The 57,355-nt window shown below is 59.4% G+C and carries 51 protein-coding genes and 9 tRNA genes (2 of these 60 cut by a window edge); 30 read left to right on the forward strand and 30 right to left on the reverse strand.

Going from position 1 to position 57,355, the window contains the following annotated elements:
- Positions 1–441, reverse strand: the beginning of a protein-coding gene (locus AB5Y71_RS06800; RefSeq protein WP_181223005.1) for an MFS transporter. 732 nt of this gene lie to the left of the window's left edge; the window shows 441 of its 1,173 coding nt (coding positions 1–441); its start codon is at positions 439–441; its stop codon lies beyond the left edge, outside the window.
- A 181-nt stretch (positions 442–622) separates the two neighbouring features.
- Between AB5Y71_RS06800 and AB5Y71_RS06805 the strand changes: the two genes are divergently transcribed.
- Together AB5Y71_RS06805 and AB5Y71_RS06810 are read left to right on the forward strand one after the other, a co-directional pair.
- The gene (locus AB5Y71_RS06805; RefSeq protein WP_368171262.1) at positions 623–1,768 is read left to right on the forward strand and encodes a MalY/PatB family protein; all 1,146 of its coding nucleotides are present in this window, start codon (positions 623–625) and stop codon (positions 1,766–1,768) included.
- Between the two features lie 81 nt (positions 1,769–1,849).
- Positions 1,850–3,274 carry a TAXI family TRAP transporter solute-binding subunit gene (locus AB5Y71_RS06810; protein ID WP_368171263.1) on the forward strand — a complete coding sequence of 475 codons (1,425 nt, stop codon included), beginning with the start codon at positions 1,850–1,852 and terminating at the stop codon, positions 3,272–3,274.
- A 124-nt stretch (positions 3,275–3,398) separates the two neighbouring features.
- Here AB5Y71_RS06810 and AB5Y71_RS06815 read toward each other — a convergent pair whose 3' ends face one another.
- Complete coding sequence (locus tag AB5Y71_RS06815) at positions 3,399–4,313, reverse strand: LysR family transcriptional regulator (protein WP_042658174.1); 915 nt, start codon at positions 4,311–4,313, stop codon at positions 3,399–3,401.
- Positions 4,314–4,483: 170 nt separating this feature from the next.
- Between AB5Y71_RS06815 and AB5Y71_RS06820 the strand changes: the two genes are divergently transcribed.
- The 4 genes from AB5Y71_RS06820 (at position 4,484) to ygjK (ending at position 9,960) form a co-directional block, all read left to right on the forward strand.
- Positions 4,484–5,740, forward strand: a complete 1,257-nt coding sequence (locus tag AB5Y71_RS06820) for an adenylosuccinate synthetase (RefSeq protein ID WP_005334922.1) — start codon at positions 4,484–4,486, stop codon at positions 5,738–5,740.
- Between the two features lie 196 nt (positions 5,741–5,936).
- On the forward strand, positions 5,937–6,473 hold the full coding sequence (locus AB5Y71_RS06825; protein WP_005353872.1) for a YbhB/YbcL family Raf kinase inhibitor-like protein: 537 nt from the start codon (positions 5,937–5,939) through the stop codon (positions 6,471–6,473).
- Between the two features lie 11 nt (positions 6,474–6,484).
- A complete protein-coding gene (locus tag AB5Y71_RS06830) occupies positions 6,485–7,285 on the forward strand; it encodes an AraC family transcriptional regulator (RefSeq protein WP_042054529.1) in 801 nt (266 codons plus the stop codon).
- A 194-nt stretch (positions 7,286–7,479) separates the two neighbouring features.
- Positions 7,480–9,960 carry an alpha-glucosidase gene (gene ygjK, locus AB5Y71_RS06835; RefSeq protein WP_368171264.1) on the forward strand — a complete coding sequence of 827 codons (2,481 nt, stop codon included), beginning with the start codon at positions 7,480–7,482 and terminating at the stop codon, positions 9,958–9,960.
- 100 nt (positions 9,961–10,060) lie between these two features.
- Here the strand turns inward: ygjK and AB5Y71_RS06840 are convergent, their stop codons facing one another.
- From AB5Y71_RS06840 to AB5Y71_RS06850, 3 genes are all read right to left on the reverse strand, one after another.
- Positions 10,061–10,612, reverse strand: a complete 552-nt coding sequence (locus tag AB5Y71_RS06840) for a hemerythrin domain-containing protein (protein ID WP_005353878.1) — start codon at positions 10,610–10,612, stop codon at positions 10,061–10,063.
- Between the two features lie 70 nt (positions 10,613–10,682).
- Positions 10,683–11,360, reverse strand: coding sequence for a uracil-DNA glycosylase (gene ung, locus AB5Y71_RS06845; protein ID WP_127005878.1), 678 nt, complete (start codon positions 11,358–11,360; stop codon positions 10,683–10,685).
- Positions 11,361–11,429: 69 nt separating this feature from the next.
- The gene (locus AB5Y71_RS06850; RefSeq protein ID WP_338711237.1) at positions 11,430–12,170 is read right to left on the reverse strand and encodes a transporter substrate-binding domain-containing protein; all 741 of its coding nucleotides are present in this window, start codon (positions 12,168–12,170) and stop codon (positions 11,430–11,432) included.
- Between the two features lie 367 nt (positions 12,171–12,537).
- Between AB5Y71_RS06850 and grcA the strand changes: the two genes are divergently transcribed.
- Positions 12,538–12,918 (forward strand): autonomous glycyl radical cofactor GrcA, encoded by a 381-nt coding sequence (grcA, locus tag AB5Y71_RS06855; RefSeq protein ID WP_005334936.1) that lies wholly within the window; start codon positions 12,538–12,540, stop codon positions 12,916–12,918.
- Positions 12,919–13,034: 116 nt separating this feature from the next.
- Here the strand turns inward: grcA and AB5Y71_RS06860 are convergent, their stop codons facing one another.
- From AB5Y71_RS06860 to hemA, 7 genes are all read right to left on the reverse strand, one after another.
- Positions 13,035–14,315 carry a dicarboxylate/amino acid:cation symporter gene (locus AB5Y71_RS06860; RefSeq protein WP_058059198.1) on the reverse strand — a complete coding sequence of 427 codons (1,281 nt, stop codon included), beginning with the start codon at positions 14,313–14,315 and terminating at the stop codon, positions 13,035–13,037.
- Positions 14,316–14,616: 301 nt separating this feature from the next.
- Positions 14,617–15,471, reverse strand: coding sequence for a 3-deoxy-8-phosphooctulonate synthase (gene kdsA / locus AB5Y71_RS06865; RefSeq protein ID WP_005334937.1), 855 nt, complete (start codon positions 15,469–15,471; stop codon positions 14,617–14,619).
- Between the two features lie 183 nt (positions 15,472–15,654).
- A complete protein-coding gene (locus tag AB5Y71_RS06870; RefSeq protein ID WP_005362204.1) occupies positions 15,655–16,455 on the reverse strand; it encodes a SirB1 family protein in 801 nt (266 codons plus the stop codon).
- 12 nt (positions 16,456–16,467) lie between these two features.
- Positions 16,468–16,851 carry a SirB2 family protein gene (locus AB5Y71_RS06875; RefSeq protein WP_005334939.1) on the reverse strand — a complete coding sequence of 128 codons (384 nt, stop codon included), beginning with the start codon at positions 16,849–16,851 and terminating at the stop codon, positions 16,468–16,470.
- Positions 16,852–16,907: 56 nt separating this feature from the next.
- Entirely contained in the window at positions 16,908–17,759 is an 852-nt protein-coding gene (gene prmC, locus AB5Y71_RS06880; protein ID WP_368171265.1) for a peptide chain release factor N(5)-glutamine methyltransferase, read from the reverse strand.
- Between the two features lie 61 nt (positions 17,760–17,820).
- Positions 17,821–18,909, reverse strand: coding sequence for a peptide chain release factor 1 (prfA, locus tag AB5Y71_RS06885; RefSeq protein WP_005353897.1), 1,089 nt, complete (start codon positions 18,907–18,909; stop codon positions 17,821–17,823).
- Positions 18,910–18,960: 51 nt separating this feature from the next.
- The gene (hemA, locus tag AB5Y71_RS06890; RefSeq protein ID WP_368171266.1) at positions 18,961–20,220 is read right to left on the reverse strand and encodes a glutamyl-tRNA reductase; all 1,260 of its coding nucleotides are present in this window, start codon (positions 20,218–20,220) and stop codon (positions 18,961–18,963) included.
- A 126-nt stretch (positions 20,221–20,346) separates the two neighbouring features.
- Between hemA and lolB the strand changes: the two genes are divergently transcribed.
- The 15 genes from lolB (at position 20,347) to AB5Y71_RS06965 (ending at position 28,164) form a co-directional block, all read left to right on the forward strand.
- Positions 20,347–20,925 (forward strand): lipoprotein insertase outer membrane protein LolB, encoded by a 579-nt coding sequence (lolB, locus tag AB5Y71_RS06895; protein ID WP_005353907.1) that lies wholly within the window; start codon positions 20,347–20,349, stop codon positions 20,923–20,925.
- Positions 20,925–21,773, forward strand: coding sequence for a 4-(cytidine 5'-diphospho)-2-C-methyl-D-erythritol kinase (ispE, locus tag AB5Y71_RS06900; RefSeq protein WP_042054540.1), 849 nt, complete (start codon positions 20,925–20,927; stop codon positions 21,771–21,773). Before lolB ends, ispE begins: the two co-directional genes overlap by 1 nt.
- 1 nt (position 21,774) lies before the next feature.
- A tRNA-Gln gene (locus AB5Y71_RS06905) sits at positions 21,775–21,849 on the forward strand.
- A gap of 195 nt (positions 21,850–22,044) precedes the next feature.
- Entirely contained in the window at positions 22,045–22,992 is a 948-nt protein-coding gene (locus AB5Y71_RS06910) for a ribose-phosphate pyrophosphokinase (protein ID WP_005343846.1), read from the forward strand.
- 116 nt (positions 22,993–23,108) lie between these two features.
- Entirely contained in the window at positions 23,109–25,097 is a 1,989-nt protein-coding gene (locus AB5Y71_RS06915) for a bifunctional UDP-sugar hydrolase/5'-nucleotidase (protein WP_368171267.1), read from the forward strand.
- Positions 25,098–25,315: 218 nt separating this feature from the next.
- The gene (pth, locus tag AB5Y71_RS06920; protein ID WP_058059203.1) at positions 25,316–25,912 is read left to right on the forward strand and encodes an aminoacyl-tRNA hydrolase; all 597 of its coding nucleotides are present in this window, start codon (positions 25,316–25,318) and stop codon (positions 25,910–25,912) included.
- 116 nt (positions 25,913–26,028) lie between these two features.
- Positions 26,029–27,120: a redox-regulated ATPase YchF gene (ychF, locus tag AB5Y71_RS06925; protein ID WP_005353921.1), complete on the forward strand. Its 1,092-nt coding sequence runs from the start codon at positions 26,029–26,031 to the stop codon at positions 27,118–27,120.
- Positions 27,121–27,354: 234 nt separating this feature from the next.
- Positions 27,355–27,431: transfer RNA gene (locus AB5Y71_RS06930), tRNA-Met, on the forward strand.
- Positions 27,432–27,439: 8 nt separating this feature from the next.
- Positions 27,440–27,514, forward strand: a tRNA-Gln gene (locus AB5Y71_RS06935).
- Positions 27,515–27,560: 46 nt separating this feature from the next.
- A tRNA-Gln gene (locus tag AB5Y71_RS06940) sits at positions 27,561–27,635 on the forward strand.
- A 46-nt stretch (positions 27,636–27,681) separates the two neighbouring features.
- Positions 27,682–27,756, forward strand: a tRNA-Gln gene (locus AB5Y71_RS06945).
- A gap of 38 nt (positions 27,757–27,794) precedes the next feature.
- Positions 27,795–27,871 (forward strand) — tRNA-Met (locus AB5Y71_RS06950).
- Between the two features lie 10 nt (positions 27,872–27,881).
- Positions 27,882–27,956 (forward strand) — tRNA-Gln (locus tag AB5Y71_RS06955).
- 39 nt (positions 27,957–27,995) lie between these two features.
- Positions 27,996–28,072 (forward strand) — tRNA-Met (locus AB5Y71_RS06960).
- Between the two features lie 8 nt (positions 28,073–28,080).
- Positions 28,081–28,164 (forward strand) — tRNA-Leu (locus tag AB5Y71_RS06965).
- 218 nt (positions 28,165–28,382) lie between these two features.
- On the opposite strand, the gene AB5Y71_RS06970 is transcribed toward AB5Y71_RS06965, so the two are convergent.
- A complete protein-coding gene (locus AB5Y71_RS06970) occupies positions 28,383–30,215 on the reverse strand; it encodes an SLC13 family permease (protein WP_040066935.1) in 1,833 nt (610 codons plus the stop codon).
- Positions 30,216–30,478: 263 nt separating this feature from the next.
- On the opposite strand from AB5Y71_RS06970, the gene pnuC reads away from it, so the two are divergent.
- The 7 genes from pnuC to nifJ all read left to right on the forward strand — a co-directional run bounded on the left by pnuC (position 30,479) and on the right by nifJ (position 39,151).
- The gene (gene pnuC, locus AB5Y71_RS06975; protein WP_042656944.1) at positions 30,479–31,195 is read left to right on the forward strand and encodes a nicotinamide riboside transporter PnuC; all 717 of its coding nucleotides are present in this window, start codon (positions 30,479–30,481) and stop codon (positions 31,193–31,195) included.
- A gap of 3 nt (positions 31,196–31,198) precedes the next feature.
- A complete protein-coding gene (locus AB5Y71_RS06980; protein WP_368171268.1) occupies positions 31,199–31,924 on the forward strand; it encodes a nucleoside phosphorylase in 726 nt (241 codons plus the stop codon).
- A gap of 105 nt (positions 31,925–32,029) precedes the next feature.
- Positions 32,030–32,701: a Crp/Fnr family transcriptional regulator gene (locus AB5Y71_RS06985; RefSeq protein WP_368171269.1), complete on the forward strand. Its 672-nt coding sequence runs from the start codon at positions 32,030–32,032 to the stop codon at positions 32,699–32,701.
- Positions 32,702–32,743: 42 nt separating this feature from the next.
- Positions 32,744–33,067: a N(4)-acetylcytidine aminohydrolase gene (gene yqfB / locus AB5Y71_RS06990; protein WP_368171270.1), complete on the forward strand. Its 324-nt coding sequence runs from the start codon at positions 32,744–32,746 to the stop codon at positions 33,065–33,067.
- Positions 33,068–33,134: 67 nt separating this feature from the next.
- Positions 33,135–33,536, forward strand: coding sequence for a DUF1622 domain-containing protein (locus AB5Y71_RS06995; protein ID WP_172954903.1), 402 nt, complete (start codon positions 33,135–33,137; stop codon positions 33,534–33,536).
- Positions 33,537–33,736: 200 nt separating this feature from the next.
- The gene (locus AB5Y71_RS07000) at positions 33,737–35,377 is read left to right on the forward strand and encodes an alpha-glucosidase (RefSeq protein ID WP_368171271.1); all 1,641 of its coding nucleotides are present in this window, start codon (positions 33,737–33,739) and stop codon (positions 35,375–35,377) included.
- Positions 35,378–35,605: 228 nt separating this feature from the next.
- Complete coding sequence (nifJ, locus tag AB5Y71_RS07005; protein WP_368171272.1) at positions 35,606–39,151, forward strand: pyruvate:ferredoxin (flavodoxin) oxidoreductase; 3,546 nt, start codon at positions 35,606–35,608, stop codon at positions 39,149–39,151.
- A 111-nt stretch (positions 39,152–39,262) separates the two neighbouring features.
- On the opposite strand, the gene AB5Y71_RS07010 is transcribed toward nifJ, so the two are convergent.
- Entirely contained in the window at positions 39,263–40,639 is a 1,377-nt protein-coding gene (locus tag AB5Y71_RS07010) for an MDR family MFS transporter (RefSeq protein WP_368171273.1), read from the reverse strand.
- A 173-nt stretch (positions 40,640–40,812) separates the two neighbouring features.
- Here AB5Y71_RS07010 and AB5Y71_RS07015 point away from each other — a divergent pair, with 173 nt between their 5' ends.
- Positions 40,813–41,403 carry an HAD family hydrolase gene (locus AB5Y71_RS07015; RefSeq protein WP_368171274.1) on the forward strand — a complete coding sequence of 197 codons (591 nt, stop codon included), beginning with the start codon at positions 40,813–40,815 and terminating at the stop codon, positions 41,401–41,403.
- 84 nt (positions 41,404–41,487) lie between these two features.
- Here the strand turns inward: AB5Y71_RS07015 and AB5Y71_RS07020 are convergent, their stop codons facing one another.
- The 16 genes from AB5Y71_RS07020 to AB5Y71_RS07095 form a co-directional block, all read right to left on the reverse strand.
- The gene (locus AB5Y71_RS07020) at positions 41,488–41,748 is read right to left on the reverse strand and encodes a hypothetical protein (RefSeq protein WP_076491277.1); all 261 of its coding nucleotides are present in this window, start codon (positions 41,746–41,748) and stop codon (positions 41,488–41,490) included.
- Positions 41,749–41,982: 234 nt separating this feature from the next.
- Positions 41,983–42,780 carry a DUF1338 domain-containing protein gene (locus AB5Y71_RS07025; protein WP_021229798.1) on the reverse strand — a complete coding sequence of 266 codons (798 nt, stop codon included), beginning with the start codon at positions 42,778–42,780 and terminating at the stop codon, positions 41,983–41,985.
- A gap of 59 nt (positions 42,781–42,839) precedes the next feature.
- A complete protein-coding gene (gene astD, locus AB5Y71_RS07030; protein ID WP_368171275.1) occupies positions 42,840–44,309 on the reverse strand; it encodes a succinylglutamate-semialdehyde dehydrogenase in 1,470 nt (489 codons plus the stop codon).
- A gap of 72 nt (positions 44,310–44,381) precedes the next feature.
- The gene (gene astA, locus AB5Y71_RS07035) at positions 44,382–45,401 is read right to left on the reverse strand and encodes an arginine N-succinyltransferase (protein ID WP_005334994.1); all 1,020 of its coding nucleotides are present in this window, start codon (positions 45,399–45,401) and stop codon (positions 44,382–44,384) included.
- A 76-nt stretch (positions 45,402–45,477) separates the two neighbouring features.
- Positions 45,478–46,695, reverse strand: a complete 1,218-nt coding sequence (locus tag AB5Y71_RS07040) for an aspartate aminotransferase family protein (protein WP_368171276.1) — start codon at positions 46,693–46,695, stop codon at positions 45,478–45,480.
- A gap of 276 nt (positions 46,696–46,971) precedes the next feature.
- Entirely contained in the window at positions 46,972–47,553 is a 582-nt protein-coding gene (locus AB5Y71_RS07045) for an aminodeoxychorismate synthase component II (protein ID WP_120415599.1), read from the reverse strand.
- Between the two features lie 21 nt (positions 47,554–47,574).
- On the reverse strand, positions 47,575–47,790 hold the full coding sequence (locus AB5Y71_RS07050; RefSeq protein WP_005334997.1) for a hypothetical protein: 216 nt from the start codon (positions 47,788–47,790) through the stop codon (positions 47,575–47,577).
- Positions 47,791–47,908: 118 nt separating this feature from the next.
- Complete coding sequence (gene trpS / locus AB5Y71_RS07055) at positions 47,909–48,913, reverse strand: tryptophan--tRNA ligase (protein WP_005362251.1); 1,005 nt, start codon at positions 48,911–48,913, stop codon at positions 47,909–47,911.
- 42 nt (positions 48,914–48,955) lie between these two features.
- Positions 48,956–49,624 carry a phosphoglycolate phosphatase gene (locus AB5Y71_RS07060; protein WP_227274169.1) on the reverse strand — a complete coding sequence of 223 codons (669 nt, stop codon included), beginning with the start codon at positions 49,622–49,624 and terminating at the stop codon, positions 48,956–48,958.
- The gene (gene rpe, locus AB5Y71_RS07065) at positions 49,611–50,285 is read right to left on the reverse strand and encodes a ribulose-phosphate 3-epimerase (RefSeq protein WP_368171277.1); all 675 of its coding nucleotides are present in this window, start codon (positions 50,283–50,285) and stop codon (positions 49,611–49,613) included. The genes AB5Y71_RS07060 and rpe overlap by 14 nt, the downstream gene beginning before the upstream one ends.
- Positions 50,286–50,474: 189 nt before the next feature.
- Positions 50,475–51,347, reverse strand: a complete 873-nt coding sequence (locus tag AB5Y71_RS07070; RefSeq protein WP_005335008.1) for a Dam family site-specific DNA-(adenine-N6)-methyltransferase — start codon at positions 51,345–51,347, stop codon at positions 50,475–50,477.
- Between the two features lie 70 nt (positions 51,348–51,417).
- Positions 51,418–52,998 (reverse strand): SPOR domain-containing protein, encoded by a 1,581-nt coding sequence (locus AB5Y71_RS07075; RefSeq protein WP_368171278.1) that lies wholly within the window; start codon positions 52,996–52,998, stop codon positions 51,418–51,420.
- On the reverse strand, positions 52,988–54,070 hold the full coding sequence (aroB, locus tag AB5Y71_RS07080) for a 3-dehydroquinate synthase (RefSeq protein WP_021229792.1): 1,083 nt from the start codon (positions 54,068–54,070) through the stop codon (positions 52,988–52,990). Before aroB ends, AB5Y71_RS07075 begins: the two co-directional genes overlap by 11 nt.
- Before the next feature lie 14 nt (positions 54,071–54,084).
- Entirely contained in the window at positions 54,085–54,603 is a 519-nt protein-coding gene (gene aroK / locus AB5Y71_RS07085; protein WP_005335014.1) for a shikimate kinase AroK, read from the reverse strand.
- A gap of 191 nt (positions 54,604–54,794) precedes the next feature.
- On the reverse strand, positions 54,795–57,020 hold the full coding sequence (gene pilQ / locus AB5Y71_RS07090; RefSeq protein ID WP_139438895.1) for a type IV pilus secretin PilQ family protein: 2,226 nt from the start codon (positions 57,018–57,020) through the stop codon (positions 54,795–54,797).
- Positions 57,021–57,036: 16 nt separating this feature from the next.
- Positions 57,037–57,355: the 3' portion of a pilus assembly protein PilP gene (locus tag AB5Y71_RS07095; protein ID WP_005335020.1), read on the reverse strand. Its footprint extends 215 nt past the window's final position; 319 of the gene's 534 nt are visible here — the last part of the coding sequence; its start codon lies beyond the right edge, outside the window; its stop codon occupies positions 57,037–57,039.

Consider the following 57,355-nt stretch of genomic DNA (forward strand, 5'->3'; position numbering starts at 1 on the left):
CCGCATCACCGAGCTGAACATGTCAGCCCGCCGGTTGCGGCTGTCGGAGTACTCCCGCGCCAGCGCAAACAGCTGGGGACTGGCCGTGGCCGCCAGCGCCGCCAGCATCACCCCCAGACTCGCCAGCAGCCAGTAGTTGCGGTTCCAGGCAAACAGCAAGGAGAGCGCCACTCCGGCAAAACAGCAGCGCAGGATCAGTCGCTTGCGATCCCCCTTGTTGTCGGAGCGGTGGCCCAGCCACTGGCTGACCAGAATGCCCACCACAGCATTGATGGTATAGAAGAGCCCGACCAGAAAGGGGCGCACCTGCACCTCCTCGGCCAGAAACAGACTTAAGGTAGGCACCTGCAGTGCCACCGCGACGCCGGTCATAAAGGTCACGGCAAGAAATGAAAGAGAGACGGGGTCAGGGCGTTTGACCGCCGCTATCGACAAGCTCATAGGTTTACCACTGATTGGAGGGACGATACGGGCTAACGAGCGGCAGCCGTATGAAAATTCGGCGCCTATCTTATGTCACTATCAAGAGCGGGCTCAAGGATGCATAAGCAGGTGTGCGCCTTGCGAGGGAGGCCGCGACCCCGTAGAGTGAAAGCCCATCCTGCCAGCACAAGGAGTTCGCATGTTTGATTTTGATCAGGAAGTAGACCGCAGTGGCACCATGAGCCTGAAATGGGACAAGTACAAGGGTCAGGATGTGCTGCCCATGTGGGTTGCCGATACCGACTTTGTCTCCCCCCCGTCCGTGATTGAGGCGTTGACCAAACGGGTCGCCCACGGCATTTTCGGCTATTCACGCCCCTCGCCGCGCCTGATCGAACTCATTATCGAACGGATGGCGACCCGCTATGGCTGGGCCATCGAGCCCGAATGGCTGGTATTCCTGCCGGGCGTGGTGCCGGGGCTCAACCTAGCCTGCAAGGCGTGGAGCCAGCATGGCCGCGGTATCATCACTCCCAAGCCGGTCTACTACCCCTTCCTGCAGGCGCCGGGCTTCAATGATCGTCCCCTGCTCACCGTGCCGATGATTGAAGAAGCCGGTCGCTGGGTGCTGGATCTTGAAGAGCTGGAGCGTCAGGCCCCCGCCGCAGATCTGCTGCTGCTCTGCAATCCCCACAACCCGGGCGGCACCATCTTCACCCGTGACGAGCTGCTGGCCATCGATGCCATCGCTGCGCGCCACAATCTGGTGATCTGCTCCGATGAAATCCACTGCGATCTGCTGCTGGATAAGAATGCCCGCCACATTCCCTACGGCGCCATCAGTGCACAAGCAGCCGAGCGCTGCGCGGTGATGATGGCCCCGAGCAAGACCTTCAATATCGCTGGTCTCTGCTGCTCCTTCGCCATTATCCCCAACGCCCGTCTGCGCTTCAGGCTGCAACAGGCGATGCGCGGCATCAGCGCCGACGTCAACCTGCTGGGCTTTGTCGCCGCCGAAGCGGCCTATGAGGGTGGCGAACAGTGGCTGACCGAGCAACTCGACTATCTGGCGGCCAATCTGGACCTGATCCAGCAGGCGGTTGCCCGCTGGCCCGGCGTCAAGCTGGCCAACCATCAGGCGACGTATCTGGCCTGGATTGATGTGAGCGGCCTTGGCCTTGCCGATCCCATCGCCTTCTTCGAGCAGGCCGGCGTTGGTCCCTCCCCCGGCGCTCAGTTTGGCGATGGTCAGTTTGTGCGGCTCAACTTTGGCTGCACCAGGACACGACTGACCGACGCACTGGCGCGGATGGAGCGGGCAATCCTCAACCACAACAAGCCCTGATCAGCCAGCAACGGGATGGGCAAGCCCCATCCCTTTTCCCCTGTGTCATCAGCCAGCGGTCAACTCAGTCAACGGTCAATTATGTCTCTACGGATCTTGCATCACCTTCTGCTCCCCCTCTGTGCACTCTCTGCGCTGCTCCCCTTTGGCAGCCAGGCGCTGACTATCGGAACGGGCCCGCTCAACGGGGTCTACTACCCGACCGGTGGCGCCATCTGCCGGGTGCTCAATGCCGGCCATGCCCTGCATGGGGACAGCTGCACCGTGCAGAGCACCCGTGGCTCGATGGCCAACCTCAAGGCACTCGACAAGGGGGACGTACAGCTGGCGCTGGTGCAGTCCGATGTGTTGCACCACGCCCTGCACGGCACCGGCCCCTTCAGTGGGCAGGGGGCCAACAATGAGCTGCGCAGCCTGTTTCGCCTCTATCAGGAGTCGTTGACCCTGCTGGCCGCCCCCAATAGCGGCATCACCACCCTGGCAGATATCGAAGGGAAGCGGGTCTATCCGGGCAACAAGGGCGCCGGTGAGCAGATCACCAGCCAGGCCCTGATGGCAGCCATGGGATGGCAACCCGGGCAGTTTGCTGCCTATCAACTCAAGTCGGACAGCGAACCGCTGGAAGGACTCTGCGATGGCTCGCTGGATGCCGCTTTTGTGGTGGCCGGTCACCCCAGTCTGGCGGTCGGCGATCTAATCAGCCGCTGCAAGGTGCGCCTCATCCCCATCGAAGGGGAGCAGATCGACACGCTGCTCAAGCAGCCCCCCTACTACCAGCGCAGCCGCATCGCCGCCAACCTCTATCCGGGGCAGACTACTGCCATCAACAACATCGGGATGAGTGCCGAACTGGTGGCGCTGGCCAGCCTGCCGGACCCCATCGTCCGAACCGTGCGCGATACCCTGCTGGCCCGGGTCAAACAGTTCAGTCGGCTGCATCCTGCCCTGAGCAAGGTGACCCCCGAGCAGTTGCAGGCGCAAACCGAGCTGCCCCTCCATGCTGGGATGTCGGATCAACCGCCAGCTCCCTTGTCACTGACTCCCGAGCAGTTAACAGCGGAACAGCTGACACCGGAGCCGTTAACACCAGCGCCATCGGCCTCGGAGGCGGCGCCCACGACAGAGCCGGTGAGTGCCGCCAACGGGACGACTGCCCCCCTTGAAGCGCCCTCTGACGCAACCGCCACCAGCAGTGCCGCAGTGGCAACAGAAGCCACAGAGGTTAATCCCTTGCCCGAAGAGGCACTTGAGGTCACCCCCGAACTCACTGCTACGCCGACCACTGAGGGTCAGAGCGTGGCCCCTTCGGCCGCAGCGTCAACGGTTCCATCACCATCGGCAGCCGCTTCGACTCAGTGGCCACAAAGCGCCTCTGCGGCAACTTCGTCGCAAGAGCAGGCAACCCAGCCTGCCAGCAGCGCGGTTGCTGACGAAACCCCACCGCAGGATAAAACCGATACACCTCCCTCCCCAGCCCCTAGCGCAGCCACCCCGCTGCAGCCCTGAGTGCTCAGCGCCCACAAATGCATCAGGGCAGCTTCGGCTGCCCTGATTGTTTACGCGCGTTCGATAGTGACGCAATTGAGAGCGGCACAGTCACCCCGATAGGCCTGCTCACCTTGCCGCCCCGCTACGGCTCTATCACCCGGGTCAGATAGGGATTGGGCTTCTGGATCTCCTCCTCCACCCAGTGCAGCAACTGCTTGATGGCCCGCGACAACACCTGATTCTGGCGCACCACATAACCCAGACTGGTACCGGGAAAGTCGCCGAGGCTGGTGACCGGCGCGGTGAGGTTGAGGCGCGGATGCAGGGAGAAGTCCGGCACGATGGCGACACCAAAGCCCGCCTCGGCCCAATCCAGCTGGGCGTCCACGCTGCCCACCTCCATGATGCGACAGGGGGGCAAGGCCAGCAGCGGCAGGGACGGGTCGATCAGCGCCCGGGTGCGGGTGTCGTGACCGAGCAGGATCAGGGTCGGCTCGTCGAGGGGGTCGCTCTCCCCCGCCACCGCCCGTGCCTGCCAGCGGGCAAGGCCGTGCCCCAGGGCGCACCAGGTCACCTGTTGCAGCTCGGTATAGAAGAGCGGCTCGCTGCGCTTTTGCGCCATGACGAAGCCCAGATCCGCCTTGCCCGCCTTGACCAGCTCGGCGGCCTGATCCGAAGTGGTGTTGAACAGGGTGAGGTCGATGCCGGGGAACTCCCGCTTGAAGCGCTGGAACGGCTGGATTAGCAGCAGGCGGGAGATAATGTCGCTGGCGGCGATGGCCAGCGTCCCTTGGCTGAGCTGGTTGAGGGCATTGAGGTCGGACTGGCAGAGCTGCAACTCGGCAATGGTGCGCTCGGCGCTTTGCAGCAGCCGCTCTCCTGCCTGAGTCAGGCGAAACGGGCTGCGCTCGATCAGCCGCACCCGAGTCGCCTGCTCCAGCCGCTTGATATGCAGGCTGACATTGGGCTGGGTCATGTGCAGCTCGGTGGCGGTCTGGCCAAAATGTTGCAATCGGGCCAGAGTGACAAAGGTTTGCAGCCAGTGAATATCCAGCATAAGAGTCCCTCAACCCGCGAGGTGCGGGGCTTGTCAGGCAAAATCGAGCAGTTTGCCGCTTAATTGGCCATAATTATATGGTTCTCTTATCGGAATTATAAAGATAATTAATTTTTCTAATCCGCATCAGGCTCCTAGGATGGACGCCTAACGTCTTAGGAGAAAGAGTCATGTCGTCTATCGTAGTCGTAGGTGCTAACTGGGGTGATGAAGGCAAAGGCCGCATCGTGGATTATCTGGCAGGTCAAGCTGGCGCCAGCATTCGCTTCCAGGGCGGCAACAACGCTGGCCACACCGTGGTCAACGACCTTGGCACCTTCAAGCTGCACCAGGTTCCGAGTGGCGTATTCAACCCGGATTGTCTGGTTGTCCTCGGCCCGGGCATGGTGATCAGCCCCGAGAAACTGACCGTCGAGCTCGACGAAGTCAAAGCCTCCGGCGTGACTCCGAAGCTGGCCATCTCTGACCGCGCAACCCTCTGCCTGCCGCTGCACGCACTGGAAGATACCCTGGAAGAGCAACGTCTGGGTGATGGCGCCTATGGCTCCACCCGTCAGGGCATCGCCCCTGCCTACGGCGATCGCGTCATGAAGAAAGCGATCTTGGTCGGCTGGCTGAAACAGCCGGACGTACTGGTCGAGCGCATCCAGTTCATGCTGGACTGGAAACTGCCGCAGATGAAGGCTATCTACCCTTCCTTCGAATTCACCCAGACTGCCCAGGAGATGGCTGACTGGCTGCTGGAAGTCTCTGCACCCTGGATCGACGCCGTGTGCAACGTCAGCATGCCGCTCAAAGCGCTTCAAGCCGAAGGCAAGACCCTGCTGTTCGAAGCGCAGTTGGGCGCTGGCCGTGACCTGATCTACGGCGAATACCCTTGGGTCACCTCCTCCCACGTATCTGGCGCCTACGCCGGTATCGGTGGCGGTCTGCCGGGTCTGCGCCCGGAGCGCGTCATCGCTGTGGCCAAGGCATTCAGCTCCTCTGTCGGTACCGGCACCCTGCTGACCGCCATGGAGAACCAGGACGAATTCCGCAAGATCACCAACGAGTTCGGTGCCACCACTGGCCGTCCCCGTGATGTCGGTTACTTCGATGCTGTCGCCACCAAGAACGGTGTCGAGCTGCAAGCCGCCACCGAAGTGGCCCTGACCAAGCTGGACTGCCTGACCGGTCTGCCGGATCTGAAGATCTGCGTGGCCTACGAAGGTGCCCACACCGAGAACCCGATTTGGCCGCAAACCGCTGCCCTGAAGCCGGTTTACGAGCAGATGGAAAGCTGGAGCGAAGACATCACCGGCTGCCGCACCTTCGAAGAGCTGCCCAAAGCGGCCCAGCAGTACGTGCTGCGTATCGAAGAGCTGCTCGGCGTACCGGTTCCGATGGTTTCCGTCGGCCCGGGCCGTGACGAGATGATCCTGCGCTAAGCCGCACTTCTCATCGTCAAACAAAAAACCGGCATCCCTGATGCCGGTTTTTTTATGGCTGCCGTTTACCTTCTTGCCATAAAACCACCAAAAGGCTCAATTAACTCACCATTCGAGCTCACATTGAGCCGTTCTGCAATAATATTATGCCCTACTCTCGCTAAAGTGAACCCGTTACCACACGAGGAGTCACCCGATGAAATTGCTAAAACAGAGTGCCCTGTTGCCACTGCTCTGCCTGACGGCCATGCCAGCCTTTGCCATGACCCTGAAGAGCACAGATATTCACGAAGGCCAGCTGATGGACAAACAGTTCAGCTTCAACGGCTTTGGCTGCAGCGGCGACAACCACTCGCCCCAACTTAGCTGGCAGGATCTGCCGGCAGGCACCAAGAGTGTTGCCATCACCGCCTATGACCCCGATGCCCCTACCGGCAGCGGTTGGTGGCACTGGCTGGTGGTTAACCTGCCTGCCACCCAGAGCGAGCTGGCCAGCAATGCCTCCGGCAAACTCAAGCAGGGATTGGAGATCCGCACCGACTTTGGCAGCCAGGGTTACGGCGGCCCCTGCCCACCCGCAGGTCACGGCATGCACCGCTATCAGTTCACCGCCTGGGCACTGCCCCATGATCTCGAGGTGAAGGCCGATACCCCGCCGGCTATGGTAGGCTACATGCTCAATAGTATGGCGCTCGGCAAGGCCACCCTGACCGCCACCTTCGTCACCCCCTAGGAGCCAAACGGATGAGCACTCCCCTGCTGCAACAGAGCCACTATCTCGGGATCCGCCAGCAGCCCCTGCATCGGGTGCTCATCTATGCCCCGACCCTTATCTGGGTCACCCAGGGGAGCAAGCAACTATGGTGGCGCGAGCGACGTCTGTCGTTTGACAGGGAGCGATGGCTGCTGATCCCGGCAGGCCACCAGCTCACCTTCGTCAATCAGCCGGAGCAGGGCAAGTTTCGCTCCCACGCCATCACGCTGCTCACTCCGCCGCCACCAGAATGGCTGGCCGAGTCAGCCCCTTCCCACGCCGATCTGGAGGAACCTGCCGTCAAGGTCACCCCCGGGCTCGCCTTCTGCTTTGAGCTCATCAGCACCATGGCCGAACGGGGGCTGAGCGAGGCGACCCAGGCCGAACTGCTGCGCGGCTTCTATGCCGAGCTGCGGGCCGCCAACGCCCTCGGATTGCTCTTTCCCGCCAGCACCATGACCCTCGCAGAGCGGCTGGCACGCTACCTGGCGGTGGAACCCGGAATCGACCACACCCTGGAGGCGGTGGCCCCCCACTTCTCCATGAGCCGCGCCTCCATGGTGCGCAAGCTGGCCGCCGAAGGTCGCAGCTTTCGCCAGTTGCTGGCTCAGGTACGCATGAGCCACGCCCTCAACCTGTTGCAACAGGGCTTGACCCCTCTGGAGGTCGCCCTCGCCTGCGGTTATGACTCCCCCAGCCGCTTTGCCGCCCGCTTCAAACAGGAGTTCGGCCTGACGCCCCACCAATACCTGCACACCTGCCCTGCCAGATTGGCGAGCAACGAAAAGTAAAATATTACTTAAAACCAATCTTATGTAACCTGATGTAACCCGGTGATCCCGCTCACATTGCCGCCTCTTCAGAGTGTGATCTCGCGCCAACGCTCCCTTTCCGCTTGCCATACAATGGCTACCGAAAACCTTTTCACTAAAAACAAGCGTAAAAATCTTCCTTTTAACCTACATAAACGGAATTGGAGCGAGCAATGTTTCGTAAAACTTTACTCTCGGTAGCCCTCGGCACCGCCCTGTTCGGACTGACCGCCTGCAACGATAACCAGACAGAGAGCAGCACAGTCGCCAAACCGGAGCAGGCCATCCAGTACAAGGACGTGATCGACCGTCGGGGAACACCGACCCAATTCCGCGACTTTGACAGCTACTCCAACCTCAAATACAACCCGCTGCTCGATCTGGGGGCATGGCACGGTTTCCTGCTGCCTGCCAGCGACAAGGAGTGGGGGGGCTTTACCGGCCCCATGGTCATCTCCGAGGAGTACAGCCTCTTCTTTGCCAGCGAGCTGGACAAGCTCACCCTGAGCGATGCGAGCGGCCGCCCGTTCCCGCTCACCAGCGCCCGCAAGCAGGAGGTGTACGCCATTCCCGGTGCGCTGGTGCAACGCTTCGAGTTCGAGCCCTTTACGCTGGAGCTGGAGCTGCGTTATGGCGATGCCCGCACCGCCCTTATCCGCACCCGACTCATCAATCAGACCGATGCACCGCTCACCCTCAACCTCAACTGGCAGGGCGAGTTGCTCAATCAATGGGATGCCAAGGATACGATTGCCAGCAAATATCCAGGCTGGACTCGCACCATCAGCGAGAGCGACAAAGGAATCGAATTCCAGTTCGGCAAACTGCGCAGCACCTGGAACATCATGCAGAGCGGCAGCGCCCGCTATCGCATCGACCGCACCCTGCCAAGTCGCACCACCCTCGACCAGAAGACACTGGGATACCAAAGTGACGCCAGCATTACCCTGGCCGCCAAGGGGAGCGAGGATATCTACACCCTGCAGAGCTATCTCCACTCCGCAGATGACGCCAGCCGCCATCAGCAGAGCCGTCAGGCCCTGCTGGCCGACCCGGCCAGCTATTTTGCCGACTCCATCCGCCGCTGGGAGGGCTACCTTGCCAACGGTCTCTCCAATCAGGGGATCCCCGAGTCGGAGCGTCGTATCGCCGTCAAAGCGATGGAGACCCTCAACGGCAACTGGCGATCCCCGGCTGGCGCCATCCTCCACGACGGGGTAACCCCCTCCAATACCGCCCGCTGGTTCGACGGCGTCTGGGCTTGGGACAGCTGGAAGCACGCCTATGCCATGGCCCACTTCAACCCTGAGGTAGCCAAGAACAACGTGCGCGCCATGTATGACTATCAGGTGCAGCCGGATGATCCGGTGCGACCGCAGGATGCGGGCATGGTGATCGATGCCGTCTTCTACAACAAGCTGGCGGATCGCGGTGGCGATGGCGGCAACTGGAACGAGCGCGACACCAAGCCGCCCCTCTCCGCCTGGGCCATCTGGGAAATCTACAGCGCTACCAAGGACAAGGCCTTTATCGCCGAGATGTATCCCAAGCTGCAGGCCTACCACGACTGGTGGTACCGCGCGCGGGACAACAACCGCAACGGCATCATCGAATATGGCGCCACCAAGCATGTGGAGCACAACGACGAGTACGGCAATATCACCTTCAAGGTGCAGTACTCCAACGGTATTCCCGCCGGGCTGGATCTCTCAAGCTGTACCAGTGAGGGGGGTGGCTGGTATGCCTGCGCCGGAATGCCGCTCTATCAACAGGTGTTGAACGTGGGCGGTTACAGCGACATGGATATCGGTGCTCAGCACGGCGCCGGTTGGGAGTCCGGCATGGACAACGCCGCCCGCTTCGGCTTTATCGAACCGGGCCAGCTGCAACGCTATGCCGACAAGACTTATGGCGGAGATTTGGCCAAGGCACGTCAGGACTGGAACGTCGCCTTCTTTGAAAACCATCAGGACAATGGCAATTTGATCGGCTTCTCCATCGATCAGGAGTCGGTGGAGCTCAACGCCTTCCTCGCCAAAGAGAAACGCATTCTGGCAGATATGGCCGACCTGCTTGGCAAGCCGGACGACGCGAGCCGCTACCGCGATGGCGCGACCCAGCTGGCTGGTTACATCAACAGCTGCATGTTCGATGAGGCATCAGGCTTCTATTACGATCGCCAGATTGCTCAGGGGGATGTTGCTGACGGCAACGGCTGCGTCGGCAAATTGCTGACCGCCCGCGGCCGTGGCCCGGAAGGGTGGAGCCCGCTCTGGGCAGAGGTCGCCGACAAGGAGAAAGCGGCACGGGTGCGCGAGGTGATGCTCAACGCCCAGGAGTTCAACACCAGGATCCCGCTGGGCACAGCCGCGCTGACCAACCCGGCCTACGACCCCAATATCTACTGGCGCGGCCGGGTATGGCTCGATCAGTTCTACTTCGGGGTGAAGGGGCTGGAGAACTACGGCTACCGCAGCGATGCCGAAGCACTGGTCAACAAACTGTTCAACAACGCAGAAGGCTTGGCGGGCAGCGGCCCCATCCGCGAAAACTACAATCCGGAGACCGGCGCCATGCAGGGGGCAAGCAACTTCAGCTGGAGCTCGGCCCACCTCTATATGCTCTATCGCAATTTCCTGAAACCACAGGCGTAAGCTTGCTCCACCATGCAAAAGGCCTCCGGATGGAGGCCTTTCTGTTTTCACTCAAGTTGCACTCACACAATACCCGCCGCGCTGCGGGTACGGGCTCGTCTTAGCCGGTCGTGAGCGGCAAAGAGAGGCGTTTGGCCAGTGCCTGAAAGTGCTGGCTCACCTCAGCCCCGAACAGGGGGTCGCCAATGGCGCGGTTCTGCCAGTTTTGCTCCAGATGACGCCAGTCATCCTCGGTCAGGGAGTCACGCAGATGGGGGAAGATCACCCCCTCTTCGTAGTTCATGTGCGCCTCTTGCAGTTCCACGAAGCGCTCCAGCTTGGTGGTGAACTGATCGAGGGGGATCACCGCATCCATCAGGATCATCTCCACCATCTCCTTGAGGTCGGCCCCGGCCTCCAGCAGCTTGACGTGCTCCTCCTGCAGGCGGTTGGCAACCTCCCCCTCCACCACCCGATATTTCAGGTAGTAGTCATAGATGAGGTCTTCCTTGGGATGGTGGTACTTGTCAGAGACCTCCCGCAGGTAGTCAATGACATCGCGCACCAGAAAATAGCTGATGGGCTCTTCGGCACGAATGGCTGCCAGCTTGTGCTTGAGCAGCTCCAAAAGTCGGGCGATGTTGAGATGATCCTTGTGCAGACTTGATAACATGGGCACTCCTTGGCTCTGAATTAATCTTATGTCCCTGAGTATACGGTCATTTGTCGCCCGAACTTTGCACTCAATCAAGTGGGATGCAGACAGATTTCCACTCTATCGGACTCTTGCCCTGTTGTTCCAGCAAGCGATTGGTCTCGCTAAAGTGGCCGCAACCGATGAAACCGCGGTGGGCAGAGAGTGGGCTCGGGTGCGGCGCGGTCAGCACATAGTGGCGCTGGCGGTCGATGAAACGTCCCTTCTTCTGGGCGTGGGCCCCCCACAGCAGGAACACCACACCCTGACAACTGGCATTGATCTGCTCGATGACTCGATCGGTAAAGGTCTCCCATCCCAGATGGGCGTGGGAATGGGCCTGACCGGCCTGCACCGTCAGCACAGTGTTGAGCAACAGGACCCCCTGTTTGGCCCAGGATTCGAGAAAGCCGTGATTGGGTGTGACGAAACCTGGCAGGTCACGCTGCATCTCTTTATAGATGTTGACCAGTGAGGGGGGCATACGCACGCCGGGCAGCACGGAGAAGCAGAGCCCGTGCGCCTGATTGGGGCCGTGGTAGGGATCCTGGCCCAGGATCACCACCTTGACCTGATCCAGCTCGGTCAGCTTGAAGGCATTGAACACATCGGTAGCTGGCGGGTAGATCACCTTGCCCGCTTCCCGCTCGGCTCTGACAGTTGCCAGCGTACTCTTGAAATAGTCCTGCTCTTTCTCAGAGCCAATCACATCACTCCAGGTCAGCACCCCGGCCTCCTCACTTGATACGGCGAAGGGCTCAGGATAGGGGGCCAGCCCGCAAGACGCAACCGTGGCTCACGCTTTCCAGAGCCTGGCGAGGCGCCCCGAGCGCTCCAGCTTGCGCAGCCCGCTATTGAACAGCAGCATCAGACGGCGCGCCTCGGGATCGGCCTTGCGCATCAGCAAGTATCCCGGTTGCGACCAGATGGGGTCGGCGGCACCGGTCAGTGACAGCGATTGGGGATGACGAACGAGTGCCTGCTGGAACAGAGTCTGTGCCACCTGCTCATCCATCACCAGATAGTGGATCCGCCCGTCGAGCAGCTTGCCCATGCTCTCCTCATCGGAATCTGACCACTCGAGGGTGAGCCCGGCTTGGCGGGCGGCAAAACCATCGCCATAGAAATAGCCACGGGTCACCCCGACCGGCTCATGTTTCAGCTCACCCAGATTGACCGCGGGCGTACCGGTCAGCGTCATCAGGCGAGTGGTGAAATGGCCGAGCGAGGCGGAGAGATAGAAAAGCTGCTCCCGCTCGCGGGAGCGAAACCAGGGCATGGTGACCACATAGCGTCCCTCCAGAGTCAGTCGGTAAGCCTCGGCCCAGGAATAGAAGTGAAAGCTGACATCGAGCCCCTCTTCGGCAAAGGCCTGGCGCACCACCTCACAGAGAAAGCCCTGATTGGGCAACGACTCACTGATATAGGGCGGCCACTCGCCCACAGCAATACGCACCGTCTCGGCCCGCACCGCAACACTGCTTGCCCAGCAACAGCACAGGGCCAGCCATGCCCACTTTCGCCACCCATTATTCACCCGGCACTCTCCTCGCTTTTTTGCTGAGTGTAGCCAACCCCTCAATTAACCTCAGAAAAAGCCGAAAAGATGTAGTTAAATTACTAGATTAACGAGATAAAAGATGCATAATTTGGATATCTTACAAAATCAGAAAAATGACCTATTTTTGATTCAACTCAAGAATTTAATCCCATTGAAATGGCGCTTTGTTGTATTTTCTTGATCTAGATCAATTTTGGTAATATTACCACCGTGGTATATATGACCCCATCAAAGAAAAGGTGTAAGGCAAGGGCCCTTTAAGTCATCGCCATCGACGGTAGCTTAAATACATCAGGGTAATTTCCTTACAGTTGGATTCGCGTTCCCATTGAGGAGTCATACCATGATCAAAGGCATTCAAATCACCCAGGCCGCCAACACCGCTCTGCTGAACTCTTTCTGGCTGCTGGACGAAGAGAAGCAACAAGCTCGCTGCATCTGCGTCAAAGGCGATGCTTTCGCTGCTGATCAAGAAGTGCAACTGGCTGACCTGGGTCAGTTCGAATACCGCGAACTGCCGGTTCAGGCTGAGCCTGCTGTTGAAGGTGGCCAGCACCTGAACGTCAACGTGCTGCGTCGCGAAACTCTGGAAGATGCTATCGAAAACCCGGAGAAGTACCCGCAGCTGACCATCCGTGTATCTGGCTACGCAGTGCGTTTCAACGCCCTGACCCCGGAACAGCAGCGTGACGTGGTTACCCGTACTTTCACCCAGAGCCTGTAATCAGCGCCCTGCAGTGAAGAGCTGATACTCGCTGTATCGGCACAAAAAAACGGCCAATCGGCCGTTTTTTTATTGCCCCCGCACCAGCCAACGCGGTCGTGCGGGGGAAACAGCGCTTACGCCCTGTCCGCTTCCAGTTGCCCGACCTTGCCGCCGAGCACTGCATCCATTTTCTTCTCGTCCAGCTGCTTGCAGTATTTGGCGACCACCACGGTGGCAACCCCGTTACCGATCAGGTTGGTCAACGCCCGCGCTTCGGACATAAAGCGGTCGATCCCCAGGATCAGCGCCAAACCAGCCAGTGGCAGATGGCCCACCGCCGAAATGGTCGCTGCCAGCACGATAAAGCCACTACCAGTCACCCCCGCCGCCCCTTTCGAGGAGATCAGCAGTACCACCAGCAGGGTGATCTGTTGGAACAGATCCAGCGGCGTATTGGTAGCCTGGGCGATAAAAATCGCCGCCATGGTCAGATAGATGGAGGTGCCATCCAGGTTAAAGGAGTACCCGGTCGGAATGACCAGCCCCACCACCGATTTCTGGCAACCCAGCTTCTCCATCTTGTCCAGCATCCGCGGCAGTACCGACTCTGAAGAGGAGGTCCCCAGCACGATCAGCAACTCCTCACGAATGTAGGAGATGAAACGCAGGATGCTAAAACCTGAGGCTTTAGCGATGCTGCCCAACACAATGAAGATAAAGAAGAGGCAGGTGAGATAGAAGCAGGCAATAAGCTGGCCCAGCTGTACCAGTGAACCTACTCCATATTTGCCGATGGTAAATGCCATTGCCCCGAATGCACCGACCGGCGCCAGTCTCATTATCATATTGATAATGCCAAATATGACTTTAGAGAAACTGTCGATGACGCCGAAAATAATCTGTCCCTTTTCACCGATATGATGCAGGGAGAAGCCGAACAGCACCGCAAACAGTAACACCTGCAAGATATTACCGCTGGCAAAGGCACCGATCACACTGCCCGGAATAATATCCAGCAAAAAGGCGATAATGCCCTGGGACTTGGCCTGCTCCGCATAGGCGGAGATGGCGCTGGCATCCAGCGCAGCCGGATCGACGTTCATACCGGCACCCGGTTGCAGCAGGTTGACCACACACAGCCCGATTATCAAGGCGATAGTGCTGACCACCTCGAAGTAGAGCAGAGCAATGGCGCCGGTCTTGCCGACCGCCTTCATACTCTCCATCCCGGCAATGCCGGTAACCACGGTACAGAAAATAACGGGGGCGATGATCATCTTGATCAATTTGACGAAGCCATCACCGAGGGGCTTCATATCGGCGCCCAGTTCTGGATAGACATGCCCCAGAAATACCCCGAGGGTAATAGCGAGCAATACCTGAAAATAGAGGCTGCTAAATAGTTTCTTTCGCATTATTAACGTCCTGTTAATTTAATTGCACATTGTTATGGCAGCAATAAACATGCAGATAGCCGGATGAGATATCTGCGTACCTCACCCGATCCATGCTGTTTCTGCATTACTACGGTCACCACTTTACATGTAATAAAAAACAATTAAGAGACATTAATCACACAACAAAATTAACACCATTAACACCACAGCAACCAACAATTGTTTGCTCGTAGATTAATTTGAGTATTCAACTAAATATGGCAGATATAAAAATACCCCGCATTGCGGGGCATTTTCATCAGGCATGACAGCGTCGGGATCAGGCCGAAGTATCGAGGGGTTCGAAGCCCTTGATCAGGTCATCGATGGCCTTCATCTGTTTGAGGAAGCCTTCCAGCTTCTCCAGCGGCAGGGCACTCGGGCCATCGCAGCGGGCAATTTTCGGATCCGGGTGGGATTCGATAAAGAGACCGGCCAGACCGACCGCCATGCCGGCACGCGCCAGCTCGGTCACCTGCTCGCGACGACCACCGGAGGCCGCCCCCAACGGATCACGGCACTGCAGGGAGTGGGTCACGTCAAAGATCACCGGATAGCCACCGGTGCTCTTCTTCATCACGCCCAGACCCAGCATGTCCACCACCAGGTTGTCGTAGCCGAAGTTGGCACCGCGCTCGCACAGGATCAGCTGGTCGTTGCCGCACTCCTCGAACTTGTCGGTGATGTTCTTCATCTGGCTTGGGCTGAGGAACTGCGGCTTCTTGATGTTGATAACGTTGCCGGTGCGGGCCATGGCTTCCACCAGATCAGTCTGGCGCGCCAGGAAAGCGGGCAGCTGGATAACGTCCACCACCTCGGCGACAGGCTTGGCCTGATGGGGTTCGTGCAGATCGGAGATGACCGGCATGCCGAAGGTCGCTTTCAGCTCCTGGAAAATCTTCATCCCCTCTTCCAGACCCGGACCGCGGTAGGAGTGGATGGAGGAGCGGTTGGCCTTGTCCCAGCTCGCCTTGAACACGAACGGGATGCCCAGCTTGCTGGTCACTTCCACGTACTTCTCGCACACCGCCATCGCCATGTCGCGGGATTCCAGCACGTTCATGCCGCCAAACAGCACGAACGGTTTGTCGTTGGCAACGTCGATCTGGTTGATCTTGATATTCTTCTGTTCCATCTAAGACTTCCTTAATGAAGGGGCCTGAAGCCAAGTTACTCCGTTGCAGCCGAGCGCTGCGGCCTTGATATTCTTCTGTTTCAACTCCAAGACATCCTTAATAAAAGGGCCTGAAGCCTAGTTAATCCGTTGCGACCGGACGCAGCGGTCTTGATATTCTTCTGTTTCAGTTTCAAGCCCCCCTTAATGGAGGGGCTTGGGGCTCAGATCCAGCGCGGCCAGCTGCACTTTCAGCACATCGGCGACCGGGTCGTCCGGGCATTGTTCAATAAAATATTCAAAATCGTCGGCGGCCTGGCGCGGGCAATCGAGCTGCTCGTAGATAAAGCCGCGATCCCGCGTCTCCAGCGGATCGCCGGGCTTCATCCGCAGCAACAGCTCGCTGCAACGCAGCGCCTCGGGCATGCGATCTTCCCGCAGCAGGGCACCCTTGCTGACGTTGAGCAGCCGTTCGATGATCTCCCACTGACCGGAGGGCTGCAGGTAGTCGGGAGTGAGGGTCGCCAAGTCCCCCAACGCACCGCGCAGCAGCAGCTCGATGCGGGCCAGGCTCAGCTCGTCGCCGGTAAAGGGGTCGACATAGACCTCCCCCTCGCCACCGGCAAAGCTCACCAGGAAGTGACCGGGGAAGCAGATCCCCTCCACATCGAGCCCAAGCTTGCGCCCCAGCTGGATGATGAGAATGCCGAGGCTGACCGGGATCCCTTTGCGCTGAACCAGCACCTGATTGAGATCGCAGTTGTTGGCAGAGAAATAATCCTGCCAGTCGCCATGAAAACCGAGGCTGTGGTAGAAGCCCTGCAGCAACTGCTGGCGCACCTCGTCGCAAGTTCCTTCTTCGATCTGCTCGTCCAGCCACTCGTCCAGCAGGTTCAACTCGCGGATCCCCTCCTCGACCGAGCCATAAATTTCGTCACTGACCGACAACGCCAGCTCGGTGATGTCGTGGGCTTCGAAATCGGTCCATTCGTCTATGTGTAACATTCTCTTCATGCCTTAGCCGAACACACTCGTCTGTTTGAGCACTGCCAACTTGGCAATAAAGTAGATCCAGCCGAGCGCCCCCAGAAAGGAGCACCAGCGCACCAGATTGCTTTTGGCCAGCCGCAGCGCCATCGCCGCCAGAAATACCAGCACCAGAATGGCCATCAGCTTCTCGCTGAGCCAGGGCGTTCCGTTATTGAGCGGGTTGAGATCCAGCACCATGCAGAGCAATACGCCGGAGAGCACCACCAGACCGTTGAGCCAGCCGCTGACCTTCATCACCGGCGCGCTGTAGGCACGGCCAGTGGCGGTCTGTACCCAGTAGAAGCGGAGCATAAACATCAGCACGGCCCCGGCAATCAGGGTGAGGTGCAGGTGTTTGAGCACAAAAACCATATTCAATCCTTGCATGGGGGCGCACAGGCAACCCGCCGTGTAACAGTGAGGAACCGTCAGCGCAGCGGGCAGAGGCCCAGCGTCACCCTGTCGTTATCCCCGTAATCGCGCACCGTGGCTACCTCGCGGTAGCCGCCATCGCGCAGCAACTGACGCACCGCCTCCCCCTGATCCCAGCCATGCTCCAGCAGCAACCAGCCGTCAGGCAACAGATAAGCGGGGGCATGGGCCACGATGTGGCGGATATCGGCCAGCCCGGCGTCATCGGCAACCAGCGCCGAGCGGGGTTCAAAGCGCACGTCACCCTGCTCGAGATGGGGATCGGCGCCATCAATATAGGGGGGATTGGAGACAATCACCGCAAATCGTGGCGTTTCGTCGCGATCCGGCTCGCCAAGGGGCTCAAACCAGCTGCCGTCACGCACCTCGATGGGTAACCCCAGCGCGGCGCTGTTCTCGCGGGCCAGCGCCGCGGCATCGGCCATCCGATCCACCGCCCACACATCGAGCTCGGGCCGCTCGGACTTGAGCGCCAGCGCGATGGCGCCGGTGCCGGTGCCGAGATCCAGCACGGCGCACGGCCCTTGCGGGATCCTGGTCAGCGCCTGCTCGACCAGCACCTCGGTATCGGGGCGCGGGATCAGGGTCGCCGGGCTCACTTTCAGCGGCAGTGACCAGAACTCCCGCTCGCCCACCAGATGGGCGATGGGTTCGCCATTGAGACGACGAGCCAGCCACGTCTGCAAGGTGGCCTGCTGGGCAGCATCCAGCTCACACTCGGGCCAGGTCATCAGATAGCTGCGACGGCAATCGAGCAGATGACAGAGCAGTACATCGGCGTCGGCGCGGGGGGACTCCCCCTCAGCCAACACAGTCATGATATGGGCACGGGCCTGCTGGATCTGCATCAGTGCCACTCCACCTTATGGGCAGAACACTTAATGCGAGCTTGCCGGATCACCATTTGCATCAGTTGTTCTCGGCCAGGGAGGCAAGCTGATCGGCCTGATACTCCTGCACCAGCGGGGTGATGACGCAGTCCAGATCCCCTTCCAAAATTTCGGAGAGGCGATAGAGGGTCAGGTTGATGCGATGCTCGGAGAGGCGGCCCTGCGGGTAGTTGTAGGTACGAATGCGCTCGGAGCGATCACCGGAGCCCACCAGATTGCGGCGGGTGCTCTGCTCGGCGGCGCGGTGGCGCTCATCCTCGGCCGCTTGCAGGCGGGCGGAGAGCACCGACATCGCCTTGGCGCGGTTCTTGTGCTGGGAGCGCTCGTCCTGACACTCCACCACCAGACCGGTCGGCAGGTGGGTGATGCGGATGGCCGAGTCGGTCTTGTTGACGTGCTGACCACCGGCACCGGAGGCGCGGAAGGTGTCGATCTTCAGATCGGAAGGGTTGATCTCGATCTGCTCGGCTTCCGGCACTTCCGGCAGCACGGCAACGGTACAGGCGGAGGTGTGCACCCGGCCCTGAGATTCGGTTTCCGGCACCCGCTGCACCCGGTGACCACCGGATTCAAACTTGAGACGGCCATAGACGCGCTCGCCGTCGATCTTGGCGATCACCTCCTTGTAGCCACCATATTCACCGTCGTTGCAGCTGACGATGGAGACACGCCAGCCCTGACGCTCGGCAAACCGTGAATACATGCGGAACAGGTCACCGGCAAAGATGGCCGCTTCGTCGCCACCGGCACCGGCCCGGATCTCCAGATAGCAGTTGTTGTCATCCTTGGGATCCTTGGGCAGCAACATCAGTTGCAGCTCCTGCTCCAGCGCCTCCAGATTGGCCTTGGCCAGCGGCAGCTCCTCCTGCGCCATCTCGCGCAGGTCGGCATCATCCTCCTCCAGCATCATCTGGGTGGTCTCCAGATCATCCTGCGCCTGACGGTAACGCTGGAAGGCGTGAACGATATCTTCCAGCTGGGCATATTCGCGGGTCAGGGCGCGGTAGCGATCCTGATCCGAGACCACATCCGGCTCGCCGAGCATGGCCTGTACTTCTTCGTGGCGCTCGATGAGGCCTTCCAGCTTTCTGATCAGTGACGGATTCATAACTCTTGCATTCTCAATGGAGGACGGGACAACCGGCAGGTTGCCCGAAAATTATGGCTCTTGTGACAACCCCAGCGCCTGCCGCAAGCGGGAGAGCTCGCTCTGATCCCCCTGGGAGGCAGCCTGGCGCAACGCCTGGGTCGGCGCGTGGATCAATTTGTTGGTGAGGCGATGGGCCATCGCCTTGAGCGCCTGTTCGGCACTCTCGCCCTGCGCCAATGCCAGCAGGGCCCGTTGCAACTCTTCATCAGCCACTTGCTGTGACTGATGTCGGTAATCGCGAATGAGGTCGACCGAACTCTGCCCGCGATACCAGCCCATAAACTCGTCGCGCTCTTCCTGCACGATCACTTCCGCCTGCGCGGCAGCCCGTTTACGGGTTTCGAGGTTCTGCTCGATGATCCCCTGCAAATCATCCACCGTGTAGAGATAGGCATCGGAGAGCTCATCAACTTCGGCTTCGATGTCGCGCGGCACGGCAATATCCACCAGAAACATGGGTTTGAAGCGGCGGGCCTTCAGCGCGCGCTCCACCATCCCCTTGCCGATGATGGGCAGGGGGCTGGCGGTCGAGCTGATGACAATATCCGCCTCGTGCAGATAGTCGGGGATCTCTTCGAGCGTCATCACCTGGGCGCCGAATTCGGCCGCAAGGGTCTGGGCGCGCTGCAGGGTGCGGTTCGCCACCATCATCTTGGTGACGTTCTGCTCGCGCAGATGACGGGCCACCAGTTCGATGGTCTCCCCCGCCCCGACCAGCAATACCTTGGTCTGGGAGAGATCGGAGAAGATCCGCCGACCCAGACTGACGGCGGCAAACGCCACCGACACGGCACTGGCGCCAATCTCGGTATCGGTACGCACTCTTTTCGCCACCGAGAAGGATTTCTGGAACAACCGCTCCAGCGCCCCCTTCACCGACTCCGCCTGCTGGGCATGGGCGTAGGATTGCTTGATCTGCCCCAGGATCTGCGGCTCCCCCAACACCAGCGAGTCGAGCCCGCACGCCACCCGCATCAGGTGGCGCACCGCCTCTTCATCGTGATGCTGATAGATGGCAGTGACCAGTTCGGCCGCGTCCAGCCCGTGGAACTGTTGCAGCCAGCGCAGCACTTGCTCCTGCCGCTCCTCCTCCAGATTGCAATAGAGTTCGGTCCGGTTGCAGGTGGAGACGATCACCGCCTCGCTGACACCGGGTTGGCTCACCAGCTCACGCAAGGCGCGATCGATGCAGTCCGGGCCAAAGGCGACCCGTTCCCGCAAGGCGACAGTGGCGGTGTTGTGGTTGATTCCGAGGGCAAGCAAACTCATGAGTGGGCGACGATCATTTCATACGCTGGGTGCAAAGGCTGCCAATTGTACGAGAAAGGGTAAGTCTTTAAAAGCAATACGGCCGCCCCCTATACTGTGGCAAATTCCTCTCTCTGGAGCCGTCTCTTGCTGCTACGTATTTTTACCCTCACCTGCCTGCTGTTGCTGGCCGGTTGTGCCACCACCCAGCCCCAGCGTGACCAGGTGAACTGGAACCAGGAGCGGACCCGCCTCGAGCAGCTGACCCATTGGCAGCTATCCGGCAAGATGGCCATCATCACGCCACAGCAAAAGGGCAGCGCCCGTCTCAACTGGCAGCAGGATGGGGAGGATTATCGCCTCAACCTCACCAGCCTGATTGGCACCAGCATTCTGGAGCTCTCCCGCAGCAAAGGCGAGATCACCCTGCTCGACAGCGACGGCAATCGCCACCAGAGCCAGGATGCCGAAGCGCTCATCTATCAACTGACCGGCTGGAATATTCCGGTTGCAGGATTACCGGAGTGGATCAAGGGGCTGCCAGGTCAGGCAGAGTTTGAACTCAACCCCGACAGCAGTCTGGCCAGCGTGCGCGACGGCCAGTGGCAGATCGTTTATGGCGATTATCGGGATCAGGATGGCTACCGCCTGCCACACCAGCTGACCATGACCGGCCAGAACAGCCGCCTCAAGCTTCAGATCAACCAATGGACTCTTGCACGTTAATGGCTTCCACACGCTGGCCGGCACCGGCCAAACTCAACCTGTTTCTACACGTCAATGGCCGTCGTCCCGATGGTTATCACGAGCTGCAGACCCTGTTTATCTTCCTCAACCACAGCGACTGGCTCGAGTTTGAGGTGATACCGAATAGCGACACACTCACCCTGAGCCCGGCCATTCCCGGGGTGCCGGATGAGCAGAATCTGATTATTCGGGCGGCACGCCTGCTGCAAGCAACCCTGCCGAGCCCGCAAGGTGCCCATATCCGGCTGGAAAAAGTGCTTCCCATGGGGGGCGGTATTGGCGGCGGTTCGTCCGATGCAGCGACCACGCTGGTAGCGCTTAACCACCTCTGGCAAGCGGGTTTGAGTGAAGATGAACTGGCAGCGCTTGGCGTCCAGCTGGGGGCCGATGTGCCGGTGTTTGTCCGTGGCAAAGCGGCCTTTGCCGAAGGAGTGGGTGAGCGGCTGCAACCGGTCGAACTGCCCGATGCCTGGTATCTGGTGCTCAAGCCCGATTGCCATGTGGCGACCGCGGCCGTATTCCAGGATCCGGACCTGCCGAGAGCCACGCCGAAAATGGCGCTGGACAACTTGCTGGAAGGCGAGTGGAAAAACGATTGCGAATCACTGGTGAAAAAGCGCCACCCCGAGGTTGCCAATGCGCTCGGCTGGTTGCTAGAATACGCGCCGTCAAGAATGACGGGCACAGGAGCCTGCGTCTTTGCTCAATTTGAAGACGAAGTGACTGCTCGGGAAGTGTTGGCCTGCGTGCCGAAGGGACTTGATGGGTTTGTCGCCAAGGGCGAGAACATATCACCTCTCTTCTCCACATTGCAACAGTTCAAATGATTGGGGTATCGCCAAGCGGTAAGGCAGCGGGTTTTGATCTCGCCATTCCTAGGTTCGAATCCTAGTACCCCAGCCAATTTTACCGAACGGTATTGATGATGATTAACGTGGCCGGTTTTGCACTCGGCCACGGATTCGGGTTACCGGTATCATCACATTCATTGGGCAGCAGACACCTTGTACGTTATCTTGACAAATCGTTTGCCCCAAAACGATAGGGTCTGATTTCAGACTCCCCCACATACTGGATGCAACCCCGAGGTTTCAAACCGTGCCTGACATGAAGCTGTTTGCTGGTAACGCAACGCCGGAACTAGCCCAGAAGATCGCAGATCGCCTGTTTATCAAACTCGGCAATGCTGCCGTAGGTCGCTTTAGCGACGGCGAGATCAGCGTACAGATCAATGAGAATGTACGTGGTGGCGATATCTTCATCATTCAATCCACCTGTGCCCCGACCAACGACAATTTGATGGAATTGATCGTCATGGTGGATGCTCTGCGTCGTGCTTCAGCTGGCCGTATCACTGCCGTTATCCCCTACTTTGGTTATGCCCGTCAGGACCGCCGTGTCCGCTCCGCCCGTGTACCCATCACCGCCAAGGTTGTCGCTGACTTCCTCTCCAGCGTCGGTGTGGATCGCGTGCTGACCGTTGACCTGCATGCCGAGCAAATTCAAGGTTTCTTCGACGTTCCGGTAGACAACGTGTTCGGTAGCCCGGTGCTGCTGGAAGACATGAAGTCCAAGAACCTCGAGTCTCCTGTCGTTGTCTCCCCGGACATCGGTGGCGTCGTGCGTGCCCGCGCCATCGCCAAGCTGCTGGATGACACCGACATCGCCATCATCGACAAGCGCCGTCCCCGCCCGAACGTCTCCCAGGTCATGCACCTGATCGGTGACGTTGCCGGCCGCGATTGCATCATCGTTGACGACATGATCGACACCGGCGGCACCCTGTGCAAAGCCGCAGAGGCCCTGAAAGAGCGCGGTGCCAAGCGTGTATTCGCTTACGCTACCCACCCGGTCTTCTCCGGTTCCGCCGTCGAGAACATCAAGAACTCCGTGATCGATGAACTGATCATCACCGACTCCATCCCGCTCACTGCGGAGATGAAAGCGGTCGGCAAGGTCAAGCAGCTGACGCTGTCAACTGTACTGGCCGAAGCCATTCGTCGCATCAGCAACGAAGAGTCCATCTCTGCCATGTTTGAGCATTGATAGATTCAGCAATAACGAAAACCGCCATCAGGCGGTTTTCGTCTTTCTGGACCTTCTCTTTCCAACTTTCTGCTATCTGGTACGACCCTGCCCCCGGCAGGCTTAAGGATTTACCCATGAATTGCTTGCGTCCCCTCCTGCTCGCGACCCTCACCTCCGCCCTGTTCGCCTGTCAGCCCGCCAAAGAGAACCCGCCCTTTGTGCTGACCTTGGCTCACATGAACGACACCCACTCCCAGTTTGATCCGGTCAATGCCGAGATCAAAGGGCAGATCTTTGCCCAGCAGGGGGAGACGGACACCCTCTATACCCGCTTTGGCGGTTATCCGCGCCTGCTGACCATGGCGAAAGCCTATCAGGCCGAGGCGCTGGCCAAGAACCAACCCTTGCTGCTGCTGCACGGCGGCGATGCCTGGCAGGGCAGTGGCTACTTCAAACTCAACGAGGGGATGGCCAACGCCGAGTTGCTGAGCCAGTTCGGCCTCGATGCCATGGCGCTGGGCAACCACGAGTTCGATCTGGATAACCAGAAGCTGGCCGGCTTCATCGAGGGGGTCAACTTCCCGGTGCTGGCCGCCAACCTCGACACCAAGGCCGATCCGGCCCTCAGCAAGGCTGACAACCTCAAGCCCTTCGTGGTCTACGCTTTTGACGGCAACCAGAAGAGCCCGGTCACCGATCTCGACAACCTGCCACAAGGCAAACAGCTGGTCGCCGTCATCGGTCTGGTACTGGAAGACATGGGCAATATCGCCCCCAACGTCGGCAAGCTGCGCTTTGGCAAGGAGGTCGCCTCGGCTCAGGCCACGGTCGACATGCTGCAAGCTAAGGGGATCCATCAGATCGTGGCGCTCACCCACATCGGCAACGAGCGGGATCTGGCACTGGCGGCCAAGGTAAACGGCCTCGATGCCATCGTCGGCGGCCACTCCCACAGCCTGCTCGGCGATTTTCGCAACATTGGCTGGGGCAAGACTGGCGATTACGCCAAGCTGGTGACCAATCCGGATGGCATCGGCAAGACCTGCGTGGTGCAGGCGGGCTCCTACGCCCAGGCCATCGGTCTGGCACAGGTGACCTTTGACAGCCAGGGTCAGGTGACCGACTGCCAGGGCCACAATAGCCTGCTGGCCAGCCGCGACTTCTTCGCCGATGCGGCGCGCAAGCAAGCACTCGACGATGCCCGCAGCAAAGAGGCAAGCCAGTTTGTCGACAACCAGCCCAATCTGGTGACAGTGGATGAAGATCCGCGCCTGCGCGGCATCATCGACAGCCACTACAAACCGGCGCTGGAGAAGGCCTACGGCCCGGTGATCGGCACCATCCCCGAGCAGCTGCAAAATGCCCGTCGTCCCGGTGACAACGGCAGCGACAACCACGGCTCAGATGTAGCGCCGCTGGTTGCCGAAGGGGAGTTCTACTGGGCCAATACCCTGGCCGTTCAGGCCCTGACCGGTGGCCCAGTCGATTTTTCTCTGGTGGCTGTTGGGGGCATGCGCGCCGACCTGCCTGCTGGCGAATGGCGTGAGGGGGATAGTGCCCTCACCCTGCTGCCGTTCAAGAACCAGCTCGCGGTGCTGACCCTGACTGGCGCCGAGGTACGCGCTCTTTTGACCGAGACCATCACCGCCACCCTGCCCGCCAGCGCCCATGCCGGCAAGTTCCCCTATGGCGGCCACCTGCGTTACACCTTCCATGAGACCGACGCAGGCAAGGCGGGCACCCTGACCCAATTGCAGCACAAGACCGCAAGCGGCGAGTGGCAGGATCTGGTAGATAGCCAGCGCTATCGGGTGGTGATGAACGCCTACAGCGCCAACGGCAACGATGGCTGGCAGGCACTGGCCAATGCCCAGCGTCAGAAGAGCGAGCGGGTCGATATCGCCAGTGTCAACGGCAAGTTGACCGCCTTCCCGGTGCTGAAAGTGGCACAAAACGGCGAACTGCTGAGCGCCGTCTATGCCCCGGGCCAGACCCTCGATTGCAAAGCCAGCGGCGTGGATTGCGGCACCGATGCAGCGTCTTTCGTGGAGTATGTACGCGATGCCCGTCCCACCCTGACCGCACTGGATGAAGAGACCGTCACCCTGCTGCGTATCAAATAACGACGGTAGTCAACCGGGCATAATCCATCGGTAAACTGAAACGGGCCTCTTGCAAGAGGCCCGTTTGCCCACCGTTAGCCACCCATTGGCCGCAATAATGCTGCAAATCCCGCCATAACATGCGCATTGGTTGAGTGATCGCCACTCGGCAGCTAGAATATTGCGTCCTATTGCCCTGGGTAGTGTGCCCACGGCAGCTGCGAGTGAAGACATCAAGCGTGACAAGCGAAATCAAACTGATCGTCGGACTGGGCAACCCCGGCCCGGAATATGCCAAGACCCGCCACAACGCGGGCGCCTGGTATGTGGAGCAACTGGCCCGCTGGCACAATGTCAGCCTGCGTGAAGAACCCAAGTTCTTCGGCCATACTGCCCGCATCCTGGTCGAGGGGCAGGATGTGCGGCTGCTCATCCCTAACACCTATATGAACCTCTCTGGCAAGGCGGTGGCCGCACTGGCGCGTTTTTATCAGATTGAGCCGGAAGCGATACTGGTAGCCCATGACGAACTGGATCTGCCGCCGGGCATCGCCAAGTTCAAGCAGGGTGGTGGTCACGGTGGCCATAACGGCCTCAAGGACATCATCGCCAAGATGGGCAACAACAATAACTTCTTCCGGCTGCGTCTCGGGATCGGCCATCCCGGCAGCAAAGAGCAGGTGGCTGGCTTCGTCCTGACCAAGGCCCCCAGCAGTGAACAGAACCTGATCGACGCCGCGCTGGACGAGTCCCTGCGCGCCACCGACATCCTGTTCAAACAAGATATGACCAAGGCCATGAATCGCTTGCACAGCTTCAAGGCGGAAAAGGGTTAGGTCGGTTTGACCCTGTACGGGCATTGTGCCGGTACATGAGCAACGACCAGAACAAGCATGACATGGGCCGCCTGCGGGCGACCCCCAACAGCATCCATCAAGTAAGGTAACAATCCATGGGTTTTAAATGCGGTATCGTGGGCCTGCCCAATGTAGGCAAATCCACCCTGTTCAACGCGCTGACCAAGGCCGGTATCGAAGCCGCCAACTTCCCGTTCTGCACCATCGAGCCGAACACAGGTGTGGTGCCGATGCCGGATCCCCGCCTCGATCAGCTTGCTGCCATCATCAATCCGCAGCGCGTTGTGCCGACCACCATGGAATTCGTCGACATCGCCGGTCTGGTTGCCGGTGCCTCCAAGGGTGAAGGTCTGGGCAACCAGTTCCTGGCCAACATCCGTGAAACCGAAGCGATCGGCCACGTTGTGCGCTGCTTCGATGACGAGAACATCATTCACGTTGCCGGCAAGGTCTCTCCCGCTGACGATATCGAAGTGATCAACACCGAGCTGGCCCTGTCGGATCTGGACGCCTGCGAGCGTGCCATTCACCGTCAGTCCAAGCGCGCCAAAGGCGGCGACAAGGATGCCAAGCTGGAAGTGGAAGTGCTTGAGAAGATCAAGGTCGCGCTGGAAAACGGTCAGATGATCCGCGGCATGAAGCTGGATAAAGAAGAGCTGGCCGCCGTCAGCCACCTCAACTTCCTGACCCTGAAACCCACCATGTATATCGCCAACGTGGCGGAAGATGGTTTCGAGAACAATCCCTATCTGGACAAGGTGCGTGAAATCGCCGCCGCCGAGAACGCTGTCGTGGTCGTGGTCTGCTGCGCCATCGAAGCCGACATCGCCGAGCTGGACGACGAAGATCGCGCCGAGTTCATGGCTGACCTTGGCATCGAAGAGCCGGGCCTGAACCGCGTTATCCGCTCCGGCTACCAGCTGCTCAACCTGCAGACCTACTTCACCGCCGGTGTGAAAGAGGTACGCGCCTGGACTATTCCGGTCGGTGCCACTGCCCCGCAAGCGGCTGGCAAGATCCACACTGACTTTGAAAAAGGCTTTATTCGCGCCCAAACCATCGCCTTTGAAGACTTTATCAACTATAAGGGTGAGCAAGGCGCCAAGGAAGCGGGCAAGATGCGCGCTGAAGGGAAAGATTACATCGTCAAAGATGGCGATATCATGAATTTCCTGTTCAACGTCTAATCCCATGACAGGCCAGCATTTGCTGGCCTGTTTTTTATCTGCCATTGCCCGGGCAATCATGGCAATGTCTTAAAAAAAACCAGATTGTTGGGCTTTTGCGCAACAGAGACCAATAACTGGTCAAACGCACTCAAATTGCGTTTTTCTGGCAAAAAAAGGGTTGACGCCCCAGAGCCAGATACGCATAATTCGGCCCGCACGGTGACGAGGTAACGAATCACCGGAAGCAAGGTTGGCTATGTAGCTCAGTTGGTTAGAGCATCGCACTCATAATGCGGGGGTCACAGGTTCGAATCCCGTCATAGCCACCATCTTTAGTTGGGGTATCGCCAAGCGGTAAGGCAGCGGGTTTTGATCTCGCCATCCCTAGGTTCGAATCCTAGTACCCCAGCCATTTTTAAAAGTTCTTTGCCAGTCTCATCACTGTTGAGGAGCGCTGTTGGGGTATCGCCAAGCGGTAAGGCAGCGGGTTTTGATCTCGCCATCCCTAGGTTCGAATCCTAGTACCCCAGCCATTTTTAAAAGTTCTTTGCCAGTCTCATCACTGTTGAGGAGCGCTGTTGGGGTATCGCCAAGCGGTAAGGCAGCGGGTTTTGATCTCGCCATCCCTAGGTTCGAATCCTAGTACCCCAGCCATTTTCTGTTCTCTTCCACATCTGTGGTTGATAACAAACGGCTATGTAGCTCAGTTGGTTAGAGCATCGCACTCATAATGCGGGGGTCACAGGTTCGAATCCCGTCATAGCCACCATTATTTCTGTTGGGGTATCGCCAAGCGGTAAGGCAGCGGGTTTTGATCTCGCCATCCCTAGGTTCGAATCCTAGTACCCCAGCCATTTTTCTGTTCTCTTCCACATCTGTGGTCGATAACAAACGGCTATGTAGCTCAGTTGGTTAGAGCATCGCACTCATAATGCGGGGGTCACAGGTTCGAATCCCGTCATAGCCACCATTAATATTGCGGAAGTGGCGAAATTGGTAGACGCACCAGATTTAGGTTCTGGCGCCCTAGGCGTGAGAGTTCGAGTCTCTCCTTCCGCACCATTAATAGCAGTACCAAACAGACCAGCTCACGCTGGTTTTTTTGTATCTGAAATTTGCCTCTCCCCAGTTTTTATCTCGCTCCTCTATTAACACAGCTCCACGTATATTCCCGTTCAAGTCACTCTTCACTGATTCCGAGCACGCCTTGCCACTCTTGTCTCCCTGCCATAAAAAAGCGGCCCGCAGGCCGCTGGTGCACACATTCATCATCCCGGTTATCAGAACGGGAAGAACCAGGGGATCGCTACCACGCTCACCGCCATCACCAACAGGGTGAATGGCACCCCGATACGGATAAAATCGGCAAACTTGTAGTTGCCCGGCCCCAGCACCAGGGTATTCACCGGTGACGAGACCGGCGTCATAAAAGCGGCCGAGGCGGCAATGGCAATGGTCATGGCAAACGGATAGGGCGATACCCCCATCTGCTGGGCCGTGCCCAGCGCAATAGGCGCCATCAATACCGCCGTCGCCGTGTTGGAGATAAAGAGCCCGATCACCGCGCAGAGGGCAAACAGGCTGGCCAGCATGACCCGCGGCCCCATCTCCCCTACCGCATTGATCAGACCACCGACGATCAGATCCACCCCGCCGGTTTTTTGCAACGCCAGCGCGAAGGGGAGCATGCCGACGATGAGGATCAGGGTCGGCCAGTGGATCGACTTGTAGGCACTCTCCATGTCGATGCAGCGAAACTTGCCCATCAGCAGACAGGCGATCAGCGCGGCAATCACGTTGGGCACCGGATCGGTCACCATCAGCAGGATCATCACTCCAAGACAGAAGAGGGCATGAATGGCCTGACTGCGGGCGGGGGCCATCTCGTCCACTTCGGCGGGCAGCCCCATCAGCAGAAAGTCGCGGCTATGGGTCTGCAACTGTCTGATGTGGCTCCAATTCCCTACCACCAGCAGGGTGTCGCCCATCTGCAACGGCTCATCCACCAGCTTGCCTGCCAGTGCCTCACCGTCGCGGCGCAGCCCCACCACGCTCAGGCCATAGCTGGAGCGGAAGGTCACCTCACGCACGCTTTTACCCAGCAGCTTGGACTCAGGGATCAGCGACACCTCGGCCATCCCCACCTCCCGCGCCTGATCGGAGAAATACTCCCCGCGCAGGATCATGGGTTCAAGCCGCGCCTCGGTGCAAAACGCCCGCACATCCACCTCGGGGTCTGACATGTCGATCAGCAGCACATCCTTGGCCTGGAACTCACTGATCCCGGACACCGGCACCATCACCCGGCGAAACTTGCGCCAGCGCTCCACCCCGATGACGTGGGCACCATAACGGGCACGCAGTTGCAGCTCATCCAGGGTATGGCCAATCAGCGGGGAGTCCGGCCGCAGCGCCAGACGACGGGCCCGACCGGCCAATCGGTAGTCTCTGATCAGATCGCGCAGGGTGCGGCGCCCGGTCGGCTTGCCTTTGCCCTCTTCTCCCTCGCCCACCAAGGAGCCGCGCACCAGCAGCATGTAGAGGATGCCCAGCCCCAGGATCAGCACGCCCATGGGGGTGAAATCGAAGAACCCGAAACCGTGAATGCCGTGACGCATCAGCTCGCTGTTGACCACCATGTTGGGGGGCGTGGCCACCAGCGTCATCATGCCGCTGATCAGCCCGGCAAAACCGAGGGGCATCATCAGGCGACCGGCCGGGATCCCCATCCGGTTCGCCACGCTCAGCACCACCGGGATAAAGATGGCCACCACCCCGGTGCTGCTCATCACAGCCCCCAGACTCGCCACCGCTACCATCAGCAACACCAGCAGCTTGGTCTCGCTGCTACCCGCCACCTTCACCAATGCATCCCCCACCTGATAGGCGATGCCGGTGCGCACCAGCCCCTCACCCACCACAAACAGGGCGGCAATCAGGATAACGTTGGGATCGCTAAAGCCCGCCAGCGCCTCCGGCAGGGTGAGGGTGCCGCTCAGCACAAAGAGGATAATGATCAACAGGGCGACCACATCCATGCGCACCTTGTTGGTCATGAAGAGATAGATGGCGCCAGCCAGCAGACAGAGCACCCAGACAAGCTCGGAATTCAATACAACCTCCTTTTATCACGTGATTCTCCTCCCGGAGAGTGGACTCTATCAGACCACAGCCACGGCGCTATCATCTTGCTACATATCAATAAAGTCCGGCCCGCCGGGGCCCCATAACCCATCACTGCTGGAATAACCGGGCAGCAGCGGCGATTTCTTTGATATGGGCCAAGCCCGGGGCGGACAAAAGTCCTGCCCCTCCTCCCCCTCACCCCTTAGAATGGCGCCCTCGCATACTAACCCTCATGCCCAAGGATCAGAAAATGAGCATATTCGAGCTGTTCAGCATCAATAACACGCTAGTGACCATACCGCTGGGTGGCGGCTATGCCATGTCATGGATTGAAGCCATCGGCACCCTGTTTGGTCTGGCCTGTATCTGGTTCGCCAGTCAGGAGAAAACCATCAACTACCTGTTTGGCCTGATCAACGTCAGCCTGTTTGCCATCATCTTCTTCCAGATCCAGCTCTACGGACTGTTGATGCTGCAGCTGTTCTTCTTCTGCGCCAACGTCTACGGCTGGTACGCCTGGACCCGCCCGGCCAACGATCAGGGGGATACCCTGCAGATCCGCTGGCTCAGCAAATCCAAACTGATGGTGACCGCCGCCGTGAGCGTGCTGGCCATCGCCCTGCTGACCCGCTATATCGACCCGGTCTTCGCCACCCTGGCGCGCACCTCGGTCTCCCTGCTCAACCTGTTTGGTGCCAACCTTGCTACCCCCGAGCCTTCACCCGATGCCTTCCCGTTCTGGGATGCCAGCATGACGGTGCTCTCGGTGGTCGCCCAGATCCTGATGACCCGCAAATACGTGGAGAACTGGATCCTCTGGGTCGTAATCAACATCATCAGCATCGGTGTCTATGCCGCGCAGGGCGTCTACGCCATGTCGCTGGAGTACCTCATCCTGCTGTTTATCGCCGCCAACGGCACCCGCCTCTGGGTGATTGCCGCCAAGCGCCAGCCACAAGGTCTGTAAGCCATGACGCTATTACCCCATCTTCAGTGCCGCCCCGACCAGATTGCCGATCGGGTGGTGCTGTGCGGCGACCCGGCCCGGGTCGACCGCATCGCCAGCCAGCTCGAACAGTGTGAAGTGCTGGGGCAAAACCGGGAGTTTCGCCTCATCAACGGCCGCTATCAGGGGCTGCCCATCACGGTCTGCAGCACCGGCATCGGTGGCGCCTCGGCCGTCATAGCGCTGGAGGAGCTGGTGCAAGCCGGTGCCCACTCGCTTATTCGGGTCGGCTCCGCTGGTGCCCTGCAACACGACATCGGGCTGGGCGACCTTATCGTGGTGGAAGGGGCGGTACGCAATGAGGGCGCCTCGCAGGCCTATCTGCCCGCCGAGTACCCCGCCTGCGCCGATATCTGGCTGCAAGCGGCCCTGCTCAACCATGTGGCCACTAGCAGCCAGCCTCATTGGCACGGGCTGGTACGCTCCCACGACAGCTTCTATCGGGATGACGAGCAGGAGGTGTGCCGCTACTGGCATGCCCGTGGCGTACTGGGCGCTGACATGGAGACCGCAGCCCTGCTGACCGTGGGTCGCCTGCGCAAGGTGCGGGTTGCAGCCGTGCTCTGCAACGTAGTGCTGTTCGAGCAGGATGTGCAACAAGGGGTGGCGGATTACGCCAGCGCCGAACAGGCGATGATGGCCGGTGAGCAGCAAGCCATCGCGGCCGCCCTCCACGCTCTGGTGCAATAACCCGCAAACCGTTAATCACGGCACATTCGACAAGAGGCGGGCTGGTATCCGGCCCGCACTCTTGCTAGCCTCATGGCCCTCGTCATCCGGTGCGACAGGCAAGTCATGCAGCAACAGCCCTACCCCCTCGGCCGTTTTCACGCCGAACTCCAGCAGCTTGAACCCCGCTTTGCCGCGGCGCTCGACGCCTGCACCCTGTTTCTGCGCCGTTACCTGCCGGGCGAATTGATAATGCGGCAGGGGGAGCAGAGCGAGCAGCTCTATCTGGTCGAACATGGCCGGGTCTCCCTCAACAGCACGGTACACTCTGGCCGCCGCTTCCAGCTTGGCGAAATTGAGTGCCACAGCCAAATCTTCGGCGAGATGGAGTTCTTCAGCGCAACCCCGGTACAGTGGAACGTGGTGGCCGAGACCGAGCTGGATGCCCGAGTCATCTGCGCCAACAAACAAGCCCAGCGCCTGCTGGCAGAACCTGAGTTGACCCTCTTTTTCGCTGCGGCGCTTGCCAGCGACTATCTCGACACCCTGGAGATCACCACCAGCCGGCTGCTCCACCCCATCGCCTACAACATCGCCTATGAGCTATGGCGTGAGCGCCAGCGCACTCCGATGCTGGGATCGCGCAAGCGGGCCCATGAGGCGGCGCGCTTCGGCACCACCGAGCGGGTTTACCGCCGCGCCCTCAAGGAGCTGGTCGAACAGGGCATAATTGCCGACAGCAGTGACGGCCCCGTTATCGCCGATCTGGCCAGGCTGCGCGCCTATCTCGATCTTTGATTTCCATTCACCTCATTTCGATTCACCCAGTCAGGAGTCACCATGTCTGCTCATTCCTATCCCGAATTCACCTTCTTCAGCCGCTTCGTTGCCGACATTCAGGCGGGCCGCAAGACCATCACCATCCGCGACGAGAGCGAGGCCAACTGGCAGCCCGGCCAGCGGCTGGCGCTGTTCACCAACCCGGAGCACCAGCCCTTTGGCACCATAGAGGTGCTCTCGGTCAAGGCGGTCGCCTTCGATGATCTCAATAACGAGCATGCCCGTCAGGAGAACATGACCCTCCCCGAGCTCAAACAGGTGATCCGCGACATCTACCCCGATCTGCCGCCGCTCTATGTGATTGAATTCAAACTGATTGCCTGAGCCGGATTTGGCCTTTGCCGAGCGATGTGTTAATAGTGTCCTCTTTTGAATCAGGGAGGTCACCCGAGTGTTTGAGATAGCGAGCCTGAAAGAGGGGATGATGCACGGGGTCGAGCTGTTCCAGCTGCTGCTGGAGATCATCTCCATCGCCTGTGTGGTCATTGGCCTCTTTAAAACTCTCTGGCTGGCGGCAAGAGTGCGGGATCACCAGCCCGGCTTTCCGCGTATTCGCCTCTGCTTTGGCAGCTGGCTTATTCTGGCGCTGGAGTTTCAGCTGGCCGCCGATATCCTGGCCACCACGGTCGCACCGAGCAAGGAGGAGCTGATCCGCCTCGCCATCATCGCGGTGATCCGCACCTTCCTGAACTACTTCCTCGGCAAGGAGCTGGAGGCACAAGCGGAACGCCAGCAAGAGAAGGCAGAGCGCCAGCAGGAGCAGCGCAGCGAACAGGCCAAGGCTGCTCAATAGCCTGTATTCCTGCAGAGTATCAGTGCTAAGTGCCGTGTCATCCCGACCACAGCAGTGGCTTGGGATGGCACCTTTGTGACCCTTCCCGCACTTTTGGCAATCAGCCAACTATGGAACCCTTTTCAAGGTTTCCCCTGCCCTGTTGACTGCCCGTTCATCTGCGTAAGATAGAAAATCTTCTCCCCCAAGCGGCCAAGCTGATGAATACGCACTCCTTTCACACGCCCGATATCGACCTCGATAGCTGTGTCATCTACCAGATCTACCCCATGAGCTTTCAGGACAGCGATGGCGACGGAATGGGCGACATCAACGGCATTCGTCAGCGCCTCGACTATCTGGCCACCCTGGGGGTCGATATGCTCTGGCTCACCCCCATCTATCGCTCCCCCAAGCGGGACAACGGCTATGACGTGGCGGACTACCGTGCCATCGACCCCGCCTTCGGCACCCTGACCGAGATGGAGCAGCTGATAGCCGAAGCGGCCGCCCACGGCATCGGCATCATGATGGATATCGTTGCCAACCACACCTCCACCGAGCACGAGTGGTTTATGAAGGCACTGGCCGGGGATCCCCGTTATCAGGGTTATTACGTATTCCGGGATCAAGCCTTTGTCGATGCTCACCCCATTACCTCGATTTTTGGCGGCAGCGGCTGGCAGTACGTGCCGGAGCTTGATCGCTACTACCTGCACAACTTCGATCCCAGTCAGGCCGATCTGGACTGGGATAACCCGGCGGTGCGTGCCGAGATGGCAGAGGTGATCAACTTCTGGCTGGGCAAAGGGATCAAGGGATTTCGCTTCGATGTGATCGATATGGTGAGCAAGGAGTGGGACCGGCTGGCCATGAGCAATGGCCCGCGCCTGCACGATTATATCCGTGAGATCAATGCCGCCAGCTTCGGCGGCAAGGGGATCATTACGGTGGGGGAGACCTGGGGAGCCGATCTCGCCCATATGCAGAACTATTCGAACCACGATGGCAGAGAGTTCAGCATGGTGTTCAACTTCGAGCATCTGGGGCTCGGCAGTGACAAGTGGTCATCCCGCTTCGATCCCCTCGCCTTCAAGCGAGCCATGGCCCGCTACCAGCAAGGGCTACACGGGCGTGGCTGGAACAGCCTGTTTCTCGGCAACCACGACCTGCCCCGCGCAGTCTCCCGCTTTGGCGATGACAGGCCCGAGTGGCGGGAAACCAGCGCCAGGCTGTGGGCCATGGTGCTGCATATGATGCAGGGCACTCCCTTCATCTATCAGGGGGAGGAGCTAGCCATGACCAACCGCCACTGGCAGCCGGGCGAGCTGCGCGATGTGGAAGCCATCAACTACTGCGCCAGCCAGTCAGAGCTGGCTCCTGCCGAGCTGAGTCGGCGGCTCGATGCCATCGGCCGCGACAACGCCCGCACCCCGATGCAGTGGGACGCCGGCCCCCGCGCCGGTTTCAGCACCACCACGCCCTGGATTGCCCTCAATGCCAACCACGTCGAGATAAATGCTGACGAGCAGCTGGCCCGCCCCGACTCGCCGTTTCACTGCTATCGCCAGCTTATCGCCCTGCGCAAGGCTCACCCTGTCGTTCGCCACGGCAATTTCGAGCTGCTGGATGGGGATGATCCCGAGCGCATCAGCTATCGCCGCCACTGGCAGGATCCGGCCAGCGGAGAGCGGCACACCCTGCTGCTGCTCGCCAATCTCACGACCAGCCCCTTGCCGATGCCCCACTTCGACAAGGTGACAAACAAGATGCGGTTGCTGCTGGCCAATTACCCAGGCAAACCGCTGCCACTCTTCGCCCCTTATCAGTGCGCCATCTGGCTGCGAGTGAATCAGGATTAACCCCGTGCTGACGGGCCATGTCAATGGCTCCTCAATCGCCACCCGTCGGCTACCAGCAGAAAATCACGCCCCCACTCGGCGGGATTAAATTAACCACTGTTACTGACTTATTAATTGATTATTTATCCCGTTTGATACGCTCTCATTGCCCCTCTTACTATGCCTGCGACCTATCCATTGCCGATGCAACTATCGGCCTTCAAACTAGCATAGCAAAGTGGAAAACACATGATCACCACAGACGGGAATAACGCAGTCGCCTCGGTGGCGTACCGCACCAGCGAAGTCATCGCCATCTACCCCATCACCCCCAGCTCGGCCATGGCTGAGCAGTCGTCGGCCTGGTCGAGCGAGCGGGGCAAGAACCTCTGGGGGGATGTCCCCCGGGTTGTCGAGATGCAGTCGGAAGGGGGAGCCATCGCCGCCGTCCACGGTGCCCTGCAGACCGGCGCGCTGGCGACCTCGTTTACCTCGTCGCAGGGTTTGCTGCTGATGATCCCCAACCTCTACAAGCTGGCGGGTCAGCTCATCCCCTTCGTACTGCATGTGGCGGCGCGCACCGTGGCGACCCATGCGCTATCGATCTTTGGCGATCACTCGGACGTGATGGCGGTGCGCCAGACCGGCTGCGCCATGCTCTGTGCCAGCAATGTGCAGGAGGCGCAGGATTTCGCCCTGATCTCCCAGATAGCGAGCCTCAACAGCCGCCTCCCCTTTATCCACTTCTTCGACGGCTTTCGTACCTCTCACGAGATCGCCAAGATAGCGCCTCTCGCTGACGACACCCTGCGTGCCCTGCTACCCGCAGATGCCATCCGTGCCCATCGCGACCGGGCGCTCACCCCCGACAAACCGGTCATTCGCGGCACCGCCGCCAACCCGGACACCTACTTCCAGTGCAGGGAGGCGAGCAACCCCTGGTATGACGCCGCCTATGGCCATGTGAGCGAGGCGATGCAGGCATTTGGCGAACAGACCGGCCGCCACTATCGGCCGTTTGAATATGTCGGCCACCCGCAGGCGGAGCGGATTGTGGTGCTGATGGGCTCGGCCATCGGCACCTGTGAGGAAGTCATCGAGCGCCTGCTGGCCCAAGGGGAGAAGGTAGGTCTGGTGAAGGTGCGGCTGTTCCGTCCCTTCTCGGCCGGGCACCTGTTGGCCGCGATTCCCGAGAGTGCCCGCTCCATCGCCGTACTGGATCGCACCAAGGAGCCGGGCGCACAGGCCGAGCCCCTCTATCTCGACGTGATGACGGCGCTGGCCGAAGCGGTCAGCCGGGGCGCACGGGCAAGCCTGCCGCGGGTGATCGGCGGCCGCTATGGCCTCTCCTCCAAAGAGTTCGGTCCCGCCTGCGCGCTGGCGGTGTTTGCCGAACTGGCGCAAGAGAACCCGCGCCCGCGCTTTACCGTCGGCATCTTCGATGACATCACAGGTCTCTCGCTGCCGCTGGCAGCGCTGGATTCGCAAAGCCCCATCCACAGCCAGCAACACAAGCTGGAGGCGCTCTTCTACGGTCTTGGCAGCGATGGCACCGTCTCGGCGGCCAAGAACAGCATCAAGATCCTCGGCAACCACACCGACCTCTATCCGCAGGGCTATTTCGTCTACGACTCCAAGAAGGCGGGAGGCCTCACCGTCTCTCACCTGCGGGTGGGCGAGCGGCCGCTGCAATCGGCCTATCTGGTGGAAGAGGCGGACTTTATCGGCTGCCATCAGTGGCAGTTTGTCGACAAGTACCGGATGGCGGAGCGCTTGAAAGCGGGCGGCATCTTCCTGCTCAACTCCCCCTACAGCGAAGCGGAGATCTGGCAGCGCCTCCCCAGCGAGGTACAGCACGCCCTGCGCGAGAAAGAGGCGCGCTTCTACATCATCAATGCCGCCAAAATTGCCCGCGACTGCCAGCTCGGCAACCGCATCAATACCGTGATGCAGATGGCCTTCTTCCAGCTCAGCGCCATCATTCCCCCCGAGGAGGCGACCAGCCTGCTGAAGCAGGCCATCGCCAACAGCTATGGCAGCAAGGGGCAGACACTGGTCGAGCGCAACTGGATGGCACTGGAGGCAACCTGCGCCGCCCTGACCAGGGTGCCACTTGGCGAGCTGGATCCCGCCAGCCGCCCGCGCCCGCCGGTGGTTTCGGCCAAGGCCCCCGACTTTGTCCAGACCGTCACCGCCGCCATGCTGGCGGGGCTGGGTGACAGCCTGCCGGTCTCCGCCTTCCCGCCGGATGGCACTTGGCCGGTCGGCACCACCCGCTGGGAGAAGCGCAACATCGCCAAGGAGATCCCCATCTGGGAGGCGGAGCTCTGTACCCAGTGCAACTACTGCGTCGCCGCCTGTCCCCACTCGGCCATTCGCGCCAAGGTGGTGGAACCGGATGCACTGGCCGCAGCTCCCGCCACTCTGGATGCGCTGGATGTGAAATCCCGCGACATGCGCGGCCAGCAGTACGTGCTGCAGGTGGCGCCAGAGGATTGCACCGGCTGCAACCTCTGCGTCGAGGTGTGCCCGGCCAAGGATCGCAGCAACCCGGATCACAAGGCGATCAATATGGCTTCACGGCTCGATCACCTCGACGAGCAGAAGGCCAACTACGACTTCTTCCTCGACCTGCCAGAGCGTAGCGCCGAGCAGCTGGAGCGCATCGACATCCGCACCTCCCAGCTCATCTCGCCGCTATTTGAATACTCCGGCGCCTGCGCCGGCTGTGGCGAAACTCCCTACATCAAGCTGCTGACCCAGCTCTATGGCGATCGGCTGCTGATTGCCAACGCCACCGGCTGCTCGTCCATTTATGGCGGCAACCTGCCTACCACCCCCTACACCACCAACGCCGACGGGCGCGGGCCGGCCTGGGCCAACTCGTTGTTTGAAGACAACGCCGAGTTCGGACTGGGCTTCCGTCTTACCGTCGATCAACACAGGGAGCGGGTTCGCCGTCTGCTGGCGAGCCTGGGCGACACCATACCGGCAGCGCTACGCGAGGTGCTCGGCGATGCCACCCTGCCGGTTTCCGAGCAGCGGGCCCATATCCAGCAGTTGCGGGAGCTGCTGCAAGAGAGCAAGACTCCGGAGGCCCTTGAGCTGGCTCGCGATGCGGACTATCTGGTGGAAAAATCGGTCTGGCTCATCGGCGGCGATGGCTGGGCCTACGACATCGGCTTTGGCGGACTCGACCATGTGCTGAGTCTGGGGGAGAACATCAATGTGCTGGTGCTCGACACCCAGTGCTACTCCAACACCGGCGGCCAGCAGTCGAAGGCGACGCCACTCGGTGCCATTACCAAGTTTGGCGAGCAGGGCAAACGCAAGGCGCGCAAGGATCTCGGGGCCAGCATGATGATGTATGGCCACGTCTATGTGGCGCAGATCTCCCTCGGCGCCCAGATGAACCAGACTGTGAAAGCAATTCAGGAGGCGGAAGCCTACCCGGGCCCCTCTCTCATCATCGCCTACAGCCCCTGCGAGGAGCATGGCTACGACATGGCCGAGAGCCATGAGCAGATGAAGCAGCTGACCGCAACCGGCTTCTGGCCGCTCTACCGCTTCGATCCGCGCCGCGCTGACGAGGGCAAACTGCCGCTGGCACTCGACTCGCGGGCCCCCAATGCCTCGTTGGCCGAGACCTTGCGCCACGAGCCCCGTTTCCAGCGGCTGGAGCGCCAGCTGCCTGAGGTGGCCAGCCAGCTCTATCAAGAGGCGGGGCAGGAGGCCAATCGCCGCTTCGCCTGGCTGAGCCAGCTGGCGGGCAAGGAGGGTCCGGTGCAGGAGTAAGCCACGTATGGCTTGATGGCAGCAGCCACTCTATTCGCCAAATAACAATCAGGGCTCCCCGCGGGGAGCCCTGATGCTAGCTATGGTGAGCCAATGTTGGCGCAGGCCTGATCAGGCACTAATGGAGGCCAGCTCATGGCGCTTCAACGCCAGCAATGTGATGAGCAGCGCCAGCGTGGCGATCAGTGCCATGCCGATATAGGTCGCGCTGAAGCCCGGGGCCAGCAGATCGGGGGCAAGTCGGCTCAGATCGCCATCGCTGCCGGCTGGCAGGCGGAAATGAAACAACATGGAGCAGATAGCCACGCCGACGGCACCGCCAAGCTCCCGCCCGAAGTTGAACAGCGACATGCCGATACCGCGATCCTGCCGTGGCAGGGCATTTTGCACTACTACCGAGAGGGCGGGCAGCACCAGACCGAGACCAATACCGGCAAACCCGAGCGCCAGTCTGACCCAGGCATCGAAGTGGATCTGCCAAAGAGCCACTGCCGCGAGGCCAAAGCCCACCGCGACAAAGCTTTTGTAGTGACCGGTACGGCCAATCAGCTTGCCACCGACAAAGGCGCCGGCGGTAATGCAGATCATGAAGATCACCATGCTCATCCCGCTCTCGCTGGCGCTCAACCCCTTCTGCCACTGCATCTGCAACGGCAGATAGACCAGCACGGCAAACATCAGCAGTTGGGAGATCATCACCAGCAGCACGCTCACCAGATAGCCGGGCAGCTGGGCCAGATGGGCGGGCAATATGGGGTCGTGGGCACGCCGCTCAATCAGAATCAGCAGCAGCAACGCGACGCCCAGCGCCGCCGAGAGCCAGACTGCAGGCAGCGCCGCTTCCGGCGAGAGCAGCAACAGGGTGAGCGTGGTGACGGTAATCAGCAGACCCGCCCCCTTCCAGTCGAAGCGACTGTGGCGACGCACGTTGAGCTGTTTGAGGTTGCGGTTGATAAGAAAGACCGCCAGCGCCCCGAGCGGCAGGTTGATCCAGAAGATCCAGCGCCAGCTGAGCTGCTCGGTGAAATAGCCGCCAAGCAAGGGGCCAGCGATGCTGGAGACCGCATAGACCGCCGAAATGTAGCCCTGATACTTGCCCACCTCCCGCGGCGGAATGGTGTCGGCAATCACGGTAAACGCGAGGGCAATCAGGCCGCCGCCTCCCAGCCCTTGCAGCACCCGGGCTGCCAGCAAGGTCGGCAGATCCTGGGAGAGCGCACAGGCCACCGAGCCCGCCAGAAACAGGCCGATACCGATATTGAGCATCCGCACCCGGCCAAAGAGATCGCTCAGCTTGCCGTAGAGGGGCAGCACGGCGGTGGCCGCCAGCAGATAGGCGGTGACCACCCAGGTGAGGGCGGCACCGGCGTGCAGCTCGGCGCCAATCATGGGCAGCGGGGTGGTGACGATGCTTTTTTCCAGTGATCCCAGTGCGATCACCAGCGCCACACTGGAGAAAATGGTTTTGGGGGATATTTTCGAGGTCATAAGCGGACTCGCAGATCTGATATGCCAAAGTATCCGGCAATGAACGGATTATTGTCTCACAAATCAGCAAGAGATAGAAAAAACGGCGGCCACAATCTGCCCAACTATGAGGCCGATCCCACAAAACGCCGACCGTTTCTGCTAGCCTGCTCTATTTGATTCGAGGAGCCCCCATGAGCGAGCGTGAGCAGTACGGGTTTGATCACTACGATGCCCTGATTTTCGATATGGATGGCACTTTGGTAGATTCCATGCCCCTTCATCTGGATGCCTGGGAGCTCACCTGCGCCGAATTCGGCATCCCCTTCGAGCGGGAACAGCTCTATCAGTACGGCGGCATTCCCACCCGCAAGATCACCGCCATGCTGGCCGAGCAGCAGGGGCTGACGGTGGATGTCGAGGCTTTTACCCGTCGCAAGATTGCCCTCTATATGGAACATATCGACAAGGTCAGCGTCTTTCCCAAGATGTGGGAGCTGGTCAGGCACTATCACGGCAAGGTCAAGATGGGGATTGGCACCGGCTCACCGCGCAATCAGGCGGACTCCATCCTGAAAAGCACCGGGCTCGATGCCTATATCTCTGTGGTGGTGAGCGCCGATGATGTCACCAACCACAAGCCGCATCCCGACACCTTCTTGCAGGTGGCCGAACTGCTCGGCGCTAATCCCGCCAACTGTCTGGTGTTTGAAGATACCCGGATCGGGCTTGAGGCAGGGATGGATACCGTGCTGGTTATCAAAGGTGACCTGCACCAGCGGTAAAGTACTCAGGGCAAGCAGGCAAACCGATAAGATGGTGCCATCACAGTGGCACCATTTTTTATTCAGGTGAGCATAGCGGCAGCGTCAGTGCCCGGACAGAGTTGCGATCACCGCCGGAATAGTGGCAACCGTCAGACAAAGGGCGTTGGCGTTGGCCTCATCCTGTAGTGCCTGATGAGTGCGAAGCAGCTCAAGGGCTTCGGCAGGGGTATCTGCAAAGGTGGGGGCGGCGATGGCGGCAAATCCCTGTTCGACCAGTTGACGACGCTCATCGCTATAGCTGGGTGCATTGGCATCTAGATAGGTAAGCGCCTGACCCTGCTTGAAAAAGTGATAGTTAGGCATCGATTGGCCCCGCAAAAATAAAGCGCCATTCTACTCCTTTTTGCTCCGCCGCCCGCGTCAATCTGTGTCGTCTCAAGTGATCTCGTTCACATTTTTATCAACAAATTCTCACCTGTTAGGCGCCGTCCAAATCCCCTCTTCACGCGACGTCAGACAACACCCGATACCGTCACTCTGCGCCAAACAAAACGCCTCCACAAAGGAGGCGTTGCGACTGAAACAGGGTGGCTCCCGTTACATGGCATTCGTCGATTCGAAGATCTTGTCGGCCGAGGCCTCGACAAAGCCCGGATAGAGCACACCATCGGCCTGCGGATAGCGCAGGGCAAACTCGTAGAAGCAGCTCGGGATGGTACGCACCCCATCGCTGAACGGCACCTCGGCTTTGTCCGCCATGGTGGAGGATTGCTCCAGCATCACCTGCGGATCCCCTTTCACCTCGCCACCCACGCTGTTGAGCACGAAACCCGCCGCCTTCAGTGCCGCATTGACCTGATGGATGGTGTCAAAATCCTTCAACTTGTTGATATTGACCGTGAAGTGGTTGGCACGATAGCCCCATGCAGCCATCCAAGCCGCATACTCGCTCTCCGCCAGCAGAGTCTGATAATCGGCATAGGAGACCTGCCAGGGGGCGCCGGTGTAGAGAAATGCCGGGGTATCGGTCAGATGATCGGGCACCTGATCCGCCAGCTTGTGGATGATGGCCTGCGCCGCTGGGGAGAGTTCTTCCACCTTCAGCTCGCTGATAAACACCTTGGGAGCGTCCGGATCCTGATGCTCGAAGTGCTTGGCGTAGAGCTTCTTGGCCTTGAAAACGTACTCGCCCTTCTGCTCGTAACCGAGCGCCAGGAAGTGGGCGGCCAGCTTCTCCAGCCCCAGCTTGGGCAGGTTGTAGGTACGAAACGCCACGTGATCGTTGACGATGGGCTCGCCGCCACCCAGCAGAGTGTGCACCTTGAGGGCGCTCGGGGTCACCTTGATGTAGTTGTCCCACAGATGGCTGAACAGGGTGTCGATATCCTTTTGCATCTCTCTTTCCTTTGATTGCGGGTACAGATGGGGGCACCGCTGGATGCCCCGTGTCGTTATTAGAAGCGCAGGCCGGGCGACAGTTGATCCGGCATGGCGGCCTTGCTGTCTTCAACAGAGGCAACCGGATACGCACAGTAGTCAGCAGCGTAGTAGGCGCTTGCCCTGTGGTTGCCGGAAGCGCCGATGCCACCAAACGGCGCGGCACTGGAGGCGCCGGTGATGGGCTTGTTCCAGTTGACGATACCGGCGCGGATCCGCTTGAAGAAATGATGCCAGTCCGCCTCCTTGTCCCCCAGCAGACCGGCCGAGAGACCATAACGGGTGGCGTTGCCCTGATCGATGGCGGCATCAAAATCGTCATAGCGAATGAGTTGCAGCAGCGGGCCGAAGTACTCTTCGTCAGGCAACGCGCTCACTGAGGTCACGTCGATAATGCCCGGGGAGACAAAGCCTGTGCCCGCTTCCAGGTGCTTGAGGGTAAGCAGGCTCTCGCCACCGAGGCGCTGCAGGTTGGCTTGCGCCTCGACCATGCCCAGTGCAGCACGTTCGCTTATCATCGAGCCCATGAACGGCTGCTCGGCTGCATCATAGAGGCCGACCTTGATCTTGCCCACCACCTCGACCAGTCGCTTGACCAGGGCATCGCCCCGCTCGCCGCGCTCGACAAACAGACGGCGGGAGCAGGTGCAACGTTGACCCGAGGTGATGAACGCAGACTGGACGATGGCATGGACGGCGCCGTCGATGTCGCTCACGTCTTTCACGATCAGCGGGTTGTTGCCGCCCATCTCGAGCGCCAGAATTTTGCCCGGCTGACCGGCAAACTGCTGATGAAGGAAATGGCCGGTGCGGGAGGAGCCGGTGAAGAAGAGGCCGTCGATATCGGGATTGCCCGCCAGCGCCTTGCCGGTCTCGACCTCCCCTTGCACCAGATTGAGCACCCCCTTGGGCAATCCGGCCTGCTGCCACACCTTGACCATGGCTTCGGCCACCATGGGGGTCAGCTCGGAGGGTTTGAACACCACGGCGTTACCCGCAATCAGCGCCGGGACGATATGGCCGTTGGGCAGATGGCCCGGGAAGTTGTAGGGACCAAAGACCGCCACCACACCGTGGGGCTTGTGACGGACAAACGCCTTGGCGCCCGGCATGGGGTTTTCCACTGTACCGGTGCGCTCGTCATGGGCGCGGATGGAGATGGCGATCTTGCCCTGCATGGCGGCCACTTCGGTGCGGGTCTCCCACAGCGGTTTGCCGGTTTCGCGGGCGATAGTCAGGGCCAGCGCCTCTTTCTGCTCGCCGAGCAGGTCGGCATAACGGCGCACTATGGCCAGACGATCCTCAAGGCTCATATCCGCCCAGTGGTAGAAGGCGGCGCGGGCGGCCTTGACGGCGGCATCCACTTGCGCCGTGCTGGCGGCAGCCCCCTGCCAGATCACCTCGTTCTTGGCCGGATCGGTTGACTCGAACGGCTTGCCTTCACCGGCAAGCCACTGACCGTCGATAAATTGCACTAACTGGCTCATCCATTCACTCCCTGTCGCTGGCAGGCAGCCGAGGCTGCCTGTCTGATAATCGGTTTGCTTGTCCTGTTTGCCTCAGTCGAGGTCAACCACCCGCACCATGTCGCCATCCTGCACCTTGAGTGCCGCCGCCATCTTGGGCGGGATGATGGCTTCGTGCTTGTCGAGATCGACCCGGATATTGCCGTAGCAGGCGCGGTAATGCTCGAAACGGCTGTTGCAGATAAGGTGGGTCTTGCCACCGATGGGCTCGCCCACCAGCACCCGCAGTTTCTTGCTGCGGCGCACACTGCGGATATTCTTCACGTCGCACTCGACGGTGGGGCCCGCATCGAAAATATCGACGTAGCCACGGTTCACAAAGCCCTCGTCCTGCAGCATCTTGATGGCGGGACGGGTCTTCTCGTGGGTCTGACCGATAACGGCCCGCGCCTCTTTGCTCAGCAAATTGACGTAGATGGGGTACTTGGGCATCAACTCGGCGATAAAGCGCTTCTTGCCGATGCCGGTCAGATAGTCGACGGTGGGAAAATCCATCGAGAAAAAGTGAGTCTGCAGCCACTCGTAGAAGGGACTGTGGCCGTTGGCATCGGAGACGCCGCGCATCTCGGCGAAGACGGTCTCGTCAAACAACTCGGGGTGCTCGGCCATAAACAGAAAGCGGTGCTTGGAAAGCAGGCGGCCGTTGAGCCCCTCGCGGGCACATTCGCGCAAGAACAGGGTGCAGAGCTCGGAGTTGCCGGTGTAGTCGTTGGAGAGGGTCAGGGTTTCAACGACGTTGTAGATGCCGAGCTTGGGAGAAGAGTGCACCACCTTGCCGATGTGGTAGTTGTAAAACGGCTGGGAGAGGCCAACCGCGGCATCGATGGCACAGGTGCCCACCATCTCGCCAGTCTCCAGATCCTCGGCCACGAAGAAGTAAAGGCAGTCCCCCTTGCCGGCGGGCTTGTCGGAAAAAGTCTGGGTAGAGGCGTCAATCTTGCGCTGCAGCAGCTCATCGTTGACGGGCAACGAGGTCATGCCGGTGCCGGACTCGATGGCGCAGGTCTTGAGCCCGGCAAAATCTTTTTGCTCGATGGGACGGATAACCAACATAAATGACAACTCCCTTTCATTGACGACAGGTGGGGTCCCGGCTCCTGCCGGGAGAGCTCCCCACCTCAATTTGGAATCAGGCGTTAACCACCTGGGCAACCGCCTTCTCGAAGCGGGCCAGCCCTTCCTTGATGTCCGCTTCCGGGATCACCAGTGAAGGGGCAAAACGAACCACGTTGGTACCGGCCACCAGTGCCATCAGCCCCTGATCGATGGAGGCCAGCAGGAAGTCGCGGGAACGCCCTTTGTAGGCATCGCTCAGGGCCGCGCCCAGCAGCAGACCCTTGCCGCGGATCTCGCTGAAGCAGTGGTATTTGGCATTGATGGCTTCAAGGCCATCGCGGAACAGCTGCTCGCGTTGCTTTATGCCAGCCAGCACCTCCGGGGTATTGATCACGTCGATCACCGCCTCGGCGACCGCACAGGCCAGCGGGTTGCCGCCGTAGGTAGAGCCGTGAGTGCCCACTTTCAGGTAAGAGGCGATTTCGTTGGTAGTCAGCATGGCGCCGATGGGGAAACCGCCCCCCAGCGCCTTGGCGCTGGTGAGGATGTCCGGCGTGACGCCCAGACCCATATAGGCATAGAGATCACCGGTCCGGCCAACCCCTGACTGCACTTCGTCATACACCAGCAGGGCATTGTGTTTGTCGCACAGCTCGCGCACCCCTTTGGCAAACTCGTCGGTAGGACGAATGATGCCCCCCTCCCCTTGCAGCGGCTCCATCACCACGGCGCAGGTGTTGTCGGAGATCACCTCGGCCAGCGCCGCCAGATCGTTGTAGGGTACGTGGGTAATGTCACCGGGCTTGGGACCGAAGCCATCGGAGTAGGCTGCCTGGCCACCGACGCTGACGGTAAAGAAGGTACGACCGTGGAAACCCTGATTGAAGGCGATGATCTGGGTCTTCTGCTCGCCAAACTTCTCGATGGCGTAGCGGCGAGCCAGCTTGAGAGCGGCTTCGTTCGCTTCGGCGCCAGAGTTGCAGAAGTAGACCTTGTCGGCGAAGGTGGCGGCAACCAGCTTCTTAGCCAGGCGCAGGGCCGGCTCGTTGGTCATTACGTTGGAGAGGTGCCACAGCTTCTCGCCCTGGGTTTTCAGGGCCTCGACCAGCTTGGGATGACAGTGACCCAAACCGTTGACGGCGATGCCACCGGCGAAGTCGACATACTCGCGCCCTTCCTGATCCCAGACACGTGCCCCTTCACCACGCACCGGGATGATCTTGGCGGGCGCATAGTTGGGAACCATCACTTCATCAAACACTTCACGTGTCACTGCCAACAACTCTGACATATAGCTCTCCTTCGATTCGGCGACAGAATAATCCACCGCCCAAAAGTTAAATCCGTGTAAACGTGACGGGATTATCACAGAAATAAAGTAAAAAGTCTGTAACAAGACGGCCTATAAGGAACAATGTTCGATTGCTCTTGAGATTTTAGGCAACCGCATTGCATAACGACTCAGGGGGGCTTGGCAAGAGATAATTTGGGCAGGAGAGGGGGTGAATAAAGTGTCAGGGAAATTTTTTTTGCCTTCTCTCGAACTTGAGAAGGCGATCACAACTTTTTATGAACGCGCCAGAAAGTTGGCCAGCAACTGATGGCCCTGCTCGCTCAAAATACTCTCCGGATGGAACTGAACACCCTCGATGGGGAGCGTCTTGTGGCGCAGCCCCATGATCTCGTCAAACGAGCCATCGGCATGCTCGCTCCAGGCGGTGATCTCGAAGCAGTCAGGCAGCGTGTCGTGCTCCACCACCAAGGAGTGGTAACGAGTCACCCTCAGCGGGTTGTTGAGCCCCTTGAACACCCCCTCATTGCGATGGCGGATGAGCGAGGTTTTGCCGTGCATTACCTGACGGGCACGCACTACGCGGGCGCCGAAGGCCTGCGCCAGCGACTGATGACCGAGACAGACGCCGAGAATGGGCAGCTTGCCAGCAAAGTGGCTGATAGCATCGAGAGAGATCCCCGCCTCATTGGGCGTACAGGGACCGGGGGAGATCACCAGAAAACGGGGAGAGAGCTGCGCTATGGCATCAAGCGTCAGTTCATCATTACGCTTGACCACAACCTCTTGTCCCAGGGCGCCGAAATATTGCACCAGGTTCCAGGTAAAAGAGTCGTAGTTATCGATCAACAACAGCATGAGATAACCAACAGCGGAGAATTAACGATCGAGATAACGACCCTGTTCCATTTCCCGTTCACGCTGACACTCGGCCAGATAGATGGCGGCAGCAACGGCAGGGGTTTTATGGTGCTTGTCGATGGCATTGGAGACCATCAACTGCAGGGTATTGAGGTTTTTCGCCTTGCGAAATTTACGTAGCCAGTGACCTTTGTCACTCAGCTCTTCAGCAGAAATAGTTGGTTGAACAGGCATGCTTTCTCTTGGGGATATTACCCAGGTTGAAATAAAGAAATTAAACAAAATAGCCGGGCAGAAAATAAAGAAAGCCAGGCAAATACCCAGCTCTCTTCTACTACACCTTCCCAGTATGTCAGGCTCGAGGAACGAAGCCGACTACATCATATACGCTGGTCAGGGTTTTTTCAGCTCTTTCGCGCGCCTTTTGTGCTCCTTCTGCCAGAATCGCGATCAGATGGGCCTCATCCTGACGCAACTCGTGGAAACGGGCCTGGATCGGTTCCAGCAGCGCAACCACGGCTTCGGCGGTTTCGGTCTTGAGGTGACCGTACATCTTGCCTTCGAAGTGCTGCTCCAGCTCGGGGATGGAGCGGCCGGTCACGCCGGACATCAGGGTCAGCAGGTTGGAGACACCCGGTTTGTTTTCCGGGTCGAAACGCACCACCGCCGGCTCGTCGGAATCGGTCACCGCACGCTTGATCTTCTTGACGATCTGCTTGGGATCTTCCAGCAGGCCGATGAAGTTGGCTTCGTTGTCATCCGACTTGGACATCTTCTTGGTCGGATCCTGCAGGCTCATCACCCGCGCCCCTTCGGTCGGAATAAAGGGCTCCGGCATGGTGAATACCTCACCATAGAGGTTGTTGAAACGGGTGCAGATGTCGCGGGTCAGCTCCAGATGCTGCTTCTGGTCGTTGCCGACCGGTACCTGATTGGCCTGATAGAGCAGAATATCAGCGGCCATCAGCACCGGATAACCGAACAGGCCGACGTTGACGTTGTTCTCGAAACGGGCGGACTTGTCCTTGAACTGGGTCATGCGCGACAGCTCACCCATCTGGGTATAGCAGTTGAGGATCCAGCCCAGCTCGGCGTGCTGCGGCACGTGAGACTGGATGAAGACGGTGCTCTTCTTGGGATCGATACCGACCGCCAGATAGAGGGCGGCCGCGTCCAGACAAGCCTTGCGCAGGGCAGCCGGGTCCTGACGAGTGGTGATGGCGTGCAGGTCGACGATGCAGTAGAGGCAGTCGAACTCATCCTGCATGTTGACCCACTGACGCAGGGCCCCCATGTAGTTGCCGATGGTCAGTTGACCGGAGGGTTGCGCTCCGCTCAATACGATTGGTTTAGTCATGAGAGTGTTAATCCTTGTTATTCAGCCAGCCCAGCTGCGCTATTAGACCAAAAGTGCATCGAGCTGGGCAAACTGCTCGAATACCCAGTCTGGATGGGAGTCGGCGATGGGACGGCCATAGTTGTAGCCGTATGTAAGACCCACCACCTTCATGCCAGCCGCCTTGGCCGCCAGCACGTCATTTTCTGAGTCGCCCACCATCAGTGTGCGAGCCGGGCTCACCCCCAACTCTTGGCAAGCGTGCAGCAAGGGCTCCGGGCTCGGCTTCTTGACCGGCACGCAGTTGCCGCCAAGCCAGAGTTCGAAACAATCGCTGATGCCAAGGGCATCGAGGATGGGTGCCACGAAATCGCTCGGCTTGTTGGTGACGATCGCCTGCTTGTAGCCCAGGCTTTGCAGACGGCGCAGACTCTGCGCCACCCCTTCATACATCGCCAGCCCTTGCAGCAGGCAAGCGTTGTAGTGCTGGAAAAAGATCGGTCTGGCCTTGGCAAACAGCTCGGGATCGGCCTCGCGATAGGCGAGCGCCCGCTGGATCAGCTTGTCGGCGCCGTTGCCAACCCAGGTACGGATCACCGCTTCATCGGCCTGCGCCAGACCGAGGTCTGCCAGAGTCAGATTGACCGCCAGCGCCAGTTGGGCGGCGCTGTCAATGAGGGTGCCGTCCAGATCGAACAGCACCAAATCAAATTCGCGCTCAGCGTGTGACATGAGCCAGCTCCGCACGCATCTTGTCGATCACCGCCTTGTAGTCAGGCTGGCTGAAAATGGCCGAGCCGGCGACAAACATGTCGGCGCCCGCTTCGGCAATCTCGCGAATGTTGTCGACCTTCACCCCGCCATCGATCTCGAGGCGGATATCGCGGCCGCTCTCGTCGATCAGACGACGCACCTGACGCAGCTTGTCGAGGGTGCCGGGAATGAAGCTCTGGCCACCGAAGCCCGGGTTGACCGACATCAGCAGGATCACGTCCAGCTTGTCCATCACATACTCAAGGCAGGAGAGCGAGGTAGCAGGATTCAGCACCAGACCCGCCTGGCAGCCCATCTCCTTGATGAGGCCCAAAGAGCGATCAACGTGATCGGACGCTTCCGGATGGAAGGTGATGAGGGAAGCACCGGCCTTGGCAAAATCAGGAATGATGCGATCCACCGGCTTGACCATCAGGTGCACGTCGATGGGGGCATCGATACCGTAGTCACGCAGCGCCTGACAGACCATAGGGCCAATGGTCAGGTTGGGGACATAGTGGTTGTCCATCACGTCGAAGTGAACCACGTCGGCACCAGCAGCCAGTACCTTGGCTACATCGTCACCCAGACGGGCAAAATCAGCAGAGAGGATCGAGGGGGCAATCAGAAAGTCTTTCATCAGCATCATCCATTGGCAGCCAGGGAGAAAAAGCGGCGCAATTTTAACGTAAAAGGCGGGCGAAAACGACTCGAATGCGGGGTAAATGGGGCAATCACCTCCCCTCCCCCAGCAACCTGGGTTTTGGGGCATCGGCACGGGCGCGGACTCGCCCATAAAAAACGGCGCCCCTGGGCGCCGCATGGTCTGTTACGTCAGTGGCAGTAGTTCACTGTCGCTGGGATAGTAGCCCTGCTCCGGCTCGATACCGGGGGGATAGAGCGCCAACAACTCGGCCACCTTGTTGCGGGTGCCGCCGTTGCGGCTGATAGTGCGCTTGACCAGGATCTCGTCGAGGCGGGCACCGCGATAAAGCTCACGAGTCAGCTCGATATCGTGGTTGCTGATCAGCACCGGCACTCCTTTGTGAGCGGCTGTGTGGCGGGCCAGTCGCGCCAGGATCGCCTGATCATCCAGGGTAAACCCACCGGAGGCATAGGTGGTGAAGCTCGCCGTAGTGGAGAGCGGCGCATAGGGTGGATCACAATAGATAACCCAATCCTCTTCGGCACGCTTGATGGCGTCGGCGTAGCTCTCGCAGATAAAGGTCGCCTTCTGCGCCTTTTCGGCAAAGGCCCACAGCTCTTTTTCCGGGAAATAGGGCTTCTTGTAGGAACCGAACGGCACGTTGAAGCCGCCCTTCTTGTTGTAGCGGCATAGTCCGTTGAAACCGTGACGGTTGAGAAACAGGAACAAGAGTGCCCGCTCGAAGGTGGTCTCGGTCTGATTGAACTGGGTACGCAGCCGATAATAGGCCGCCTTGTGGTTGTGCTCTGCCACAAACAGCTTGCGCGCCTCGGCAATGAAACTGTCCGGCGTCAGCTTGAGGTGGTTGTACAGGCAGATCAGATCCGGATTGATGTCGTTGAGCACATACGCGTCGTAGTCGGTGTTGAGAAACACAGACCCGGCCCCGACGAAGGGCTCCAGCAACACACGCCCGGCCGGCAGGCGCTCGGCAATCTCTTCAACCAGGGAGTATTTTCCCCCGGCCCATTTTAAAAAAGCGCGTGTTTTTTTCATGGAAATCCGGTGTGTAAGAAGGCAAGACCCAAAAAGGGGGACGATTCTACCCCCTTATCCGGTATCAAGGCTATTGCTTCAGCTCTTTTTGTACCTGTGCAAACGACTTGGGCCAGGGCTGGCCTTTCAGCAAGGCTGGCGGAAGCTTGCGAATGGCACTCTTGGCTTGGGTCAAACCGGCATAATCCCCTTGCAGCACCACGTACCAAGGGCTGCCACGGAATTTGGTCTGATAGACCCATACCTTGCCCGCCAAACCATGCTCGGCGACAAATTGATCCACCGCCTTGGTGTTGCTCGCCCCCATCAGCTGAACGCTGTAGTGATTGCGCGGCTTCTTGTTCAAGGTGGCGACCGGTGTCAGGGCCACTTTGGGTGCTGGCGCGGCAACCGGCTCGTTGCTGGCTGTTTTTGTGGTGGCTGCAGGCGTTGCGGTTGTCACCGGGTTCTGTACCTTGCTAGTGCTGGCCGGCGCCGTGGTTACGATTGCACCACTGGGGGCTGTGCCACTCGGGTTCTTGCCAGTCAGCTCGTCCACCACGTCAGTAGGCAGTGCGCCGCTCACCTTGGGTTCGGTCATCAGCTTTTGCACGACCTCGTCAGAGATCACCACCCGACGCCCTTCGTAATTGGTTGATTCAGTGGTCACAGTTTCGCTCTCCACCGATTTGGGCAGCACTTTCGCCTCCGGCTGCCAATCTTTCACAACCCCGTTTGGATTGCTGGCTGCATCACTGTTTTGAGCGCCTTGTGCAGCGGAATCTGTATTCGAACCGCCAGCGGTGAGGGGATCGCCTCCCGCTACCGGGATCGGCAATGCCGTGTTCTGCGCAGGATCCTGCAGCGCCGGTTTGCTTTCATTGTCAAACAGCGCAGGCAGCAGGTAGCTCAACGCCAGCAGCCCGCCAGCGACCAACGCGATAGCGGTGGCAATCTTCTTGACAGGCAACTCCGCCTGACGCTTCTTGGGCCTTCTGTCGGTCATGATATCCTCCAGTAACTGCATGATGGTGGACGGATGTCCGTTCGCCGTTTTCAGGATCTCCTCCACTTGCGGCTTGGGCAAGAGGGTCGTCGGGATCTTGAGCTCTTTGGCTTTTTCATACAAGAAGATGCGCTGCTCGGGCGGGCTCAGTGGCGGCACTTCCAGCTCAAGGGCTGGCATGGCACGCCCTTTGAGCTGCGGTCGTTGGGTACGACACCAGACGTCACTGCCCGAGACGATAATGGCCAGCTGATGGGGCGCCGCCAGGGTATCGTTATGACGGATGATCGCCCACAACTCTCCCAGCAATTCGGCTGGCAACTGATCAGCCCGCTCTATCAGCAGCAGCAGGGTGGCAGGCTTGCTCCCCTCCAGCATGCGAAAGAAGCTCTCTGCCAGCGCATCCTGTGGATTGAACAGCGGGCGCGCCACCACCTGTGGTAGCAACAGCTGACGCACATCCACCATCTTCATGGCAGGTGTACCAATCAGGCTTACCACCCGCACTTTTTCAGGCAACACGCCGAGCAGGGATTCGCACAGGGTACCGCGACCACAACCGGGTTTACCGGAGAGAAAAATGAAAGGGTGATTGAATTCAATCAGATGCAGCAGCCGGTCAACCAGCTGCCGCTGGGAAGGAAGTTTTAGCAGTTTATTCGTCACGACCAGACTCGATCACCGCCAGCAACTCGGCATCGGACACATCCCCCACCACCTGCGCATGGCCGATGCCAACCGGCAACACCAGACGCAGCTTGCCTTCCAGCACCTTCTTGTCACGGCGCATATGGCGAATAAAGGCGGCGAAATCCATCTCGGCAGGCGCATGAATGGGCAGATTGGCGGCCAGCAGCAGAGCGCGCACACGCGCAACGTCCGCTTCGCTCATATCGCCACGGGCCTGCGCAGTCCAGGCTGCCAGCATGGTGCCGGCGGATACTGCTTCACCGTGCAGCCAGTTGCCATACCCCTGCTCGGCCTCGATGGCATGACCAAAGGTGTGACCCAGATTGAGCAGCGCACGGACGCCGTGCTCGGTCTCATCTTGACCGACCACATCGGCTTTGATCTCGCAGCAGCGTTTGATGGCGTAGGCCAGCGCGGCAGGTTCCAGCTGTTGCAGACGCACCATGTTCTGCTCCAGCCAGCTGAAGAAATCAGCATCCCAAATGATGCCGTACTTGATCACCTCGGCCATCCCTGCGGCAAATTCGCGGGCTGGCAAGGTACTCAGACATTCGGTATCGATAACAACTTGTTTGGGCTGATAAAAAGCCCCAATCATGTTCTTGCCGAGGGGGTGGTTGACAGCGGTTTTACCGCCAACAGAGGAGTCAACCTGGGAGAGCAGGGTGGTCGGGATCTGGATAAAAGGAATGCCACGTTGATAGCTTGCTGCCGCAAAGCCCACCACATCCCCGATCACGCCGCCCCCCAGAGCGATCAGTGTCGTATCGCGCCCATGGTTGGTTTCAAGCAGAGCAGACATGATCTGCTCAAAGGTCGCCAGGTTCTTGTATGCCTCACCGTCAGGCAGGATCAGGTGTTCAACCTGAAAACCCGACAGCAGAGCGGTTACCCGTTCAAGATAAAGCGGAGCAACGACCGTGTTGGTCACTATCATCACCCGCTTGCCCTTGATGGTCGATACCAGCGCCTCGGGGCGCTGCAACAACCCGGCAGCTATCTCGATGGGATAGCTGCGTTCACCCAGTTCGACCTTCAACCGTTCCATGGACGTCCTCTAGATTACATACCGATCAGCTTTACAATTTGATTGGCAACGATTTTTGCGCTCTGGTCATCAGTGTGCACAACAAAGTCGGCAACCTCTTCATACAGGGCATTGCGCTCTTGTGCCAGACGTTCCAGCACTTCGCGTGCCGGTTCTTCGGTCTGTAGCAGAGGGCGGCGTTTGTCTCGCTGTGTGCGCGCCAGCTGCTTTTCGATAGTGGTTTCGAGGTAGACCACGATGCCACGAGCAGACAACTTGTTGCGGGTTTCGCGACTCTTGATGGCACCGCCACCCGTCGCCAGCACGATACCCTGCTGCTCTGACAATTCGCCGATCACCTTCTCTTCGCGAATCCGGAAACCTTCTTCGCCTTCAACATCGAACACCCAGCCGATATCAGCACCACTGCGGCGCTCAATCTCATGATCTGAGTCGAAAAACTCCATATGCAGTTGTTCTGCCAGATGTCTACCTATGGTGCTCTTGCCCGCACCCATGGGACCTATCAGGAAAATATTGCGTTTCTCAGCCATGTCTTTTCGTTAGTAATTACAAACTGTACGACCCCGATGAATACTGGATCGGGGTACCTATGAACCTTATCTTGCGATGGATCAGGAGGGGGATTATCTCAATAGATATCGGGACTGGCAACCGCAGCCCTTACGCCCCAGCCTCATTGGGGCGTAAGGTTATATGTGTTTTACCCTCACATGTAAAGCATTCAGAAGGCGTCGGTGACTATCTTGGGCGTCACGAAAATCAGCAACTCCCGCTTTTTGTTCTCGCTGGTGGTCTTGCGGAACAAGGCCCCCAATCCGGGAATATCACCCAGCAGCGGCACCTTGGTCACATCGCTCTTGATGGTCTGCTGATAAATGCCGCCCAACACCAGGGTCTCGCCATTGTTAACCAACACCTGAGTGGTGATGGACTGGGCGTTGATGGAAACCGCATCACCGGTACCGGTCGGTACCGTTTCACCCTTGGTATCCTGGGTCACGGTCAGGTCGAGAATCACCCGATTGTCAGGGGTGATCTGCGGAGTAACCTTCAGGCTCAATACCGCCTTCTTGAAGGTAACCGAGGTAGCGCCACTGGAAGAGGACTCCACATAGGGGATCTCGGTACCCTGCTCGATCAGCGCCGGTTTCTGGTTCGCCGTGGTCACGCGCGGACTGGCGATAATCTCGGCTTTGCTCTCTTTTTCCAGCGCCGACAACTCGAGATCCAACAAGGTGCCATCAGCCAAACGGGCAACCTGGAAGGCCAAAGTACCGGCCGCATTGGTCACCGGCAGATTGACGTTCAACCGATCGTCTGCTGTCGGTCTGGTAATTGTCGAGCCACCATTGTTGTTACCAGAGCCATCATTCCCCGCTATGGAACCGGACGTACTGTTGCCATGACCATCGTTTTTGGTCACTCCCCACCGCACCCCGAGCGCTTCATCAAAGCCGTCATCAATGGTCACCATCCGCGCCTCGATAACCACCTGCTTGACCGGAATATCGAGAATATCGAGCATCCGTTTGATGCTGCTGATGACATCGGCGGTATCTTTGACCACCAGCACGTTGGTTCGCTCGTCCACGCTCACCGCACCACGGGGTGACAGCAACTTGGTACTTTCGGAAGAGAGCAGGGCCGCCACTTCCGAGGCCTTGGCATAGTTTATCTGCAGATATTCGGTATAGAGCTGCGCCAAATCTGCAACCTGATTGCGGCTCTCAAGTTGCTGCTTCTCGCGTGTTGCGATCTCTTCCGCCGGTGCCACCAGCAGAATGTTGTTGTCCAGTCGTTTATCCAGACCCCGCACTTTCAAAATAATGTCGAGCGCCTGCTCCCACGGCACCCCATCCAGACGCAGGGTAATATTGCCTGCTACCGAATCTGTGGTTACCAAGTTAAGGTTGTTGAAATCGGCGATCAGCTGCAACACGGTCCGGACTGGAATATCCTGGAAGTTCAATGAGATGGGCTTGCCCTGATACTGCTTGGATGCCGTGGCCGTCGTCCGCTTTTTCACCTCGATAATGAAGAGCTTGTCTGCCTGATCGTAACGGTAATCAAACTGACCATTGATCGACAGTTCAAACAGGGTATCGCTCCCCTGCCGGGATACTTCAACCTGTGAGACCGGCGTTGCAAAATCCTGCACATTGATCAGATTAAGCAAACCATCCGGCACCCGAGTACCATGAAACTTGGCCAGTACGGTCTGGCCTCGGCTGCTCACATCGACGGCAGCCGAGCTGTTATCCAGCGTGACCAGAAACTCCCCCTGGCCATCCTTGCCACGACGAAAATCCACACCGGTAACTGAGTTGAAATAGGCGCCGCCCCCACTGCTCTGATAGTTGTTGAGCACCGGCTTGCTGGCAGGATGTGTGGCTACCGGCGTTGTCACGGGCGCAACAGGCATAGACCGGGCAACGACCTGAGGATTGAGCAGCGCCGAAGGAGAGGGTGTGGCCACCATCGCAGAGGGCGCTGGCACAGGAGTAGCCGAGGGTGCGGGTGCAATCAGGGCGCTCTCACCATTGATGAGCCCGGAAGAGGCCCCCTCGCCCAATGACACCAGTAATTTGTTCCCCTGTTGCTGCACCTGATAGGGAGCAAGCTGATCGAGTGCGATCTTGATATCAAGACCTGCGCCCTTACCCTCAACCTTGATATTATCTACCCCCAAGCGCTGGATCGGCAGCGGGTTCACTTTCAGCGCCCCTACTGCACCGGGAACATGCAACAACAGCTGATTGGGTTGGTAAGAGAGACGATCGGTAAAGCCCGTGACCGGCTCACTAAAACTGAGCTCGACCAGCAATTGATCGGCCAGCAGCGGATTGACCTTGATCTCCTGCAGGGTTGCCACTGCCCACGCCTGACTGAGGGCGCTGGCGCAAAACAGCAAAGCCACTTTGGATACACTCTCTATTGTTGTTCTCATTGCTGTTCGTCCCTGATTATTGTTTTTCTTGCACATTGGCCATCGCCAACTGGGTTTCTCTTGTTACCCAGCACCCCTTCCCGTCCGGAATGGTTTCCAGCAAATCCACGGCAGTGTCTGTGATCTTGATGACCCGACCCTGATCAAGCCCCATATACTGGTTAAGTCCGACCCGCATCGATTTGCCATCCGGGGTGCTGATCAAGGCCCACAACTGGCCAGCCTTGCCCAAAGAACCATGCATCGACAGACTGGCCAGCGAATAATTTTCCAGCACCTCTTTCTCACGATCCATCAGGGTCTGTGCACAATCCGGCTGGGCCTTGGCAGTACTT

It is taken from the genome of Aeromonas sp. R9-2 (assembly GCF_040908025.1).
Classification (GTDB): domain Bacteria; phylum Pseudomonadota; class Gammaproteobacteria; order Enterobacterales; family Aeromonadaceae; genus Aeromonas; species Aeromonas veronii.

Coding starts and splice junctions, on each gene's coding strand:
- AB5Y71_RS06840 (WP_005353878.1), bottom strand. CDS start 10,612: ATGTTATCAAGTCTGCACAAGGATCATCTCAACATCGCCCGACTTTTG.
- AB5Y71_RS07025 (WP_021229798.1), bottom strand. CDS start 42,780: ATGCAAAAGGATATCGACACCCTGTTCAGCCATCTGTGGGACAACTAC.
- ispE (WP_042054540.1), top strand. CDS start 20,925: ATGGCTTCCACACGCTGGCCGGCACCGGCCAAACTCAACCTGTTTCTA.
- hemA (WP_368171266.1), bottom strand. CDS start 20,220: ATGAGTTTGCTTGCCCTCGGAATCAACCACAACACCGCCACTGTCGCC.
- prfA (WP_005353897.1), bottom strand. CDS start 18,909: ATGAATCCGTCACTGATCAGAAAGCTGGAAGGCCTCATCGAGCGCCAC.
- ygjK (WP_368171264.1), top strand. CDS start 7,480: ATGTTTCGTAAAACTTTACTCTCGGTAGCCCTCGGCACCGCCCTGTTC.
- AB5Y71_RS06805 (WP_368171262.1), top strand. CDS start 623: ATGTTTGATTTTGATCAGGAAGTAGACCGCAGTGGCACCATGAGCCTG.
- AB5Y71_RS07070 (WP_005335008.1), bottom strand. CDS start 51,347: ATGAAAAAAACACGCGCTTTTTTAAAATGGGCCGGGGGAAAATACTCC.
- kdsA (WP_005334937.1), bottom strand. CDS start 15,471: ATGGAACAGAAGAATATCAAGATCAACCAGATCGACGTTGCCAACGAC.
- nifJ (WP_368171272.1), top strand. CDS start 35,606: ATGATCACCACAGACGGGAATAACGCAGTCGCCTCGGTGGCGTACCGC.
- AB5Y71_RS07010 (WP_368171273.1), bottom strand. CDS start 40,639: ATGACCTCGAAAATATCCCCCAAAACCATTTTCTCCAGTGTGGCGCTG.
- rpe (WP_368171277.1), bottom strand. CDS start 50,285: ATGAAAGACTTTCTGATTGCCCCCTCGATCCTCTCTGCTGATTTTGCC.
- AB5Y71_RS07020 (WP_076491277.1), bottom strand. CDS start 41,748: ATGCCTAACTATCACTTTTTCAAGCAGGGTCAGGCGCTTACCTATCTA.
- AB5Y71_RS06980 (WP_368171268.1), top strand. CDS start 31,199: ATGACGCTATTACCCCATCTTCAGTGCCGCCCCGACCAGATTGCCGAT.
- pilQ (WP_139438895.1), bottom strand. CDS start 57,020: ATGAGAACAACAATAGAGAGTGTATCCAAAGTGGCTTTGCTGTTTTGC.
- prmC (WP_368171265.1), bottom strand. CDS start 17,759: ATGCAGATCCAGCAGGCCCGTGCCCATATCATGACTGTGTTGGCTGAG.
- trpS (WP_005362251.1), bottom strand. CDS start 48,913: ATGACTAAACCAATCGTATTGAGCGGAGCGCAACCCTCCGGTCAACTG.
- yqfB (WP_368171270.1), top strand. CDS start 32,744: ATGTCTGCTCATTCCTATCCCGAATTCACCTTCTTCAGCCGCTTCGTT.
- AB5Y71_RS06810 (WP_368171263.1), top strand. CDS start 1,850: ATGTCTCTACGGATCTTGCATCACCTTCTGCTCCCCCTCTGTGCACTC.
- AB5Y71_RS07060 (WP_227274169.1), bottom strand. CDS start 49,624: ATGTCACACGCTGAGCGCGAATTTGATTTGGTGCTGTTCGATCTGGAC.
- pnuC (WP_042656944.1), top strand. CDS start 30,479: ATGAGCATATTCGAGCTGTTCAGCATCAATAACACGCTAGTGACCATA.
- AB5Y71_RS06985 (WP_368171269.1), top strand. CDS start 32,030: ATGCAGCAACAGCCCTACCCCCTCGGCCGTTTTCACGCCGAACTCCAG.
- AB5Y71_RS07040 (WP_368171276.1), bottom strand. CDS start 46,695: ATGTCAGAGTTGTTGGCAGTGACACGTGAAGTGTTTGATGAAGTGATG.
- aroB (WP_021229792.1), bottom strand. CDS start 54,070: ATGGAACGGTTGAAGGTCGAACTGGGTGAACGCAGCTATCCCATCGAG.
- AB5Y71_RS07050 (WP_005334997.1), bottom strand. CDS start 47,790: ATGCCTGTTCAACCAACTATTTCTGCTGAAGAGCTGAGTGACAAAGGT.
- AB5Y71_RS06860 (WP_058059198.1), bottom strand. CDS start 14,315: ATGCGAAAGAAACTATTTAGCAGCCTCTATTTTCAGGTATTGCTCGCT.
- astA (WP_005334994.1), bottom strand. CDS start 45,401: ATGTTGGTTATCCGTCCCATCGAGCAAAAAGATTTTGCCGGGCTCAAG.
- AB5Y71_RS06870 (WP_005362204.1), bottom strand. CDS start 16,455: ATGTTACACATAGACGAATGGACCGATTTCGAAGCCCACGACATCACC.
- AB5Y71_RS07000 (WP_368171271.1), top strand. CDS start 33,737: ATGAATACGCACTCCTTTCACACGCCCGATATCGACCTCGATAGCTGT.
- AB5Y71_RS06915 (WP_368171267.1), top strand. CDS start 23,109: ATGAATTGCTTGCGTCCCCTCCTGCTCGCGACCCTCACCTCCGCCCTG.
- AB5Y71_RS06875 (WP_005334939.1), bottom strand. CDS start 16,851: ATGGTTTTTGTGCTCAAACACCTGCACCTCACCCTGATTGCCGGGGCC.
- AB5Y71_RS06825 (WP_005353872.1), top strand. CDS start 5,937: ATGAAATTGCTAAAACAGAGTGCCCTGTTGCCACTGCTCTGCCTGACG.
- AB5Y71_RS06830 (WP_042054529.1), top strand. CDS start 6,485: ATGAGCACTCCCCTGCTGCAACAGAGCCACTATCTCGGGATCCGCCAG.
- grcA (WP_005334936.1), top strand. CDS start 12,538: ATGATCAAAGGCATTCAAATCACCCAGGCCGCCAACACCGCTCTGCTG.
- AB5Y71_RS07045 (WP_120415599.1), bottom strand. CDS start 47,553: ATGCTGTTGTTGATCGATAACTACGACTCTTTTACCTGGAACCTGGTG.
- AB5Y71_RS07015 (WP_368171274.1), top strand. CDS start 40,813: ATGAGCGAGCGTGAGCAGTACGGGTTTGATCACTACGATGCCCTGATT.
- astD (WP_368171275.1), bottom strand. CDS start 44,309: ATGAGCCAGTTAGTGCAATTTATCGACGGTCAGTGGCTTGCCGGTGAA.
- AB5Y71_RS06820 (WP_005334922.1), top strand. CDS start 4,484: ATGTCGTCTATCGTAGTCGTAGGTGCTAACTGGGGTGATGAAGGCAAA.
- ychF (WP_005353921.1), top strand. CDS start 26,029: ATGGGTTTTAAATGCGGTATCGTGGGCCTGCCCAATGTAGGCAAATCC.
- aroK (WP_005335014.1), bottom strand. CDS start 54,603: ATGGCTGAGAAACGCAATATTTTCCTGATAGGTCCCATGGGTGCGGGC.
- AB5Y71_RS06815 (WP_042658174.1), bottom strand. CDS start 4,313: ATGCTGGATATTCACTGGCTGCAAACCTTTGTCACTCTGGCCCGATTG.